Annotated in this window: 39 protein-coding genes, 1 tRNA gene and 1 pseudogene (1 of these 41 running past the window's edge); 7 read left to right on the forward strand and 34 right to left on the reverse strand. The window is 57.0% G+C overall.

Features of this window, described 5'->3' with window-relative positions; all coding sequences use genetic code 11:
• Window positions 1–7 precede the first annotated feature (7 nt).
• The 5 genes and pseudogenes from pelG to DWY03_RS05120 form a co-directional block, all read right to left on the reverse strand.
• Entirely contained in the window at window positions 8–1,024 is a 1,017-nt protein-coding gene (gene pelG / locus DWY03_RS05100) for an exopolysaccharide Pel transporter PelG (protein WP_231500785.1), read from the reverse strand.
• Between the two features lie 3 nt (window positions 1,025–1,027).
• Window positions 1,028–2,455: a GT4 family glycosyltransferase PelF gene (gene pelF, locus DWY03_RS05105; RefSeq protein WP_117840055.1), complete on the reverse strand. Its 1,428-nt coding sequence runs from the start codon at window positions 2,453–2,455 to the stop codon at window positions 1,028–1,030.
• Window positions 2,452–4,332: pseudogene (locus tag DWY03_RS05110) on the reverse strand (DUF2194 domain-containing protein). The gene pelF and the pseudogene DWY03_RS05110 overlap by 4 nt, the downstream one beginning before the upstream one ends.
• Window positions 4,329–5,234 carry a hypothetical protein gene (locus DWY03_RS05115; protein ID WP_117840056.1) on the reverse strand — a complete coding sequence of 302 codons (906 nt, stop codon included), beginning with the start codon at window positions 5,232–5,234 and terminating at the stop codon, window positions 4,329–4,331. Before DWY03_RS05115 ends, DWY03_RS05110 begins: the two are co-directional and overlap by 4 nt.
• On the reverse strand, window positions 5,231–7,405 hold the full coding sequence (locus DWY03_RS05120) for a DUF4118 domain-containing protein (protein ID WP_147334504.1): 2,175 nt from the start codon (window positions 7,403–7,405) through the stop codon (window positions 5,231–5,233). Before DWY03_RS05120 ends, DWY03_RS05115 begins: the two co-directional genes overlap by 4 nt.
• A gap of 606 nt (window positions 7,406–8,011) precedes the next feature.
• Between DWY03_RS05120 and DWY03_RS05125 the strand changes: the two genes are divergently transcribed.
• The gene (locus tag DWY03_RS05125; RefSeq protein ID WP_117840058.1) at window positions 8,012–9,394 is read left to right on the forward strand and encodes an RNA-binding domain-containing protein; all 1,383 of its coding nucleotides are present in this window, start codon (window positions 8,012–8,014) and stop codon (window positions 9,392–9,394) included.
• 947 nt (window positions 9,395–10,341) lie between these two features.
• Window positions 10,342–11,670, forward strand: coding sequence for a hypothetical protein (locus DWY03_RS05130; protein ID WP_117840059.1), 1,329 nt, complete (start codon window positions 10,342–10,344; stop codon window positions 11,668–11,670).
• A gap of 186 nt (window positions 11,671–11,856) precedes the next feature.
• Here DWY03_RS05130 and DWY03_RS05135 read toward each other — a convergent pair whose 3' ends face one another.
• From DWY03_RS05135 to DWY03_RS05155, 5 genes are all read right to left on the reverse strand, one after another.
• Window positions 11,857–12,561 (reverse strand): hypothetical protein, encoded by a 705-nt coding sequence (locus DWY03_RS05135; RefSeq protein WP_117747107.1) that lies wholly within the window; start codon window positions 12,559–12,561, stop codon window positions 11,857–11,859.
• A gap of 74 nt (window positions 12,562–12,635) precedes the next feature.
• Window positions 12,636–12,971, reverse strand: a complete 336-nt coding sequence (locus tag DWY03_RS05140) for a hypothetical protein (RefSeq protein ID WP_117840060.1) — start codon at window positions 12,969–12,971, stop codon at window positions 12,636–12,638.
• Between the two features lie 93 nt (window positions 12,972–13,064).
• On the reverse strand, window positions 13,065–16,721 hold the full coding sequence (locus DWY03_RS05145; RefSeq protein ID WP_117840061.1) for a hypothetical protein: 3,657 nt from the start codon (window positions 16,719–16,721) through the stop codon (window positions 13,065–13,067).
• Window positions 16,722–17,046: 325 nt separating this feature from the next.
• Window positions 17,047–18,882, reverse strand: a complete 1,836-nt coding sequence (locus tag DWY03_RS05150; RefSeq protein WP_158558625.1) for a P-loop NTPase fold protein — start codon at window positions 18,880–18,882, stop codon at window positions 17,047–17,049.
• 168 nt (window positions 18,883–19,050) lie between these two features.
• Window positions 19,051–20,700, reverse strand: coding sequence for a DUF262 domain-containing protein (locus DWY03_RS05155; protein ID WP_117840063.1), 1,650 nt, complete (start codon window positions 20,698–20,700; stop codon window positions 19,051–19,053).
• Between the two features lie 698 nt (window positions 20,701–21,398).
• Here DWY03_RS05155 and DWY03_RS05160 point away from each other — a divergent pair.
• Complete coding sequence (locus DWY03_RS05160) at window positions 21,399–22,745, forward strand: transglutaminase domain-containing protein (protein ID WP_117840064.1); 1,347 nt, start codon at window positions 21,399–21,401, stop codon at window positions 22,743–22,745.
• On the opposite strand, the gene DWY03_RS05165 is transcribed toward DWY03_RS05160, so the two are convergent.
• The 16 genes from DWY03_RS05165 to DWY03_RS05240 all read right to left on the reverse strand — a co-directional run bounded on the left by DWY03_RS05165 (window position 22,742) and on the right by DWY03_RS05240 (window position 41,103).
• Complete coding sequence (locus DWY03_RS05165; RefSeq protein WP_117840065.1) at window positions 22,742–24,166, reverse strand: lipopolysaccharide biosynthesis protein; 1,425 nt, start codon at window positions 24,164–24,166, stop codon at window positions 22,742–22,744. The genes DWY03_RS05160 and DWY03_RS05165 overlap by 4 nt on opposite strands.
• Window positions 24,167–24,206: 40 nt before the next feature.
• On the reverse strand, window positions 24,207–25,412 hold the full coding sequence (locus DWY03_RS05170; RefSeq protein ID WP_158558626.1) for a Coenzyme F420 hydrogenase/dehydrogenase, beta subunit C-terminal domain: 1,206 nt from the start codon (window positions 25,410–25,412) through the stop codon (window positions 24,207–24,209).
• 2 nt (window positions 25,413–25,414) lie between these two features.
• A complete protein-coding gene (locus tag DWY03_RS05175) occupies window positions 25,415–26,401 on the reverse strand; it encodes a glycosyltransferase family 2 protein (protein WP_147334508.1) in 987 nt (328 codons plus the stop codon).
• Between the two features lie 9 nt (window positions 26,402–26,410).
• Window positions 26,411–27,580, reverse strand: coding sequence for a sugar-transfer associated ATP-grasp domain-containing protein (locus DWY03_RS05180; RefSeq protein ID WP_117840068.1), 1,170 nt, complete (start codon window positions 27,578–27,580; stop codon window positions 26,411–26,413).
• 29 nt (window positions 27,581–27,609) lie between these two features.
• Window positions 27,610–28,686, reverse strand: coding sequence for a polysaccharide pyruvyl transferase family protein (locus DWY03_RS05185; protein WP_117840069.1), 1,077 nt, complete (start codon window positions 28,684–28,686; stop codon window positions 27,610–27,612).
• Window positions 28,687–28,719: 33 nt separating this feature from the next.
• Complete coding sequence (locus tag DWY03_RS05190; RefSeq protein ID WP_158558627.1) at window positions 28,720–29,553, reverse strand: ATP-grasp fold amidoligase family protein; 834 nt, start codon at window positions 29,551–29,553, stop codon at window positions 28,720–28,722.
• A gap of 105 nt (window positions 29,554–29,658) precedes the next feature.
• A complete protein-coding gene (locus DWY03_RS05195) occupies window positions 29,659–30,924 on the reverse strand; it encodes an O-antigen ligase (protein WP_147334510.1) in 1,266 nt (421 codons plus the stop codon).
• 119 nt (window positions 30,925–31,043) lie between these two features.
• Window positions 31,044–32,189 carry a radical SAM protein gene (locus DWY03_RS05200; RefSeq protein WP_117840072.1) on the reverse strand — a complete coding sequence of 382 codons (1,146 nt, stop codon included), beginning with the start codon at window positions 32,187–32,189 and terminating at the stop codon, window positions 31,044–31,046.
• A 5-nt stretch (window positions 32,190–32,194) separates the two neighbouring features.
• On the reverse strand, window positions 32,195–33,457 hold the full coding sequence (locus DWY03_RS05205) for a glycosyltransferase family 4 protein (protein ID WP_117840073.1): 1,263 nt from the start codon (window positions 33,455–33,457) through the stop codon (window positions 32,195–32,197).
• Window positions 33,454–34,566: a glycosyltransferase family 4 protein gene (locus DWY03_RS05210; protein ID WP_231500786.1), complete on the reverse strand. Its 1,113-nt coding sequence runs from the start codon at window positions 34,564–34,566 to the stop codon at window positions 33,454–33,456. The genes DWY03_RS05205 and DWY03_RS05210 overlap by 4 nt, the downstream gene beginning before the upstream one ends.
• 13 nt (window positions 34,567–34,579) lie before the next feature.
• Entirely contained in the window at window positions 34,580–35,626 is a 1,047-nt protein-coding gene (locus DWY03_RS05215) for an NAD-dependent epimerase/dehydratase family protein (protein WP_117840075.1), read from the reverse strand.
• Window positions 35,627–35,635: 9 nt separating this feature from the next.
• Window positions 35,636–36,895 (reverse strand): nucleotide sugar dehydrogenase, encoded by a 1,260-nt coding sequence (locus tag DWY03_RS05220; protein ID WP_117840076.1) that lies wholly within the window; start codon window positions 36,893–36,895, stop codon window positions 35,636–35,638.
• A gap of 38 nt (window positions 36,896–36,933) precedes the next feature.
• Window positions 36,934–37,683 (reverse strand): sugar transferase, encoded by a 750-nt coding sequence (locus DWY03_RS05225; RefSeq protein ID WP_231500787.1) that lies wholly within the window; start codon window positions 37,681–37,683, stop codon window positions 36,934–36,936.
• Window positions 37,684–37,765: 82 nt separating this feature from the next.
• Window positions 37,766–38,356 (reverse strand): hypothetical protein, encoded by a 591-nt coding sequence (locus DWY03_RS05230; protein WP_117840077.1) that lies wholly within the window; start codon window positions 38,354–38,356, stop codon window positions 37,766–37,768.
• Between the two features lie 326 nt (window positions 38,357–38,682).
• Window positions 38,683–40,446: a threonine--tRNA ligase gene (thrS, locus tag DWY03_RS05235; RefSeq protein WP_117840078.1), complete on the reverse strand. Its 1,764-nt coding sequence runs from the start codon at window positions 40,444–40,446 to the stop codon at window positions 38,683–38,685.
• A gap of 225 nt (window positions 40,447–40,671) precedes the next feature.
• Window positions 40,672–41,103 carry a zinc ribbon domain-containing protein gene (locus DWY03_RS05240; protein WP_117840079.1) on the reverse strand — a complete coding sequence of 144 codons (432 nt, stop codon included), beginning with the start codon at window positions 41,101–41,103 and terminating at the stop codon, window positions 40,672–40,674.
• Window positions 41,104–41,590: 487 nt separating this feature from the next.
• On the opposite strand from DWY03_RS05240, the gene DWY03_RS05245 reads away from it, so the two are divergent.
• From DWY03_RS05245 to DWY03_RS05260, 4 genes are all read left to right on the forward strand, one after another.
• Window positions 41,591–43,072 carry an NAD(P)/FAD-dependent oxidoreductase gene (locus DWY03_RS05245; RefSeq protein ID WP_117840080.1) on the forward strand — a complete coding sequence of 494 codons (1,482 nt, stop codon included), beginning with the start codon at window positions 41,591–41,593 and terminating at the stop codon, window positions 43,070–43,072.
• Between the two features lie 16 nt (window positions 43,073–43,088).
• Window positions 43,089–44,465, forward strand: coding sequence for an NAD(P)/FAD-dependent oxidoreductase (locus tag DWY03_RS05250; protein ID WP_370446047.1), 1,377 nt, complete (start codon window positions 43,089–43,091; stop codon window positions 44,463–44,465).
• Window positions 44,466–44,469: 4 nt separating this feature from the next.
• Window positions 44,470–44,868 (forward strand): DUF1667 domain-containing protein, encoded by a 399-nt coding sequence (locus DWY03_RS05255; protein WP_117840082.1) that lies wholly within the window; start codon window positions 44,470–44,472, stop codon window positions 44,866–44,868.
• A gap of 150 nt (window positions 44,869–45,018) precedes the next feature.
• Entirely contained in the window at window positions 45,019–46,107 is a 1,089-nt protein-coding gene (locus DWY03_RS05260; protein ID WP_117840083.1) for a Xaa-Pro peptidase family protein, read from the forward strand.
• A 240-nt stretch (window positions 46,108–46,347) separates the two neighbouring features.
• Here DWY03_RS05260 and DWY03_RS05265 read toward each other — a convergent pair whose 3' ends face one another.
• From DWY03_RS05265 to DWY03_RS05300, 8 genes are all read right to left on the reverse strand, one after another.
• Window positions 46,348–47,691, reverse strand: coding sequence for a folylpolyglutamate synthase/dihydrofolate synthase family protein (locus DWY03_RS05265; RefSeq protein ID WP_117840084.1), 1,344 nt, complete (start codon window positions 47,689–47,691; stop codon window positions 46,348–46,350).
• A gap of 246 nt (window positions 47,692–47,937) precedes the next feature.
• On the reverse strand, window positions 47,938–50,634 hold the full coding sequence (locus DWY03_RS05270; RefSeq protein WP_117840085.1) for a valine--tRNA ligase: 2,697 nt from the start codon (window positions 50,632–50,634) through the stop codon (window positions 47,938–47,940).
• Between the two features lie 210 nt (window positions 50,635–50,844).
• A complete protein-coding gene (clpX, locus tag DWY03_RS05275) occupies window positions 50,845–52,254 on the reverse strand; it encodes an ATP-dependent Clp protease ATP-binding subunit ClpX (RefSeq protein WP_117840086.1) in 1,410 nt (469 codons plus the stop codon).
• 1 nt (window position 52,255) lies between these two features.
• Entirely contained in the window at window positions 52,256–52,876 is a 621-nt protein-coding gene (locus DWY03_RS05280; RefSeq protein WP_022095182.1) for an ATP-dependent Clp protease proteolytic subunit, read from the reverse strand.
• Window positions 52,877–53,038: 162 nt separating this feature from the next.
• Window positions 53,039–54,340 carry a trigger factor gene (tig, locus tag DWY03_RS05285; RefSeq protein ID WP_231500788.1) on the reverse strand — a complete coding sequence of 434 codons (1,302 nt, stop codon included), beginning with the start codon at window positions 54,338–54,340 and terminating at the stop codon, window positions 53,039–53,041.
• A gap of 88 nt (window positions 54,341–54,428) precedes the next feature.
• Window positions 54,429–54,512, reverse strand: a tRNA-Leu gene (locus tag DWY03_RS05290).
• A 140-nt stretch (window positions 54,513–54,652) separates the two neighbouring features.
• Window positions 54,653–57,484 carry a molybdopterin cofactor-binding domain-containing protein gene (locus tag DWY03_RS05295; protein ID WP_117840088.1) on the reverse strand — a complete coding sequence of 944 codons (2,832 nt, stop codon included), beginning with the start codon at window positions 57,482–57,484 and terminating at the stop codon, window positions 54,653–54,655.
• Window positions 57,484–57,671, reverse strand: the 3' portion of a protein-coding gene (locus tag DWY03_RS05300) for a xanthine dehydrogenase family protein subunit M (protein ID WP_197032798.1). The gene runs 715 nt beyond the window's last position; 188 of the gene's 903 nt are visible here — the last part of the coding sequence; its start codon lies beyond the right edge, outside the window — the gene reads right to left on this strand; its stop codon occupies window positions 57,484–57,486. Before DWY03_RS05300 ends, DWY03_RS05295 begins: the two co-directional genes overlap by 1 nt.

The raw sequence follows: 57,671 nt of genomic DNA on the forward strand, positions 1-57,671 counted from the left end.
TATCTTTTTAGTGCCCTCGGATTGGGTCATAGTGTCTGTTGAGCGTGGAGAGCATCCCCTCCTCTGCCACCACAATGTCGCCCACCACGCCGCCGTCGTTGAACAGGCTGTAGTAGTCGCGGTAGCGCGGATAGAAATTGACCTCGACCGAGACCACAAAGTTGACGGTCGTGACCAGGATCGTCAAAAACGCGATGAGCGCCGGCACATCGTAGTAGGGCGCGCCATAAAACAAGCCCTTGACCTGCACGCCAATAGGACCGGCCCAAATAATCACCAGGTGCGCAAAGAGTCCCAGATTGGTTAACAGGCCCGTGAGCGCCAGCGGCATAAACTGATCGAGCCACTGCAAAAAGGGCCAGGGGCTGCGGTCGCTCTGCGGAAAATACCGGTACAGCAGTACCACGTCCCAGGCGAGCATGACGCCGTAGCCCAGAGCAATTGACGCCAAAAGGCCCTCGACAGGCGGCAGTCCCAGCGCCAGCGCGGCCAGGGCGCACAGGCACGCCACGCCAATGGCAGCCGCAAAGCTGCACAGGATACCGCGGTAATCCTTGATGGCCGTGAGGTAACTCATGCCGTTCCAGTTGACGATCATAATGTTGAACAGCCACAGGCACAGCAGTCCCTGCAGCAGTGTGGCGCCCGAGAACAGCAAAAAGACACCGTAGAGCACCGTGCCCGCAACGAGCATGATGGCGTTGGAGCCCCAAAACGAAGGCAGAATCTCGTCCTCGCGCTCGGCAAACAACATATCAGCCAAAAAGCGCGTGACCGGCATGGAGAAAAAGCTCGTGAGCAAAAGTGAGGCCAGCAGTGTGTAGGTCACCATGCACACCAGCAGATCCTGGTTGGCACGGCCCACGCCCCACAGACCACACAGCACCAAGATACCCACCTGGAGCAGCACGCCCAACAGCATCGGGCCCGTGCACACAATGCCGGCGTAGCCGTAAGCGCGCATCGTGGCAAACAGGCCCTTGCGCCTAAACAGGCGCTTGAGCTCAAAACCGATTCCGGCCACCGGCTACTCCCCCTCTCTGGGCAGGTCAAACGCTTGCGCCGTCTCGTCGTACAGCGCGCGATAGTTGGCGAGCATCTGCTCGTGCAAAAAGTACGTGGCAACGCGACGCTGCCCGCGCTCCCCCATCTCAATGCGACGGGCGCGGCTCACGCACATGCGCTCCATGGCATCGGCCAAGCCCTTACGATACATGGGCGGCGTCACAAAACCCGCCACGCCAAAGTCGTCGCCCGGAGCGCCTTCGAGCAGCTCACGGCAGCAGCCCACCTCGGTCGTCACGCAGGGACGGCGCGATGCAAGCGACTCCAGCACGCTGAGCGGCTGACCTTCGGAGATGCTAGTCAAAATGGTAAAGTCGAGCTTTTCCATGTACTCGACCACGTTGACGCGACCGGTAAAGATCAGGTCGTGCACGCCCAGGGTGTCGACGAGCGCATGGCACTCGGCGCCGTACTCTTCGTCGTCCACGCCGCCCATAATGTGCAGGCGCACCTTGGGCAGGCGCTCGTGCAGCTCAAAGAAGGCATAGATCATAGTCTTGACGTCCTTGATGGGAGCCAGGCGCACCACCGCGCCAATGTCCACCCAGCCGTCATCGGGCTTTAAGGGGATATCCTTAAAGCGGTCGAACTGGATGCCGTTGGGGATGACCAGGCATTTGTCCGCATCGCAGCCCATATCGATCTGCGTCTTGCGGGCGTTATGGAACAAACTGGTTACGCGGAAGGCGCGGCGATAGATCTCCTCCGAAAGCAGGTAGAAAAAGCGAATCCAGCGGTCCTTAAATGACGGCACCACCCAATCGGCGCGAATGATCTCTTCCTCGCGCTCACGGGTATAGATGCCATGCTCGGTCAGCAGCACCGGCGCATGGTGAACGCTTGAGCCCAGGCAGGCGAGCAGGCCGCCGTAGCCGGTCGAGATAGCGTGGTACACATCGGCCACCGGCACCTCGCTGCCCAGCAGGTAGATCACCGGCAACAGCATAGAGCGCATGGTGTGGAATGCGTCGGCAAAGGGCGTGTAGGGGTACTCGGCAAGGCACACGTCGCGGAAGATATCCATAAACGTGCGGCTCTGCAAAAACGAGAGCGGATGCACGCGACGGCGCTGGAAAATGTCGAACAGCACGTCCCAATCCGGATTGGAGAGCGACACCAGGCGGCGTAGCGCCTCGCGCTCACGGTCGTTAAAACTGGCTTCGTGCTGCTCGCCCGAAAGCCGCAGGGCATCGTCCAGGAACACCTCGTGCACCTCGACCACGTTGCCGGGCAGCTCGTAGACAAACTTGCCGCGGTCGGCAGCATGTGCGCCGATCACCCATAGCACAAACTCGTGCTCGGGCATGGCCTGGATATAGCCATGCATCCAGGTAGATACGCCGCCATGTACATAGGGGTAGCAACCCTCGAGTACCAAGCAGATCCTCATTTGTCGCCACCCTCCTTGCGCTCGATCGTCACGGTCTTATCATTTGCCTTGAGCAGATACAGATTGCCCGTAAGGTGCGTCAGTTCGCCACCCGTCACCGCACCCGGCTCGCCATTATTGGCGCGGAACATGAGCCACGCCTCGTCGTGGAAATTGCCCAGGCTGAGCGTCCAGGCATCCGCACTGGTATCCACGCTCACCGTAACCGACGAAAAGCGCTGGATGGCACCGGAGCACTCCGACGCCGTCTGGTGCCGCAGGTCGGGCGCGGATTTGGTAAGCCACTCCAGGTAGTCGACCAGGCCGCCCTTGTAGACCTCCCAGCCCTCCTTGGCGCCACGATCGGGATCGAGCAAGTCGTCCGGGTGCATAAAATGCGTGCTCACGTAGTGCATGTTGAGCTCGGACACGGCTGCCAGGCGCATATAGGAATCGTCGACCATGCCGCCCGAGACAATACGTGGCTGCTCCACAATGCCATCGCTCGCCACGCCAAACTCCTGTACGTACGGCAGGTCGGTGCCGTCCTCAAAATACGTGCTGGCAATAGTCTTAATGCGAGGAACGTCGGTGCCGATAAGCTTGCGTGCACGGGTCGAAAGGATATTTGACGGCGGCACGTAAACCGAGCCGTGCGCGTTGGGCAGTACCTCATCTTGGAAGGCGATAAGCTCGTTGAGCGATGCGACGAGCGTTTCCTTGTTCTTCCAGGTCTTGTAGTCATACAGCGTGCCATAGTCGGTATCCCAGAGCGCCAGAGGCTGATGGTTGTAGCCGTGAAAGCCCAGCTCTCCGCCCATCTGCAGCAGCATGCCGCCAAAATAGCGGAACTGCGTGGTATCGGGTTGGCGCGCGGGCTCGGTCTGGTTGACCGCGTCCTCGTAGTTTTCGATCATCACACCGGTATAGCGAATGCCGTATTTTTGCGCGAGCTTTTGCAGATCGGGCCACCAGACCTTGGTGTAAAAATCGGCAATGGAAAGGCCGTAGTCACGCTTGATATAAGTACCATCGCCCGAGGGCACGGGGCTAGGAAAGTCGTCCAAATAGAACACGGCGCTGTTGATGACCGGATAGGCCGTGGTATCACCCAGCAAGCTTATGGCCGAAGCATAGAACCCACGCATGACCTTGTCGTAGATGCCAATGTTGCACACCACGGTGTGACCACTGCCGCAATCGTTAGACCAAATGAGCGGCGTGCCCGCGTCACCGGTCTTTGCCCAGACGTGCGCCGTTTCGCGCAATGAAACCGAAAGTGAAGAATCGAAGGGATCCGAGAACTCGTAGCGCTCTCCCCCTCCCAGCATAAAGTCCTCACTCGGAACGATACTTTCGGCTGTCGCATAGTCATATCAGGCCGATTCGATCCCAAGCTTGGAAGCAATAGCCTGCAGGCAGTTCGAGTTATCTGGCGTCATGCCCAGCATAAGTGAGCCGCCCGCACTCACCCAACTCATCAGATCGGTCAGATGCGTACCCAGTCCGTCAAGCGAGGGCATAAGCACAATCACGCGATCAAACGACGTGAGCGATGGGATCGCGTCCGCACCGTCGGTGGCAATATCAACATCGCGATGGGCAATCTTCATGTCCAGCAAAATCTGGTCGAACTGGTCTTTAACATCGTCGACGCTATCTTGGTCCGAGTCGGTAATGACCAGGCACGTGGGCTTTTGGCCAAAGATTGCCGAGGAGGCCGGCACTGCATCGTTGGCGGCAAGCATCCCCAGCTTATGCTGGCCCGCACTGTACTGCACGCCGGCACGCTCCACCAGCAGCACGGCGGCCATGGCAATAAAGACCGCCCACACCACGAGGAGCCCCATCCAACGAAAGCGCCCTGCACGGTCACGGATATGTTGCGCCACGCTCATCTGGCCTCCTCCCCGTCGCGCCAAAACGCCAATTTTTCGCGGTTGTCGGCGCTCAAATACACATGTTGCTTGTCAATCGCATCAATCACACGGTGAACCTCGTCACCGTCGCGGCGCATCACGGCCAGACGCAGGCAAAGCATCCAAACCTCCTGCTCCTCGGGCACGTCTATCACCAGCTGGTCGGTCACGGCCTGCGCCTCGTCGATCTGTCCGACATCGGCCAGCGCCGTCGCGTATCGAATGCGCAGCTCAAGGGTATCCTCGCGCTCGCAGCGACGCGCAAGCAGGCGCGCGTACTGTTGGCGCTGAATCTGAGCCACGCGCCCCTCAGCCAAGCCCGAGCCCAAGTATTCACCAAGAAAATCGCAGTATTCGTTGAGGTTTTGCGCGCTCGGGTCCGTCTTAAAGGCACGCTCCAGCTGCTGCAGTTTAAGGTCGGACTCCTTGAAGATCTGCGCCACCGCCGTCGCGGCATAATGCGCCACCTCAACGTCGTCGTTAAGCTTAGCCGCCTGCAGCTGCGCCAGGTAAGCGTCGGGCTCCTCGGTGAGCATGGAGAGCATTAGGCGGCGCCGGTATGCCGGGTCGTTGACGATGAGCGCCTCCTCGAGCGGCACTACGCCTGCATCGTCCTCACCACTCGGTACCGACATACTGCGATGCAGGTCGTCGTTGAAGCGCAGCGACTCCAGCGCAGACTCTTTCAGCCCCTCGCCAAACGCCGCGCTGCGGACCGATAGCAGAACCACCAGCAACGGGCCCCACAGCGGCACCAGCACTATCACAGCCAACATGTGCCCGCGCACCGGCAGCAGGCCCAGCTTCATGAGCGTCCACAGCATCAGGCAAACCAGCGCATGAATCAGCAGCAAGACGGCAGCAACGACAAGCGAGATCAAGCGGCACCCCCCTCACCGTCACCGGTGTAAGAGATGTGCTGCAGCAGCTCCACGATGTCCTCGCCGTCGAGGGGCTCCACCGCAATCTGCTTTGCACTCAGACGCTCGCGGATAATGGGCAGATCGCACGCCTTTGCCTGGCGCATAAGCAGGTAGAGCACGTCGCCGTCGACCAAGCCCGCCGCGTCGCTCTCGCGGATTGCCGACCCAATTGCGCCCACCAGCTCGCCGACAGGCTCCATACCCGGTACCACGCGCAGGAGCAAAAAACTACCCATCTTGCTATCTGCCAGAGCCTGCTCCGCCGCGAGCTCTTGGCCAAAGGCAGTCTGCTTGAGCACGCAAGTTCCGTCAACGCAGCGTTTATCCTGCGCCACCGCCTCATAGTCAAAGGCACGGCCCAGCGCGCTTTCGACCAGGCCGCACAAGATGCGGAACAGGTTTTGATAATAGAGGGTCATTTGGTTTTCGGCCGCACTACGCACAAAGATCAACACGGCGGGCGCCCCGTCGCGCTCGATCGTGTATCCAAACATGGGAAGCCCCGGCGTCAGCTCGCGGTTCACCCACAGGTTCGAACGACCCCCGTCGCCCAAAAGAGGTACAAGCTGCTCAAGCGTGAGCGAACGTGCGGCATCTTCGGCAATCGCGGGACTTGCTGCCACCAGGCGTGCAAATGCCCCGCCCGAAACATGGTAGATCGCCACCGAATCGTTCTCGAGGATCTCGCCCAGAAGCTCGCAGCACTTGCGATAGATGTCGCGCGGGTTGAGCACGTCGAGCTCCTGCGTCACCGCAAAGATCTTACCAAAGCTGTCGTGGCGACCCACGATCTGGCGCCTGTACGCGCGCTTGTCCTCGATCGCGTCGTGGTAGAGCTGCGTAAGGAACGTATTGCGGTTGCGCACGAGCTCGTTTTGATCGCGCTCCGCCCTAATGGCTTCGCTGTTGCGCAGCTGCACATAGCCGCACACGGCACCCACCACAAAGTACGCAATAAACGGCAGCCAGTTGGACGGCTCGTAGAACAGGCCCTGGAAGGTATAGCCGTACTGAGTAAAGTAGCTCGCGGCCAAACCCACCGACGCCAGCAGCGCCGCAACCAGGCCAAAATCGAGCCCATACAGCGTGCCGATCAGTACCACGTACAGCAGGCGGTAGTCGAGCACGTTAAGCTGAGCAGACTGCGAAAACACCAGCTCCAGGCCCTCAAAGAGCACCCAGGCCAGCGCGGTCTCCAGGCATTTGATGGGCAGTGTCCGCCCGCGCATGCGGTCGATGGCGGCACGCAGCGGATGGCGCTTGCCCGCGAGGGTCTGCTCCCAGCGGGCGTGTATGGTCGAAAGATCGCGCAGCACGTCATAGCGCTGGAACCACCCGTAGCGCGTGCGGACGGTATCGCTCGGAGCAATGGAGACGACGGCGTCCCCGTCGTAGGTAATGTCGAGCCCCGGGAACAAGCCCTTGAGCGCCTCGCCCAGGTCTCCCACGGTGTGGGCAAAGCTATCCGGAACCTCGAGTTCCTCGAATGTGGCATCCCAGCTGTCGAAGATGCGACGCACCAGAACGGCCAGCTCCTCGGCGCAGAGGGCACCGAGCGGTGAGTCCGCCCCAGCCCTCATGACAGCAGAGCCTTGCGAGCACGCCTCGAACAGCGGGATCAAAATCGGGTCTTCCAGCGTGGGCGAGGCGGTGTACAGATACGGCACGCGCAAGATCTTGGCCTGAATGCCGTCGCGGACCGCATAGTAGCGGCACAGGTCGTTGGCCGCACGGGCAATGATGCCCTTGCCGTTTTGCCCCGCAGCGTCCACCGCACCGTCCGCTCCCATGGGACCAGTCACAAACAGCAGCTGAATCTGGCGACCCATGCAAGCTCGAAAGACGGAGCGCAGCAGCTCGATGTCGCCAACGGCCTCGGTATGCGGCGTAAGATAGGTAGAGAGGTAGACCACACGGTCGAATTCGTAAGCCTGGTCCAGGTGCTGCAGCAGCTCTTTCCAAGACGCATGGAGCGACGACCCGTCGCGGCGCGCCTCGTTGGCCGCCACGACCTGAACATGGTCACCGGGAAACGCCTTGGCACAAAAGTCGTCATCGACATACACGGTATTGCCAACAACCAGCACTTCCACCGTGCGCTCCCCCTCCCCAAATTTAGCTTTTGCCATGGTAAACATGCATATTGTACGCTGTCAATGTAGGCCAAAGGCAACTTTAAAGCTGTTTTAAGAACTTTTTCAGACGGGAAGCGACTCGCGCCTGAGCCAGAGAGCCCTACACGTGCCGCTGCACGGCGGAGAAAGGCGAATCCACTACCCCTCAGGCATAATTCCTGAGCAAAATCAAGCAGAGCACACGGCTTTTTGCGCCACTTTAAGACGTAATCGGGATGTGGCGAGAGGCCAAATTCGGAAGTGCGGGGAAAACCAAAGGAATGCTGACCAGACCCCCGTTTTAGGCTTCCGCGACCTGCGGTTTTGATACAAAAAAACCGCGTTGTGCTCGAAGGTTTTCGATTTTTCCCCGCACTTCTGTAATTACATCTCTGGATCGAGGGCGCAGGCAATGGTGACGACATCCACGATAGCGCCCCCCTATGCCTGATACCAAAATCGTTCCATAGGGACCCGTTTCCCAATGGGATGATTCTTCACAAAGGGCATTAAGGCGCATGAGAACATGGTAGAGGCAAGCAAGCGCGCTTCCACGTTTTCGCCCATGGTGACCACGGTATAATCCAACGAGACAAGCAACGAACGGGAAAGGCAGCGCGGATGAACCTGGGCAGCGAGAGCGAGACCGTCGAGTTCAAGAAGTCCACTGGCGAGCATAAAGAAGCACTGCAAGCCATCAGCGCCATGCTGAACAAGCACGGCCGCGGCGAGCTCTACTTCGGCGTGAAGGACAACGGCGATGTCATCGGCCAGGATGTCAGCGACGCAACGCTGCGCCAGGTGACGTCGTGGGTGTCCGACAAGATCGAGCCCGCGGTGTTCCCGACGGTCGAGTGCCTCGACGCCGATGATGGGCTGCGATACATCAAAATTGCCTTCTCAGGTGCCGACGCCCCCTACTCCGCCGACGGACGCTACTTCACCCGCGTGGGGACTTCGAACAAAGCGCTGTCGGCCTCGGAGCTGAGCGCCATGGTCGTCAAGCGTGAGCGCGCCCGTAGCCCGTGGGACTCGCTGCCGTCCGGCAGGCCCGTCTCCGACGCCGACGAGCAGGCGGTGCGTGACTTCGTCGCGCGCGGCGGCAGGGCCGGACGCGTGGGCGGCGGGTTCGCCGGCGTGGAGGACACCTTGGCAAGGCTCGACCTCGTCGCGCCCGACGGCAGCCTAAGAAACGCCGCGGTGGAGCTGTTCTGCGAGGGATCCGACACCTACCCCAGGATGAAGCTGGGGCTTCTGGGCGGCAACACCAAGGCCAAGATCCTCGACCTGCGCCGCGAGAGCGGCACCATGCTCAAGCTGCTCGACTTCGCCGAGTACTTCGTGACGTCGAACATCAGGCGCGAGTTCGTCATCGGCGAGACGGGCATGTACCGCAAGGAGATCCCCGAGATCCCGGCCGAGGCCATCCGCGAGGCGGTTGCCAACGCGCTGTGCCACCGCGACTACACCACCGGCACCGCCGTCGAGGTCAACGTGTTCATGGACACCGTCCAGATCGTGAGCCCGGGCCTGTTCCCCGAGGGCGACTCGCCGCAAGAGCACCTAGACGGTACCGCGAGCGAGTTCGGCCTCCGAAACCCCGCGATCGCGCGCACCCTGTTCCGCGCCGGCGTCATCGAGCAGTACGGCACGGGCATACCGCGCATCAAGGAGGCCTGCGAGGCAGCCGGCGTGAGGTTCCGCTTCGAGCAGACCGTCAACAGCACCGTCGTCGTCTTCGAGCGTCCTGGGTTGCAGAAAGCGGCCTTCAGGAGAACCGCGGCCGACAACCGACCGCTCCTCAGCGAGCGCGAACGAGCAGCGATGGCAATTGCCGCCGCTCAGGGGAAAATCACGACCTCCGACCTCGCGCGGGAGTCCAATGTCGGTAGGAAAACGGCCTCGAAGACTCTGAAAGACCTTGCCGGTCGAGGCCTGTTGGAATGGGTAGGGAAAAGCCCGAAAGACCCGCACCAGTTCTACAGGATGCCAAGCGAAGTTTGAGGCTGCAGGTCCTAGCCGGGAAACAGGCCCATTGCGTTTGCTGCCCTCCCCCTGCTGGGCACTACTGAGTAATCTACTGGGCACTGCTGAGTAATCTACTGAGTAGTGCCCAAGCGCGAGTTGGCAAGTCCGCCGAAGCCCAGAGAAACGGCTCCGAAGAATATACTGACCGCTACTGACCGCTACTGACCGCTACTGACCGCTACTGACCGCTACTGACCGCTACTGACCGCTACTGACCGCTACTGACCGCGGCATTCGGCAGGCCCGCCGAATGCCGCGGTCTCCCGAGACTAGCAGAGCCGCCCTTATTGTTAGCGCTGCCGAAGCAAGCCCTACTTCAGCAGCAACTTGAATTTTCGTGCGATGAGCCTCCCCGGAGCCAAGAGCCTTTTGCCCTAATCACAACACCGCAATTCAAGCACCGCAGAAAACTCCATTAGCGATGAACCAGCCACTTGAAGACGTGATCAAGGTGCGGCAAGGGGTCAAATTCGGAGGTGCGGGGAAAATCGAAGAAATGCTAACCAGGCCCCAGTTTTCGCTTCCGCGAACTGCGGTTTTGGTGCTAAAAATCGCGTTGTGCTCGAAGGTTCTCGATTTTCCCCGCACTTCCGTAATTACATCCTTGGATCGAGAGTACAGGCAACAATGACGTCATCCGCGATAGCACCCAACAGTCACGGACGTACAAAAGGCCGTTGCCGGAAGCCTCCATACAACGACTCTTCTTTGCGCGCGCCACGCTCGCAATGCTCCATTAAATGTAACTAATTGATTTGCTATATACCATTCATAATGGCACATAGCAAATCAATTAGTTACATGTGGAGGCAGAACATGAGGGAGTACGTCGAGAAGCAGCTGCACACTAGAGTCGATTGCGAGCCCAACGACGCCTCGGAAATAACGACGCAAAACTCTTTCCGAAAGTGTAGGTGAGCGAAATGGCGACTCATGCATACGATGACCTTTATTCTTATCTAGCCGCATTCAAGAACAGCTCTCTTGCCGAAATAATTGCGTACCTAGAAGAACTGGGGCAAAGGAGGTTCGACGCCTTTATTAGGGGCCTTGCACCCCTTATCCCAATCGAAAAAATCGAAAATCAATCCCTGTTCAATTTTTCTGTTGACTCCACCCTTGAAGGAGGCAAATTCCCCTGCACTGACTATGCCTGTCGAGAGCAAAACATTTACCATTTGGCAAAGTTCTCAGCATTGTATGCAGATAAAACACTGATTCATTGCCCTATAGAATCGGCATTCGAAATGGGGCACGATGATTATGCCTCAGTCGATGAACTTGCATTCGGGATCTATTTGACCATGCGAGTCGAAGACATAGTCAAAGCTGGAATACTCGGATTTTCGAGCAATTACATTCCTCTTTGCAAAGATTGCCTAGCGCGACAAATCGAAAGAGAATCAAAAGCAAAAGGATTGATATCGAGTTATTGGGATGAACTCGTACGACAATTCTGTTCCTCTACCTCGTGCACTTTAAAACAAGCACCAGATGGGAATCTGTGTGTAGCGATTGAGGGAATGGATGCATATGGGTCCCATGATGAGATGGATGTCGATTTCCTGGTAATCCCGTCTGAATACGAATCGCTCTATGCAAGCCAAGGCGAAACGCGATTGGATAGAGACATGCTGGAGAAAGGCGGCATCTCGACTATCCTACTGCCTTTGTTGGACGATTGCTTTCAAGCCCTCGTCAATCCCTATTTTTCGAATAGCTCGTATTTAACCACTCGTCCAGCTCAGATTGAGTTCCTCGAGTCCGCAACTTCCACCCTTTATCCTCGAAAAGATCAGACCATACCCATTCGCCGGTTATCTTGCCCCCTCCCCATTGCTGAAAATGCAACGTTGCGTAGCATCCTTGATTGCCGCATTAGAAACGAAGAGTCGTTTCTTGTGTTTAGGGATACCTTGTCCAAAGGCCTGAGCGAAAGGCCCATCGACACCTCGACATTAGCTGACCTGAAGAACGACCTAATAGAGCCCGAGCTTCACAAGATATCTTTAGTGATGAAAAACGAGCGATCCCGATTAGTCACCTCCGCAGGCATTGAAGCCGCTATCGGAATTGCGAGCTTTACATTGGGGCAATACGGAATCGCATCACCTTCTGATGCCATGGCCTTCCTCGGGGCTGCCGGCATAGGGGCCGTTGCATCTCAATCCGCAGATTTCTTGCGAGAAGCCAAGGCAAAAGAGAACCCCATGTATTTCCTCTGGAAGCTCAATAGAAACAACCGTCTGTAACCTAAGGGGCAGAACACCGCAGTCGCCGAGCATATCTCGATCATTAAATAAAGGCAGCACTAGAAAGGATGCGAATCGTGAAGAACCGATTCCCTTTCCGAATGCCTAATGCAGTAAAAATCACTGGTAGATCCGAGCAGTTTAACCAAGACGACAAGAGCGCGCTCAGATTGTTGTCTGCAGTAGCTAGCCAAGTATAGATACCATCCTGTTTCCAAATTCGGTCCTACGATAAACCCTTTCTTCTTTCTCAATTTCGTCGGGATCGTCGAAGATGAGCGTCGTATCTACTACGTCCCACTGCTGCCGATGGATATCCTCAATCAGCAATCCCAGCCCGGTTAATCGAAGAAGAACTTCTGCATCTCTGCCTCTGAGCGTCTGAAAAGTTTCCTTTTCTCGAAGCATTTCGTAGTCTCCAGGTAGAAATCTGTCCAAAGTCTCTGCAAACAAACGAAGATCGTCCCAGCTAATTTCTTTATCTAGGTAGGCCTCATAAATCTTTGCTAGTCGCCGCGCTTTGTCCTCCTCAATGTATCTTTCGAGCAGGATAAGCAGGTACTCAATATCGCGCTTCCTATTTGACTCTTCAAAGTATTGCTTGTACTTGTTCCATGAGCCATTTTCAAAAGAGTCGCGGTTGAACTCATCGAGGAAACACGCATACTTCTTCAGCAGATGCGCATTGTGGATATTGTTTCCGATTTTGTAGATGCTCACTAGGCTTGAGATGACGGGGATGTCCTTCAAGAACTCGTTTTGGAGAATTTCGTCCAGGCCAACCTCTGCGATATTCGAAATAAGTTCGAGAGAGTCGCTGCAAATAGTCGGCCTTGCGTCGTCTTGCAAGCGCGATAGACCGGCCTTAGTTGATTCCTCTGCGTTTACCATAAGATTACCTTTCATAATAATTTGCCAGTTTTGGCATGCGTTTGCAGCGCCGCTTTTCTGAAAGTGGCTCCAATTTAAATGCCATCCCCCGAATAGGCGCTCAGGTTCGATTCAACAAGTGCATTGGTTGAAAAGAGCTTTAGACCCCCTTCGCGGTAGAAGTCGCCTGTGCAGAGCAACCAAATCATCTTGTCGAGCTTGCAGGCAGTGGACTCGGGGTCCACGCCGCCCTTCCGCGCCGCGCGCGCGGCTTCGAAATGGCAACGAGCCACTTCGGCCTCGCTGTCAGTGGTAGCGTAAAACTGAACAGTATTCAGCTGGCCGTTGACACAAACATCGACGAGTGGCTGCTGAACAAGCTCGACGACCTGATCAGGGCGATGCAGCTCGAGCTCATGGAGCTGCACCACGGTTCGTCCTCGACTGTCTTCTGCACGCAGTGCAGGTCGAAGGGCTAGGCAGGAGCCCCCGAGGCTTTTCCTAATTCTAGGTGTTAAAGTCGATTACTGCCTGCCGTGGAATAGCCTCCACTTTTCGTCTTCGATGTCTCTTTCAATTGAAGACCTCACTTTTAACAGCCATTCTCTGTGTTTTAAATATTCAACACCTGCGGGCAGCTGAGCAGCAATCGATTCAATCGCCTCAATCTCCTTGAGCTTTGCTGGAATAAAGCCTTTTTCTGGAGACCCGCTCATTGAAGATCGACGGAGATCCAAATCGTTGATCGATATCCCGTCTTTATCGAGCGACAGAATGAGGGTGATAGCCCTGACCCTCGCCTCGTCATTGCAATCGGACAAGGCCCAGCTAATTCTATCGAGACTATTTGCGTCGGCGATCCTTTCGCGGATGATATATTCCAGGCGCTCCCAAAAAATATCGCTCGAGAGCGCATTTGCGTCACGAACGGGAAACAAAGCGGCTATTTCAAACCTACCGAGTGGTTCGCTCAGCACTTCATCGATCAATGCTTTCAGCAGATTCCAAGCACGATTGTCCTGGACGGTCCAAAACGAGCTGATTCTTCGCAGGAGATCGTGCCTTTGTCGGTAGTCGAGGCTGGCAGCGTATTCCAAAAAACGGTCAATCATTGAACTGTCAAGGCGTAAAAGGCAGCGTAGGAAAGCGAGGTTATAGTCGAAAGAAGGGCGTCCTTCAAGTGCGAGAAAATACAGGTTGATAGCCGGTAAGGGATTGGATCCGAAGTACGAATCTAGAGCGGAGACGCGCTTTTCGTCTCCGCAGTTGCCGAAAAACCGCCAAACCCCATCATTGTGAGTGCGTTCGGAAAACCTAGAAGCATATTTGAGGATATAGCCAGGATGCTTTGGCTCGACTATCTCCAAATCTTCCAAGCAGAGATGCGTTCTGCCGTCATCGAGTCTTGCGAGGATCTCGTCGAGCTCCTCCTTGTCGGGCCCGTTCTTTATTGCTAGCAAATCAAGATAGTCAAACAGGGCCGGATGGTCACTCACGTCGATCACCGCGCCCAGCTCGTTTCTAAGGACCTTCCTGCCGATGGTTTCAGCAAGATGGTCAAGTGCTTCGTACGGGACGGGGATCGTCGAGGGCGACGAAGCGATATTGCGTGCGATTATGCTTGAGGCAGTATCTGGGGTCCTTTTGGCGATTTCCAGAAGGACTTTTCCGATAGCCCTGCCCGACTCCCACTCTTTATCGGAAATCTCATAATCTTCGGCTAGCTTTCCCAGGGCTTCGGTCAGTCGTTCTAGCGGTAACTCTTCCGCGGATATCCTCGGTTCTTTCTCTACGAGAGACTCGGAGTTCTCCAGGCCAAGTGCGTCGAATGTGCTCTGGCGGAACCCATCGAGGCTCAGAGGGGGATTCTGCGCGCATGTTTCGTAAATCTGGTTGATGCTTAAGCTGCATGAGAGATCGATTGTCGAGTCTTCGCTTATATATTTGGGGAATAGATCTTCGATCATCGAGAGCACCGAATGCATGTTTTCTGCATGCTCCGCTTCAGGTTCTTTGCCATAGAACGAGAAGTGCTGCCGAAAGGTGGATCTAACTTGCCTGCTGAATTCGGTTTCGACTAGAACGGAGAGCGCCCGGAAGCAATGGGCGTGGAGCTCGGCCAGCTCTGATGTGAAATTAAAGATCAGGGTGTTGTATGTGTACGTTATGCCGTTTTGCCGAACGCGCTGGACCCTTGAAGAGAGGTATGAACTCGTCAAGACGATCAGACATGCTGCAACATTGCGGGAATGCGATTGTTGATATTTTTGAGCGAGGGCATCGAGTTTGCTGTTTTCCAAATCGAATCCCGTACGATCGAAATCGTAAGCGAAAGCGCCGTCTTGCCCGCATGCCCAGTTGTACTCGGCCGCCCGCTCTGTGCCTCTTTCTACACACTTCACGAACAACTCGGAGGCTGTTTGCGAATACTCGCTCGAGTTCATCAGGGATACGGAAATATGCAGGGGCATAGATCCGTCCGATGTCGAATTCATGCCGAGAATTTCTTCCGATACGTCAGCGCAAGCAGCACTTTCGATGCGGTTTGAGGCAAAGGCGAGCGCCTGTACGGGGAGGAGTTGATTGAATGTGATTATGAACTGATCGGCAATTCGCTCATCCCGATTCTTTATTTCATCCCAAGCTTTCTCGCATTCCCTTCGAAGATAGTCATACACGCTCGCACTTCCGCATACTTCAGCCATTGACTTGGCGGCTTTGAGATACGGCGCGTTCGGCATTTCTGCGGTATGCAGAATGAAATCTGCAAAACTGCCGTTCCCTTCTTTTGCGAAGTGGCGGCATATCAAGAAGTCGCGAAGATTCTGCTCTTCCATCCTTATGGCTAGCACGCCACCGGCTGAGGTAAGGATCGTGACGATTTCCTGGTCGTTCAATCTGGATGCAAAATCCCGAATCTCGGCGTCGTCGTACCCCAAGCCCAAGAGATCCTCATAACAAGGGTCTCCTTCAATAAGATCGCAGCAGTCGTAGATTGCAAGGATCTCTGCGAGACGTTGCTCTCTGCTGGAGTACCCAGCTAAGGCGGAATTCATATAGATGTTCAGAAGATCGTATGGCTCTTGGATGGCTTCGAAATTGCCGTCTGCTATGGGGCTTGCTGCCATGATAGCCAAGCGCAGGTTTCCGTTTGCGATTGCCGATACTCTCTCCCTCAGTGCTATGTTTTTTATGTTGTATTCGGTCTCGAGTATCGCTTCTATATTTTCCGCGGTTAGAGGCTCCAGCTCTATTTCTCTGAAATTTAGATAACTGCCGATTTTTGCGGTCAACTCGCTTCGGTGCATCTTCCTGCAGGTGAGGACAATCTTTAGCTTTTTGTTTTCCAAACAGATTCCCAGCAAGTGCTCAAGTGACAGGTTGCCGTTTGCATCATCGACTAGAAGGATAATGTTTTCCGACTCCGACAAAATCAGCTCGATATCATCGTCGAGATGCGATGAATACCTAGAGTCCAAGATAAGAAGATCCCAGTGATGCCGTTTGCTGAATGAGAGGCATGCGTCGAGGGCGATCTTGGTTTTCCCCGATCCAGACTGCCCCTGAATCACCACTGCCTTGTTTTGCTCTATCGATTCGACGATGACTGAAAACTCGGAATCCCTGTGCATGAGGAGCTTCGACAGGTCGGTTGAGAAACGGTCGTTCAGGCTTCGCTCGATGAAGCGGTCTGGGGCGATGAATGATCCCTTTCCGAGTGGAACGCCCAATACCGTATGCGCTAGCGCAGGGTATTTTCCATCAAGGTCGCTCGCAATTGTCTCTGGCCCGATTATTTCTATCCGTGGATCGATGGCACGGACCTCCTCGAGTACCAGAGGTGAAAGGCGAAAGTATGTGTGGCACAGGATGATTCGATCTATGAGTTGCGGATTGATTCCGGTTTTGCTCCTGTCGAGGCAGTCTTTAGCATCATTTAGCAGCTTATTGCGGATGTCGGAATTAGAGGTTGTGTATGCCGCGAAGAGGTAGTGTCCATTCTCTCCTACGGAGTACATGTCTGGCACTCCGGTCGTGGTTTTATCCGTGCCGCATTGGGATCCTAATTCAATGATGTTGTTAAGCGAATATCTCCTATATAGATACTGATTTGCTAGTGTTTGAAAACGCCCGCCTTCGATCTGCCTTAGCTCTTCTTGGATCTGATTTATTTGGGACATTTTGCTCCTCGCGATAAATTCGCCTTTTGATTTCTCTTTTCTTACTCTAGTCCGCCTACCTAAGCAAGCCTTACAAGCTCGAGGGACGAGTCGACGACGTCCTCGAAGTCAAGCCCCGCCGCATAGGCCCTCGGATAAGGCGAGCGGAGGGCGCGTGACCCCGTCGGAAATGGCCGCCGTTAGGTGCGTGTTCGAGAGCTGCGCGGCGGAGCTGGATGGAGCCTGGGCAAGGCATTAGGGCATCCTCGTCCTTGTCGTAAGACTGCCATTAGAAGATCTTCTGCAAATCCTAAGCCACGTTTCAACTTGGCAAAAGCTGCGGATCCTAGATATCGGCAAGACATTCGAGACTCTTGGATATGGCGTCGAAATAGATCCTTTGGTAATACTCCATGGTCTCGACCTTGCCGATCTCCGATCCGAGCCTCTTGGCCCAAGCTACGAGGGCCTTCCTGTCCTCGCCCTCGAGCGAGGCCGTGCACGACCTCATGTGGTCGCCCGGAAAAAGGACACTGTGCACAAGCCGAATATCTTCGGGAGGCATCTTCTCCATCGCCCTCGCGAGGAGGGAAGTGTCGAGGGAAATGAGCGACAGGATGGGTTCCGACCAGTCATCTGATTTCGAGAAAGCCAGATAGAGCTTCGTCGCGAATTGGTCGGGGGCGTTTTTCAGGACGTTGCCAAGAGACTCCGACTCCCGTTCGCGTAGCGTCGTCAAGGCGAGCTCCCTCAGCCTGTCGACCTCCTCCAAAGCCGGAATCTCATGCGCTTCGCTCGAGTCGAAAGGGATCTCCTGCCATTCGACTCGATTCTTTCCGATTGACCTCACTGCAGACTCGGGATCCCGTCCAATGGAGGATTCCATCGCCTTGACGAGCGGCGCGACCCCTTCGGGAAAGGCGTCAGCAAATTCCCCCGCAATGCCTTTGACGGCACGCAGGACGTCGGGATAGACGTCGAACGACAAGCCGCGGCTCCCGTCCCCGGGGACAATCCCGGCGACTATAGTCTCCACCATGCCAGGGACATCGGCATCGCGGAAAGTGGCGTGTCTGATGCCGTCGATACATTCAATAGCTTTCCGCGCGGCCGGCCCGTCGGGATGAAAGGTCGCAAGGTAATCTTCCAGGCAGGAACGAACATGCTTGGAATCGACCCCCTCACACCTCTCGAAAAAGCGGGGGATGAAGTCCAGAGCGGCGTATTTGAGCCGGCGCGACTCGAAAATGCCACCCCTAAGGATGGAATCCTCCCGGCTTGACGGAGGCCCGATGCGCATCCCCTTCGCCGCCCCCGCTGCAAAGCCGAAAGCCTCTTTGAAAACTGCCCTGGCAGACTCCGGGTCGGTGGGTTCAGCGAAGAACCCGGATTCCTTCATCCCGACCAGCACGGGGCGCATCTTGCTGAGGGATCGCAAGTTCGGCGATTCGCTTCCTTCAATCGCCGAAACGGCGTCCTCGAGCGCGCCTGGGTAGATGCCGCCCAGCACGCCTCCCAGAACGCGTTCCACAACCGAGCCGACCGAGGGCCTGAACCGGCACTTCCGCCAGACGGTCTTCTCGATGAGGCTCTCGTACTCCCTGGTCGTCCCCTTCTCCCCCTTCGGTCCTAGCCCTTTCCTCCACTCATCCTCGTTGCAGACGAGGAGGACCTTCTTCCTGCAGCCGACGACGAGGTGGTCGACCGCCCCGAGCAGCTCGCGAATGCCCATGTCGCACCTCTCCACGTCGTCTATGACGAGGAGGGTCTCGGGGCCGATGATGAGGTTCACGGCATTCAGCGGCGCCATCTTGAGATCGACGCCCGCCTTCTTCTCCAGCTCCCTGATCTTTTTCCCGAGGAACGATATTCCCGTGTCCTTGGCGAACCCGACGAGTGAATCCCACCTGCCCCTCTCCCCGCCGGCCGCGCACCCTATGGCGTATTTCGAGATGAAACCAGACTCAATCGCCCCGCAGAGCTCCGCTAAGTCCTTGGCGCCGTAGGCGGACGCCACCACGACGGGATGCCGGCTCTCATCCTCCTCCAGCTTCTCGGTCAGTGCGTGCTCGACAAAGTAGGTTTTCCCGCATCCCCATTCCCCGGTAAGCATGAGGGCGTACGAGTTCTCCTTGTCCTCGAGGTACTCCCTCACGACGCCGATGATGTCATCCTCGTTCACCTTGGTCGCTCCTTGTCCGCCATCGGTTTCCACCCTTACCTTTCCTATGGCCACGCGAGAGCCTACTCCAGCGCTTTCGGATCCCATTCGAACCCTTCGGCCTGCCGCCTTATCGCCGGGTCGATGCACTTCTTGACGAGCTCAAGCGCCGCGGCCGCGCGGTGCAAGCTAGCGGATGACCATTTCAAACAAATCTTTCGCGATAAAATCAACGCGCTTCTTAACGTCAAAACAACCATTCGCATAGCGTTTAGCAAAAGCTCTTGTAGTGGCATAACGCGATTCAGCGTATATGGGCAGCTTTTCCTTAAGCGATTTGTCTTTACATTTCGCGTTAAGTCGCTCTTCTAGCATGAGCAAGTTCCCAATAATCGAGTTTTCCTGAGCCTGCGAATCCGGAAGAATGTGCTCTATTGTGAATGCCTCAGAAACCCTAACACCAGACTTAAGCTCCTCGAGCAAGGCAAGGACCAACTTGCAGCGATCCTTCAACTTTGTTTCGCTATACAACGGCCACGAATGGGACCATCCAAGCGAAAGGAGATTAATTCGAAATGTTTCTTCTGAAGGCAGTTTTTCGTTAAAACTATTTTTCCACTCATCTAACACTTGCTGGGTGCAGTTCAACTCGATTGCGTATGAGTGTTTCACGATCGAATCCGATAGGTGGTTCGACTCCATTCCCCCGATTATCTTATAGCAAATATAGAACCGGTAAATAAATCCAATCGCATCATCATACTGCTCGCTCGTTAGCTGCTCTATTTCGCGAGCGTGCATTAAACTCATAAGAAGCGGCCTGAAGACGCGGACATTGTGTGTTCTTAAGAAACTCAAGATTTCCGCATTTCTGTCATCGCTGGTTGGCTCGACAATCTCTGCATAATATCCGGCTTTTAGCCTTAAATCATAGAGAAGATCAGCAGCCTTCTTTGGATCCGTAAAATCCCTTATTTTCTTATATGCTCCATCCTTGTCGCCTTGACCTAGGCGATATTTTTGAATTGCGTAGTGACGCAAAAAAGCTTTCATGTTCGAGCCGACTGTTGCTTCAATTTCCGACCATACCTGTTTTGCATCATCGCGCTTTTCTATAGGATGGATATAGCGCATAATATAGTTCTTCAGAAGCTCATGGTCCTCAAGCTCGATACCTCGCGCATTCAATATTTCGAATATTGTGTACGAATCTTCCTCAGACGATGATTTGATGTTTACATATGCGACAGAAATGACCGCATCCCTGAAGGCCAGCAACTCCTCATCCTTCATCTTGGCGAAACTTGCACTGAAATATTGGAAGGCTTTAACGATCAGTTCGTCTTTTGATCCGGACGCGCGTTTGCTCTTCGAGAAAGCCACAGCAGACATGGCAGCCGCATCTTCAGGAGAGATAGCAATTACTCCTTCGACGATCCTCGTTAATGATAAATGATTCTCCGGAGCGACGATCGCGTGCTCAACATCCTTAGTATCTATCGCCACTAGATATTTTTTTGTGCCATTAGCGTGGTTAATCATATTCCTTTTCTTGAAAGCGAACATGAGGCTAGACAGCAAGAGCGTTAGGGTAATAACTCTTTGTTGACCATCAATTATTGTAAAAACCCCGAGGCTGTCTTCTTCTTCTTCCTCCATCAGCACTATCGAACCGATGAAATGCGACGTAGCAACTTCCTCTGTCACAAGCTTGATGTCTTCGAATAGATCTTTCCAGTTATGCTCATCCCACACGTAAGCGCGCTGATTGCGAGGGATTCTATAGATTGAGTCATTAAGCAGCTTTCCAACCGTACTCTGACGTGCTTCAAATGCCATGTTGATCCCTTGCCTTCGCAATAGTTTTGTCGGCCTTGCCGCCTCTCGGCGTCACCAACGCCTTCGCTACAATAAAAGTCGGCACATCGCCGAGCAGGGCCGCCTTTTCGCTCGCGAACATGCCGACTGCCCCAATCAATCTCCGTCGCTGCCATCATCGTCGATTAACCAACATGTCAGCAGCAGGCAATCGTCACGTCCACAGTCCATTCTATATGCCGGCTGAGCATGGGGCGAATCTTAATCGCCAAGATATCCAGGAAGCCCGAGCTTCCAGGGAAATGCCTTCAGACGCCTTACGTTGGGTAGGCCCCCTACAGAGATCTATTGGCCGTGCACCGCAAACAACGCGTTAGGCCGTTGCATGCAATCGGCCAGCCACCCAGCATCCCCAATCCGCACCACAACTCCCTACCCCGCTCCAGCCATCGTCATCTCCATACAGTGTCCAAACCCACACCAATAAAACCAACCCACGCAACAAGCAGCCCTCGCTTAGCAACCCAAACACCACCACAAGCCAGCAAGCAATCACCAGTCTGCGTTCGCAACATCGCTTGGAAAGGCAAATGCTTACCGCGCCCTTGAAACACGCCAAACTCGTCTACAACCTGCGGTTTTTCGTTTATACTGCAATCGTTGAAATGCCGGTACGCTTGCAGAATCGTACCTGTTCCGATTACAGAAAAGGGGCCGTCATGCGTAAGCCTGCCTCCTGCGTCCTTTCCATCGCGCTCTCGCTCGTAATGACGGTTGGTTTTATCCCGTCACCCGCGCTTGCCGAAATCGCCAGTGCGCCAGAACCCGCCGCGCAAAGCGCCGGCAAACCTAACGAGAGCCCAGCCGAAACCACGTCGGGCCAAGCCCGGGCAAACGATCAAATCAGCGCCGCCTCCGGCACCAATGTAACGGCCAACGCAACGCAGCCGATCGACGCCAGCATGTTCAGTATCGAGGACACCGACATTCGCTACACGGGCAATCCCGTGATGCCCACCGTCACGTCGTCGACCGTGCCGAGCGACCAGTACACTGTCGCCTACGAGAACAACGTAGCCATCGGTCAGGCGACCGCCGTTGTGACCGCCGACGACCAGAACTACAGCGGCACCTGCGCGATCCCATTTGAAATCAAACCGGCGAACGCGGCCGCGAACTACCAGCACAGCACCACCGCGCAAAGCGGCGACATCACGCTCACCGTCCAATGGAACGACCCGAGGCTCGGCCAGGAGACCACGTTCCATGTGACTGCGACGGGCGGAAGCGGTGCGTACCAATTCCGCATGGACGCACCGACGTATATGGATCCCGACGGTAGCAGCGAAAGCGTTGCCGACCCCAGCCGTAACCAGTGGCAGCAATACACCGGCGAATGCACATCGCACGACTACCAGTTCGAAATGACCGCTAGCGGCACCTATTACCTGCGCTTTTACCTGATGGATAAGGCGGCCGGCGTGTACTATCTGCGCTCAAACGTGTTTGCGAGCGCGAACGACGACGCCTATCCGGCGGTCAGCGCCATCGTGAAGTCCGCAGTCGACAAATGCAGCGCCGATACCGACGGGTCCGACTACGCCCGCGCCCTGTGGCTGCACGACTGGACTCTTGACCATCTGGAATACGACCACGACCTTAACTGGTGCTCGGCCGAAAGCGGCCTCACGCGCCACCAGGGCACCTGCGAGAGCTACCAGCGCATCTACTCCAAGCTCCTTGACGTCGCGGGCATCGCCAACGGCCGCATCACCGGCAACGGCCACACCTGGAACGCAGTAAAGATCGACGACAAATGGTGCCAGATGGACCTAACCTGGGATGACACCAGCGACAACTGGTACGGAGACCTGGACCAGCGCCATCTGTACTTTGGCCTGACCGACGAGCTCATGGCAATCGCCCACTCCGACCACACGGCAAACTACCCAAAATGGGCGCTGAAGCTCATGCTTGCCCCGGCACCCATGTGCAATTTCTTCGGTACTGTTTCACATTATTCAGCAGTGCTCAAACGAGTAAATGCCCAATCAGACACCGCTTAAGCAGATTGCTTACGCTTTCCAACTACCTTCATGCCCTTGCGAGCGATGTCTAAGAGACCGTTCCTAAGAACGAATAGAAGGGCGAAGAAAAGCATGAACTCTGCAATTAGAATGCCATGAGAGAACGGTGCAAAAGACAAAGCCACTTGGGCGCCAATCAGAATAAAGCTGGCAGCAATCTCTCCCCTGTGAAAATCAAGTTTAATAAACTTACGTGTATCACGCGCACGCACCGCGGCGATAACGGCATAGCTAATAGCAGTAGCGCCAGCAGCGCCCATAATTCCAAACGCCGGAACAAGAAGCAGAGTGAGCACTATGTTAACGATTGCTCCGATAGCAGTTGTAGAGAAGGCCTTCTTGCTTTCTTTAGTAACGACATACGTTGTTCCAAAGAAAGCGGCAACGCAGGAAAAGAGATTGGCAAGCGATAGCATAGCAACTGGCTGCCACGAGCCTTCATACGACGAACTCATGAGGAACGTGTAGACGGGGTAAGCAGACGCAGCGATAAGGGACGATGCCACAGCAAGAACCACAAAGATATAGCGAAAGACCGTCGACTGAAACCTAGCATTATCCGCAGATTCTCGTTCTTCAATTGCCGAAATCTGCCATGCCTGCATGAAGATGTTATAGACGATGTTCACGATTTGGGGGATCTTCTGGGCAACGTTGTAGATACCGTTTGCGCTGGCGCCAATAAAGAACAGTATTACATACCTATCGGAAGCCGACATAATCCACCACATAAGCGAGTTCGGAATTAGAGGTATGCAGTAGGTCAACATGGCATTTAGCGCATGTCTATTTAAGCTGGAGAACGATAGGTAATTCCAAAGTCTACAGGAAACGATGATATGCAAAGCACCGATCAATTGCGCTACGACCATAGAAGCAAGGTATCCGCCAACACCTAGATGCCATACCGCAAGTGCAAGTACGTTCGAAAAGGCGGTAACAAATGTAATGACCACTCCATTAGCAGCAAATGCCTTTGATTTACCGATCCCGCGAAGAAGCTGCATGAATACATAGTTGAAGCTGGTCAAGCAAAGTAAGAGCAAGAAATAAACGACGTTAACACCGATAACACTGAACATGCGAAACAACGGGAACAGTAGCCAGCAAATAACCCAGCCAGCGATAACAACAAGAAGCGAATTCGACGCAATGGTCTTAACGTCGACTTCCTTCGAGACCGTGAATCGAAGAACAGCTTCGTTCATACCAACCATAGCAAATGGAACGAGCAAATTGACCGTAGTGGTAACAAGGTCAGCTGTGCCATACTCTGCGGTCGTTAAATAATAAGTATAAAAGGGAACAATGAGAAAGGTGATAACCTTGCTACCTAGGTTCCCAATAAAGAAAACCACAGAGTTCTTAACTAATTTCTTATATTTACTTTCTGCAGTCATCTGCCTATCCAAACCATATAGCGATTACAACGAATGCAGCCTAATTGCCGAGCATTCGCTTGAGCTTTCGTCTCAAACGAATAAAAAATGTATCCGTGAAGCTCCACCTCGAAGAAAGCTCCTTGATACTCGCCCCTTTGGCAAGAGCACGCATAAATTTGCATCTTTGAGGATGAGGAGCCACTGAAGCGGCAAGCGCAGGATTCCCGCCAATCACCTCGTCATAGCTAGAAGGCCCTATTTCAAGCTTAGGCGATACCCTGTCGAACCATTTCTTGCCTTTATCGGTATTGCACAGAACGGCAGAGACCCCAATAGAGGAATCAACTTCGGGATGAATGGAGGGGAATCCCCAAAAATCACCAAGAGTTAAATCTGACCCGCAAGAGCGCTTTGCCGGACAATCAAAACATGAAGAACGTAATGACGCGTTATCCAAAAATGCTCTCATATACCAATCGTCGCCATAACGTCCGCCGGTGACGCGGCAATCGTCTTTCTCCGTCCTTGCGTAGTAAAGGACGGAGTAAGACGACCATCCGGTCGTCTTACTCCGGAAATTGACATCATCAATTTCAGAGTTTTGGGCAGAAGACTGGAATTCAATCCATTTTCTCCAGAGCAGAGGCGATGGGGCGCCGTGGCAGATAACGTCAGCAGAAATAAAGAAAGCGGAATCTGCTAGCTTGCCCAGATAGTTCCTCATGCCGGAAACCTGACAAGCAGTGCCCGTAAAGAAAACTAAGCGTTTCGCCAGAAGATATTCCTTGACCTCTCGATAAAGAGAAGCAGGAATCTCGCTTTGAACATATTTTGATCGTTGGAGTCTTTTAAGATCCTCTAAATCAGTAGCACACTCATGTCGAACCGTATGGCAGTGCTCCTGGAAAGAAGCCCCAACGACAACGCCATCGGACTTAATAGCAGCATCGGCAAGCACACCAAAGAGCCCTCCAGACGATGATTGCTGGAGAACATCACTTGAAAGAGACTTGGCCCAAGACACTTCAACAGGCTCGACAACGGGATTGCGACTTAATACGGGGCAAGTCGAGTCACAAGCACCACACCCGATACATAGGTCGGAATTGAAGCTGGGCCTTAAGAAGCCCACCTCGTCCGGCGTCATCGAAAGACATCCCTTCGAGCATTTGGCAGAACAGGCGCCGCATCCACAGCAGGAATCACCCAGAGAGATGATTTCTGGTGCCCTATCAGCCCTTCCCGACTGTTCTTGCTGAGTCATTCTCATTTCCTCTTCTTTACGGCATGCAATGTTGAATTAAATGCCCTCGAAACAATTCGTGGAGCGTTAAGATACATCGCTCTACGCACCCTATCGACACCACTTAGCTGAGAACTGTCACACTCGGTAAACCTAATAGCATTAAATAGTCGATCTTCCTCGTTCGAGCTCATTTGGCCCGAATCGATACCCATTCCAAGAATCCTCAAAGCCTCATGAACCTTGAAATGACGAAGATGACTAACGATCTCAGGACTGTTCCCTGGATAACCAATCATCTGATCAATAGCATTGAGAGAGCTTAGCAAACTATGGTTGAAGCCGCTGGTGGTAGCGCTTCCAGGGCGATCCAAAATATTCCACAACGCAAGGGGCTCATAGTGTAGGCCGCGACATACCTTAAGATAGTTAAATACAAAAAGACCATCCTCGGTATGGGCAATCCGCTCATCAAACCTTAAGCCGTTCCGTTCAATTAACTCACGAGAAAAAAGCTTATAGCAGGAACTGCCGATATGTATCGAATTGTAAACTCCAAAGCGGAGAATAGCGGCATCGGAGGATAGATCCTCAATGGACATGTCGACAATCTGATTGCCGCAAACCTCCAAGCCGTTAACCGCAGAAACAAAATTTGCATCTGCAGCAATTAGGGCACCCGGTTTAAGGCTTTGCATCCGCATCATCTGCTCGCATGCTTCAGGTTCAAGCCAGTCATCAGAGTCGAGAAAGATAACATAGTCACCAGTCGCAAGATTCAGCGCATGGTTGCGTGCGCGAGAGACACCGGAGTTTTCTTGGCGTGAAAGCACCACCCTTGAATCAACAGAATACGTCTGGAGAACACTCCATGTGCCATCAGACGACCCGTCGTCGACAACGACAACCTCAATGTCCTCATACGTCTGGGAGAGAGCAGAAGAGACACCACGCCCGATATAATTCTCAACATTAAATGCGGGAATAATTATCGATACTTTGCCTTTCATAGGCGGCAACTACCCCAAATCTTTATAACCGAATTTATATTTAAGCCGCTCGTGAGGAGCCAAATTGTTCATGAAACGAAGCCACCGAAGTATTTCCGCCGTTGCGTCACCAAACCCTGGAATGCCATTCGCCATCTGGGAAAGCCAAATAGAGCCTCCCCTAATATTGGCTTCAATAACAATCGGCGCGCCATCTTCCCCGATGGTAAAGTCCCAACTGATAAGGCCCATTTGAGGCATCAACGAATGCATGCGCTTCGCTGCATCAATAGCACCGGGAACACCAGCAATCTTATATCCCTGAAAAACAACCCCCGTGTCAGGATGTTTCTCGAACCGATCATTAAACTCAGTAAGGGCCGATGGTGCAAGCAAACCTTCATTTGAAATGCCAATGAACATGCCGCCAGCATGCGCATTATCCACCGCACTCTTTCCGCGACCAATCCTCATCAGCAGAGGTAAAGAACGGAGTTCGCCTTGCCAGCGGTATGTCATAATCCTCAGCGTATTAACGCTCTCAGGATGTAATTTAACCACTGAAGAATGGCATGAGATTACTTCTTGAACTGTAAAATCACTGCCGAGCAATTCGAATAATTCTTCAGCAGTTGTACCCGTCGCAGCATCGACACCGGAAGCAAAGCAATAAGACCCGCAGCCTTCGCCTGAACAAGTCCCTACTGTCGGTTTTGCAAAGCAAGCACCACAGTTGCCAATTAAATTAAGTGCTGTCTCTCTGGAAATCTCTTTGAAGTCGAAATTGCGAAGAACCCCAGACGTGCTTGTAACGATTGGACGTGGAGTTCTAACCCCAGCTCTTTCGGCAAACAATGGAAGAAGATTCTTATCCTCAAATACGGTGGCATACGCCACCGGCATATTCATATATCGTTCGAACTCAGGAATAAACAGGAGTTCCGGAAAAAACCTGACATCGAACTTGCCAGAAATTGCAAGATTATGCCGATGCCATGTGTAAGGGATTTTTCTACCATAGTTCTCAACATAAAACTTGTCGATGGCACGCATTTGCTCGGAAGAGAGCTCGACATCGCTGAGAATAGATTTTCTTTTGGGATCTTTAAACTTCGCAATTTCTGCCTGTCGAGCGCGATGAATCTTAACGTTCTCCAAGACATCATATAAGCCATCTTTAACATCTGATTTGAGAGACATGTGTTCTCCGATAACTGAAGGGGACGAATTTAACGTGACAAAGCGTCTAATAAGTATGAATTGGAATATGCCCTGCGAATATCTATAGCACGGTCGATTCCAGAATAGTCGCAGTTGAGCGCGCGTGTCGCATCCGAGATACCCCAACGTTCCTCGAGGCCACACAACTGCAGCAAGGTGTTAATACGACTGTTCATGTTGGAGCCGTTCGCATGTTTTCGATCAAAAACGACAAAGGGACGCTTAAACAAAATCGAAAAAACCGATGCATGAAAACTATCGGTTAAGACGCAGTCGGCCTTATCGATATAAGAAAGGAAATCCGAAGGATCGCCGCCAAAATAGCGGCACTTAGGATTCATGTAGTCAACAATTTCATACCCGAGTGACTTCAACTCCGCCGTCAATTTAACCTGAGCATCAGACTGCTCGCCAAGATTAAATTGAAATACGTACTTCTGCTTGCAAGCCACGGGCTTTTCTATCTTACGCCATTGATTTGCAGTCAAAAGCATGGTCGGATCTAGGGTAACCGGCACTTTTCGACCAGTCAGTTCCTCTACAATGCGAGCTCCGGCATCTTCTCGCACACTAATATCCGAATAACATTCAAGAGCTTCCTTAAAGGAAGACGCCCAATTCTCGGGAAGAGATGCCAGGCCAAAACTGGCTGAGTATGCTACTCGTTTATTAGCGTCGGCAAATTGAAGAAGATAATCATTGGCGCATCTGCACTCCAGCGAATCGCCCCACCAAAGGGGATTCCAGACCTGGTCACTTCCGACAACAAAATAGTCGTACTCATCATTCAATTGAGACGAAATACCACTGCCGTTCGTTGAAATAAATCTTGTAGGAATTAGAGAATCTGTAAACTTAGAAAAAGCGGCATCGCGACCACGCTCTTTTTTAGTCCTGAACCTTATCGCACCGTTCTCCTTTTCAAAATACTTGTGAAAAATGGACTTAAGTGCAGATGTTTTTTCAAGAGTAACGAGCGTATCTACATCATGCCCCATTTGGCTCAAAACGGTATGAAGCGCATAATTCTGAAGTCTATTGCCGTAATTAAAATTACCAAATAATGTAACGATACCAATTCTCATATTAATAATCACCTTATCGTGCTTCTAAACGAATTATTGATCCCCATAGGCAAGCGACAAATCAATGAGCGATCCGAGCCATAAATCGTTTTTCTCGTCAATGGGATCAAGTCCGGCCCCATTAAACAGCGTTAACTCTCCGAAAACTAAGCGATCGCCCAGAACATACCAATCACAACGTACTTGAGGAATTCCCCTAGTGAGAACACTGCTCAACTCGAGCATTTTCTCAAGCTTTTCAGGACGCTCGACCTCAACAGGAGAAACTGGGATGCCAGCCCAATCGATGGTGACTGGATTCCAATCCTGATCGTAATAGTTGCAAGTATGTTCACCAAACCTGCCCCTATGCACCTCAATTAGGCGAGGATTTCCGTTAAAGCACGTAACTTTATAGTCAACTAGGCCAGTATCGAAGCCTTCATCCTCGAGATACTCCTCCGCCATGACCATGGGGGTAACATCCTTATAGGGCCACTCCCTTGTCCACCAAAAATAATTACTATTGAGGTGTCTACGAAGAACCCTCTTGGCCGCATCAAAATCAAACGAGGACTTGTCGCGGCAGATAGCAACTCCGCCGCTGTCATGATTCGTCTTAAGCACGAACTGATTGGGAAGATTCTCGAGGCTTATGCTCTCGACACGGTCCCAAGAGTCATAAGTCTCAGAAACGTATTGAGCGCCAATTTTGTCAGCGACCCACTGCTTAACAGCCAGCTTGTCAACAAGGATATTGTAGAGGGGGTTACGATCATGAAGCTTTAGCCAGTTCAGCTTCTCGTTAAAGCCTTTTGGATTATCAAGATTGATATTCTTTCCAATCAGCGCCCTATACATTATTTTTAAGTGAATTTCATCAGGCAAGCAGCGAGTCCATCCCCATTTTGAGATTAATGAGTAAGCTCTCAAAGGATGCTTCATATACTGAACTGCTTTACTACTTTTTCCCATTAATTATCTCCGTTGCTCTTACGCAGCATTTTGGCGGGAAATTGAATTCCACCGGAGGCTGCAAGTTATCGCGATAGCAAAGAAATACGTAATCAGGTTTGGAATCGTTGTGAATAGAGCTCCGCTCGTGAACGCATAGCTTAAAAAGAAAACCTGAATGCAAAGTGAAAGGCGTAGAAAAGCTTTTTGTTGCCCCTCCACAACCCTCGAAATAGTCGTGAAGGTCAATACAAAACTTGTTAGACAGCTAGCAAGAACCAAGGCAGTTCCAAAAAACCCGGTTTCATATAAAAGATTAAGGAGCTCATTGTGCGCCATATATGTAATAGTAAAACCGTCAGGCCAACGATAGCAGTAGCTAGTCCAGCCATGGCCAAATAAGGGTGCCTGGGAAAGGCCATTAAGGGCGTAATTCCAAAGAAATGTCCTATTGTTAACGTTGTCCTCGAAGCTGGTACCACTGGAAAAGGTTGAATTCAATCTTTCGATTGTCGCCTCAACGCCAGGAACAAGAGGCGCAAGGATAGCCACGGCAAGCAGCACCAATACCGTGGCTCCAATAGCCTTAAGATATTTATGGCTATTGCCAGAAAGCAAGTAAACCAAACCAATAGCAAAAATCCCGCACAACAAATGAGCCCTTTTTGTAGTCAAAACAAGAGCAATAAAGAAAATTAACGCAAGAATGCCGTAGAACCGTTTAGTTGAACTTGACTCGCTGCCATAAAAGGACATAGAGGAAGCGAGTATTAAGCCTATCGTGCAGAAAGTTCCATTATGACTATAGTGTGACGCTAAACCCGATCGATAGTCCATTGCCATTGGCACATTTGAATAGAACGTCGGTTTTATAAAACCAGTATAGAGCTGAGGCGCTACATAGCAGGCAATAGTTGCCAATGCAAAAATGAGTAAAACCCCAATAAAAACTTTAACGGCAGGGAGAATCCAATTAGGGTTTTCAGCTGCAAAATAACTAATAACAACTACGGAGACAAGGGCAATAGTTGCAGAAAGGTCGTAACCACCGCCCAGTACAAATCCGATAGCAGCCATAACAGCAACCGCGCCCCATGGCAATAGTGGCACGATTGCCCTCAGATCAAAGGACACAATCCTGCCACTTCGAACGGCAAGGGCAATCATCAGCATGATACTCAAAGCAAAAATAACAAAACTAATTCTATAAGTTATCAGAGAAGAGCAATAGGCAAATAAGCAGACGAAAAGAGCTATAACGCCAAACGCAAATTCACCTTTGCCCCGCATCTTCGGGCAATGCAAGCTTAGATACCTCCTCTTGCGAGTAGAAAAAAGATGACTTGTCTTCCGAGCAAAATAACTAAGAAAACTTGCTATCTGCGCGCAAAATAGTAAGGCCAGAGGCCGACAACGCTATACCCCTACATTGCCTCATGCGTTTCATACACGTGAGCGTCCGCCTTCGACGCCTCGGACAAACCATCGTTGATCTTGGCGCACAGGTCGCAAGTCGAGCAGGCGTCGAGCTGCTCCTTGGTCACGCGGCCCTCCTCGTAGTCGCGCACGACCTTAAGCTCATGCATGTCATAGGGCCTCTTGGTGAACAGCGCCTTCACCTTGTGCTTGAGTACCCACCAGCCGGGCTTCCAGATGTACTTGTGCATGGCCGGGCTCACCGAGCCGATCATCCAGCAGTTGCGGTCGCAGTGGCGGACCTTCGTGCGAACCTTCTCAGCTTGGTCGGAGTTCCAGAGCTCGTCCCAGGACTCCTCGTTGAGGTTGCCCATAACCTCCTTGTCCTTGGTGCCGTTGCAGGGCATGACGTCGCCGTAGGGGTCGATGAAGAAGGTGTCGAACGCCATGTCGCACGGCAGCAGGCGAGGCTGGCCGTAGACGTAGTTGATGAGGCCGTGGTTGAAGTAGGCGCGGAACCACTTCTTGGGGCTGTTGGACCTGAGCAGCTCGTTGACCAGGTCCTCGAAGTTCTTGGCCACCATGGGTCGGTCGTGGATGATGTTCTTGGCCTCGACGAAGTAGAAGCTGTTGTGAAGCGACGCCGTGGCGAACTCCATGCCCAGCTCGTCGGAGATCTTGTAGAGCGGCACCAGGTCGGGCGCGTTGAGGTCCTGCACCGTCATGCCGAAGCCCACGTCGGGGTGCTTGAGCTCGACGAGCTTCTTGAGAGTGGCGTAGCCGCGGTTGTATCCGTTCTCCAGGCCGCGGATCTTGTCGTTGGTCTGCTGCAGGCCCTCGATGGAGATGCGGATACCGACGTTGGGGAACTCCTCGCACAGGTCGATGATGCGGTCGGTGAAGAAGCCGTTGGTGGAGATGACGATGCGGTCGGACTTCTTGTAGAGCTCGCGCACGATGTCCTTGAGGTCCTGGCGGATGAAGGGCTCGCCGCCGGTGATGTTGGTGAAGTACATCTTGGGGAGCTTCTTGATGGTCTCGATGGAGAGCTCCTCCTCCGGGCGGCTCGGAGCCTTGTAGCGGTTGCACATGGTGCAGCGCGCGTTGCAGCGGTAGGTTACGATGACGGTACCGTTGAGTTTCTTTTCAGCCATGTGGATTAGTCCTCTTTCTTAGCGCAGGCAGGATCAAGAATCGCTTCAAGCTTTTCGAGATGGTTCTGCGGTGTATATTTCGTAAGCACTTTATTGCGGCCATTCATACCCTGGCGTCTGGCTTCATCCGGATTCTCCAGGTAAAAGGCGATGGTTTTCGAAAGCGCATCAACGTCGCCCAGGGGAAGCACGGACCCCGTCTCCCCGTTCTCCACCAACTCCGGCATGCAGCCGATATCGAAAACGACAACCGGCTTGCCATGTGCGTAGGCCTCGAGCACCGTATTGGGCATGTTCTCAAACCAAGTCGAAGGGCAGAGAACGCATGCGGCGCCATCGATAAGGCGTTCCTTCTCTTCACCCTTGACGAAACCCACGAAATCCACGCGGTCCGATATACCGGCCTCTTCTACAGCCGCTTTAATTGACGCAGCGTACTCGTCGTCGGTACGCCCGGTGATCTTAAGCCTTACACCGCTGTTACACATGGCGGCGCCTACGGTTAGATCAACGCCCTTTTCGGGACTGATCCTACCAAGATAGAGAGCGTACTTTCCCGCGGTAGGACCGTCCTCAAACAGAGAAGGAGCCATAGTAAACGTCGGAACAACATTGATTTTCTCTTCCGACACACCGGACTTTTCCAGAAGAGACGCCGTGAATGCAGAGGGACAGACAAATGCATCAACATAATCAAAAAGGCGCTTGCGGCGGTGGAACTTCATTGACGCGATACGCACTGCAGTTGTGGCCCTCGAGCCGTGGCAGCAGGACATATCGGCGGCTTTGGAGTAATCACCGTTGATACAAGCCGTACAGACCTCCCCGTTGCAGAGAAAATCGGAACGGGGGCACATAATATTGAAATCCGAAAGCCTGTGGACAACCCTTACGCCTTCATCGTGACAAGCCTTGAAGATACTCGGAGAAAGCGCGTTAATCTGTTGCAGGACGTAGACGACGTCCGGCCTCTCGTCCCGGATAAGACGTCGCAGATTCTCATATGCCTCGCGGTTATAGAAAGCGCAGGAGAGCAAACGAGCGACGTTCTTCGGAGTCTTCTTAACGTTGTTAAAGTAGGCGTCACCCGACTCGCTCTTCCCATGGGGAAAATAACGAGAATATGGCGTATCCTCATTAAGCGGGCTGCGGACCGAAAACGGAATAACAGTATGCCCAGCGTCTTCGAGAAGGCGCTTAACGTTGAACATATAAATCTCGGGACCGCCCGAGACATAGTAGCGATAATTCGCCAAGATTATCTTCATCGGGCCTCTCCTTGATAAAGCTCGAGGGTCCGTTCGACGACGGAATCCCAGTCATAGTTATTTCTCACGCGCTCGCGAGCGCTCTCGCCGAGCTTGTTGACCCTTTCCGGATTATCCAGAAGGCTGCGAAGGACGCGAGTAAGCTCAGAAACGTTGCCTTTGGCAAAAGTTGCGCCGGAGCTTCCAAGAACGTCAGCGCATTCGGGCACATCGCTCGTAACGCAACATGTCCCGTAGGACATGGCTTCCATAAGAGAAAGGGGCATACCTTCCACATCGGAAGGGAGCACGTAGACATATGCATTCGAATAGAGCTCGGCGAGAAGGTCGCCCGTGACGAATCCGGTGAAAACGACGCGCGGATCAGAAGCAGCCCGCTTTCTAAGCTCAAGTTCAAACGCATCAGTGTCAGAACCCCCACCAGCAATGACTAACCGTTTATCGGTATCGAGCTGGCGGAAAGCATCGACAAGCAAATCGCAACGTTTCTCGGGCACCAGTCGGCCAAGATACAAGATGTAGTCGCCACGAGATAGGCCCCAACGCCCAGCAATTAAACTGGCATCAATACACTCACGGATTTCCACTCCATTGTGTATGAGAGCGGCCTCGCGACCGTATTCCTGCTTGAAATAAGCCTTCGCAGACGACGATAGAACAATCAGCTCATTCGATTGGGTTGCAGCCGCCTTCTCGCCCATCTTGATATAAGTGCTAGCAAGTCGTCCCCACTTGGCTCGCTGCCAATCAAGACCGTGGATCGTTGCAACGGTGCGAATTCCTGCCCGACAGGCAAGTGGCAGTGGGACACAGGGTCCCTCGGCGTGGTAATGAATCACGTCGGGACGGTCCTTAATCGCCTGTCGAGTCGCAAAATAAGACGAAGAAAGTGCAGCGAGGCCCTTCTTATCAATTGTCTTAACCGGCACAATGCGCACGCCGTCGACAACACGCTCGGAAAGAGCTGTCGACTCTCCAGTCATCACGTCAGAACCAGAACGGTCATAGCATGTAACCTCATGGCCTAGGGCAGCCATGCGGCGAGCCAGCTCCGTAACAACAACTTCGACACCGCCTTCACGAGAGCCAAATCGCTTATGTCCAATCATTGCTATCCGCACGCTAGCAACAACCCCCGTAATACTCGCGATACCACTTGGCGAAGGCCCTCAGGCCGTCCTCGAGCGGCGTCGCGGGCTTGTAGCCCAGGTCGCGCTGGAGCGCCGTGGTGTCGGCGTAGGTGACGGGCACGTCGCCGGGCTGCATGGGCACGAGCTGTTTATGGGACTCGAAGTCATAGTCGGCCGGGAGCACGCCCTCCTCCACCAGCACGCGCTGCAGCGTGTCGACGAAGTCGAGCAGGTTCTCGGGGTGCGAGTTGCCAATGTTGTAGACGCGGTGCGCGGCGAGCGGCAGCCCGTCCTCGCCCATCTTCACCTCGGGCGCGGCGTCCATGACGCGCCTGACGCCCTCGACGATGTCGTCGACGTAGGTGAAGTCGCGGCGGCAGTCGCCCATGTTGAAGATCTTGATGGTATCGCCTCGGCGCAGCTTCTCGGTGAAGCCGAAGTAGGCCATGTCGGGCCTGCCCATGGGGCCGTACACCGTGAAGAAGCGGAGGCCGGTCGCGGGGATGGAGTAGAGCTTGGAGTAGGCGGCGGCCATGAGCTCGTTGGACTTCTTGGTGGCGGCGTAGAGCGAGACCGGCGAGTCGACGCGGTCCTCCTCGGAGAACGGAACCTTCTTGTTGCCGCCGTAAACGGAGCTTGAGCTGGCGTAGACCAGGTGCTTGACCGGGTGGTGGCGGCAGGCCTCGAGGATGTTGAAGAAGCCGACGAGGTTGCTCTCGAGGTAGGCGCGCGGGTTCTCGATGGAGTAGCGTACGCCCGCCTGGGCGGCGAGGTTCACCACGACGTCGAAGCCGTTCTGTGCGAACAGGCGCTCGATGAGGGCGGCGTCGCACAAATCGCCGCGCACGAAGGTGAAGCGGCCGTCTGTGTCGGCCTCGGCCAGCATGCGAAGGCGCGCGTCCTTAATACCGGGGTCGTAGTAGCTGTTGAGGTTGTCGAGGCCGACGATCACATCATCGGTCTCCTCGAGCAGCTTCTTGACGAGGAACGCGCCAATAAAGCCGGCGGCTCCGGTGACGAGGACTTTTCTATTTGCCATTCATACCACCTAGTCTCGTTTAAACAGGTCGCGTGTATAGACCTTGTCCGCCACGTCCGCGAGCTCGTCGCTCCAGCGGTTGGCGACGATCACGTCGCAGCCGGCCTTGAAGGCCCCAAGGTCGTGCGTGACCTCGGAGCCGAAGAACTCCGGCGCGTCCAGCGTGGGCTCGTAGACCACCACGGGCACGCCCTTGGCCTTCACGCGCTTCATGACGCCCTGGATGGAGCTCGCGCGGAAGTTGTCGGAGTTGGACTTCATCGTCAGGCGGAACACGCCCACGACCGGCCTCTCCTTGCCGGCGTACACGCGGTCCCACACCATCTGCAGCACCTCGTCGGCCACGAAGTCCTTGCGGGTACGGTTGGCCTCCACGATGGCCTCGATCAGGTTCTGGGGCACGTCCTTGTAGTTGGCCAGCAGCTGCTTGGTGTCCTTGGGCAGGCAGTAGCCGCCGTAGCCGAAGCTGGGGTTGTTGTAGTGGCTGCCGATACGCGGCTCCAGACACACGCCGTCGATGACGTCGCGGGTGTTGAGGCCGCGAACCTCGCAGTAGGTGTCGAGCTCGTTGAAGTAGGCCACGCGCAGCGCCAGGTAGGTGTTGGCGAAGAGCTTGACGGCCTCGGCCTCGGTGGTGCCCAGCACGAGCTCGGGGATGCCCACGGTGCCGTCGGCGTTCACGCGCTCGAGCTCGGCGGGGTCGGCGCCCTGCGCGAGCAGGCCGGCGAACTTCTCGGCGGCTATAACGGCCTCGGGGTCGTCCTTGGGCGCGCCTACCACGATGCGGCTGGGGTGCAGGTTGTCGTACAGAGCCTTGCTCTCGCGCAGGAACTCGGGACTGAAGAAGATCTTGCCGTCGCCCAGCCTCTCGCGAAGGCCAGCGGTGTAGCCGACGGGGATGGTCGACTTGATGACGATCCACGCGTCCGGGTTCACAGAGCGCACGGCGGCGATGGCGGCCTCCACGGAGCTCGTGTCGAAGAAGTTCCTGTCGCTGTCGTAGTTGGTGGGCGTAGCGATGACGGCGAAGTCGGCGCCAGCGTAGGCCTCGACCACGTCGACGGTGGCGTGCAGGTCGAGTTCGCGCTCCCCCGCCTTTGCCTCTGCTAGGAAGCGCTCGATCTCGTTGTCCTGGATGGGCGACACGAAGTTGTTGATCTTCTCGACCTTCTCGGGAACGATGTCCAGCGCATGGACCTCGTTGTGCTGCGAGAGCAGGACGGCGAGGGACAGGCCGACGTAGCCGGTACCGGCGACGGCAATCTTCATTTTCTTCTCCGATTCGAATCGAGCATTAGAGTTAGGCATTAGTACGCATCGCTTCCGTTGAAGACCTCCAGAACCGTGAGGAGGACGATCTTGAGATCCATGACGATTCCGCGCTTGGCTATGTACTCGAGATCACGGCGGACCATGCCGTCGAACCCGGTGGAGTTTCGCTCCGTAACCTGCCAGAGCCCCGTAATACCTGGCTTCACCGCTAGCCTCTGCAGGTCGTACTCGGTGTACTCCGCGACTTCGTTCGGCAGCGGCGGGCGCGGGCCGACGACGGACATCTGACCCAGGAACACGTTGAGGAACTGTGGGAACTCGTCGATGGAGTGCTTGCGGATGAACCTGCCGATCTTGGTGACGCGGGGGTCCTCCCTCATCTTGAACATGGCGCCGGCGATCTCGTTTCGCCCTTTGAGCTCAGCGAGGCGTTCGTCGGCGTCCTTGTACATTGATCGGAACTTCCACATGCGAAAGGTTGACAGGCTGCCGTCGCGGTGGGTCTGGCCCACGCGGATCTGGCTGTAGAAGGGGTTGCCCTCGCTCTCCAGGCGGATGGCAGCGGCGAGAATTAGACTCGGGATCGCGATGGCGACGAGCGCGACACCGCTGAAAACGATGTCGAACGCACGCTTTACGGCCCTATAGGCCAGGCGCGAGCGGTCCCAGTCCATGATGGATTGCATGGCCTTGTGGCGGCCGGCGCCCTCGCGCCGACCCATGGCCTGAGCAATCAGCGCCGCCCCCGCGGGCGCATTACTCTCTGTTACATCTTTAGCAGCCACAATAAAACTAACGTTCCTGTCCCCAGGAACCCCCCCCATCTATGAATCCAAAATCAAGTAATTTGCCGGTGCAACGTCTCCCTTACGTTTTGCTGGGAACATCAAGCGGTAGCAGCTCCCTAAATGTGGAGTCACCCTCGCCCACGTTTACCAGGCACCAGCGTTTATGACGGTCGATTTTCTTTACGCGGGCCTCTTGCCCCACCAAGGGCCCCTGTTCTATGTGCAACACGCCGTCTTCTATGCGCGCAACGCTGTTGCGCACCACGCCGTCGTCGTCCAGCACGCTGCGGTACCAATCCTGCGCATCGTCCGGCATGGGCATGTACGCCCGCTCCTTACTGCCGGCGATGCGACAGCCAAAGCTCAATTGGGCCAAAGCCCTATCGAGCGCGGCGGCATCGTGCGTGGCGACGAAGAAGTATTCCTTGTACATAGGTTTGGTTTGGAGCGACCATGCGCCGTCCCGCTTAAACCAGAACTCCTTTTGCATCACAAAAGCGTCCTGCATCAGGTTGTGCGGGATAATGCGGCGGACCTTTTCGCAGGTCTCGCGCTCTTTTCCATTGGGGGTATGAACCAGATACCAGCGGACGCGGCCGTGCTGGCTGTTGGTGGTGGTGCCGTTAAATGCGCCGGGCAGCTGCTCTTGGCGCCGTACCGTCTGTTCCATGTTCTCGCCCCCCTCTTTTGGCTTTGCGATGCACGCAAATGCAGGGGCGTTTAGAACAGGCTTCTCGCTCGCAGCTAGGCGCAGTCGCAAAAGTACAGGTTTTTGTAGAGGGGTATGGAGATGCACCTATTAGCAGTACATTTTGCGTAATCTGGGCAAACGCTGATTGATTGCTCGTATAATGACGTTTGTCGAAAGATACAAAAACCTGTACCTTTTTGTGCAACAAAAAAGCCGCTCAACCAGCGGCTTTTCTAATTTTGACATGAAAAAAGGCGACCGCCCTTTGTGGACGGTCGCCTTTATTAATTGTTGTGAAGTTTGCCTTAGGCGCGAGTCTTGATCTCCTCGGTCACCTTCGCAACAAACTCGTCAACGCTCATCTGAACGGTCTCGTTGGAGCGATCGCGGACGGAGATGTTGCCGGCCTCGACCTCCTTCTCGCCCAGGATGAGCATGTAGGGCACGCGGTCGATGCTGCGAGCCTCGCGGATCTTGTAGCCGATCTTCTCGTCGCGGTCGTCGCAGACCACGCGAATGCCGGCCTCCTCCAGCTTGGCGCACACCTCGTGGGCGTAGTCGCGGCTCTTTTCGGAAACCGGAAGTGCCTTGACCTGCACGGGAGCCAGCCAGGTGGGGAACTTGCCCGCAAAGTGCTCAATCAGAATACCGATGAAGCGCTCGATGGAGCCAAAGCACACGCGGTGCAGCATGATGGGGCGCTTCTTGGTGCCGTCGGCGTCCACGTACTCCAGGTCAAAGTTGAGCGGCATCTGGAAGTCGAGCTGTACGGTACCGCACTGCCAGGTACGGCCGAGCGAGTCCTCCAGGTGGAAGTCGATCTTGGGGCCGTAGAAGGCGCCGTCGCCCTCGTTGACCTCGTAGTCCATGCCCAGCTTCTCCAGAGCGGTGCGCAGGCCCTCCTCGGCGCGCGCCCAGTCCTCGTCCGAACCCATGGAGTCCTCGGGGCGGGTGGAAAGCTCAACGTGATACTTAAAGCCAAACTTTTGGTACACGGAGTCGATGAGGTTAACCACGCCCACGATCTCGTCGGTCAGCTGGTCGGGACGCACAAACAGGTGGGCGTCGTCCTGGTTAAAGCAGCGCACGCGGAACAGGCCGTGCAGGGCGCCGCGCAGCTCGTGGCGGTGCACCAGGCCAATCTCGCCGGCGCGGATGGGCAGCTCGCGATAGGAGTGCGGCTTGGAGGCGTACACCAGCACGCCGCCCGGGCAGTTCATGGGCTTAATGCAGTACTCTTCGTCGTCGATGACGGTGGAGTACATGTTGTCCTTGTAGTGGTCCCAGTGGCCCGAGGTCTTCCACAGCTGCTTGTTCATGATGAGCGGCGTGGAGATCTCCACGTAGCCGGCCTTGTGGTGAATCTCGCGCCAGTAGTCCAGCAGCGCGTTCTTAAGGATCATGCCGTTGGGCAGGAAGAACGGGAAGCCGGGGGCCTCGTCGCGCATCATAAAGAGGTCCATCTCGCGGCCGATCTTGCGGTGATCGCGCTTCTTGGCCTCCTCCAGCATGTGCATGTGCTCGTCGAGCTCTTCCTTGGTGGCAAAGGCGACACCATTGATGCGGGTGAGCATCTTGTTGTCCTTGTCGCCCTTCCAGTAGGCGCCCGAGACGCCGGTGAGCTTAAAGGCCTTAAGGGCCTTGGTGTAGCAGATGTGGGGGCCGACGCACATGTCGATGTAGTCGCCCTGCTGGTAGAAGGTGATGCGGGCGTCGTCGTCCAGGTCGCCGATGTGCTCGACCTTGTACTTCTCGCCGCGCTCCTCCATAAGGGCGATGGCCTCGGCGCGGGGCTTCTCGTACACGGAGAACTTGAGGTTCTCCTTGACGATCTTTTTCATCTCAGCCTCGATCGCGGGGAAGTCGTCCTCGCTGATCTTGACGCCCTCGGGCAGGTCGACGTCGTAGTAGAAGCCGTTGTCGGTCGCGGGACCGTAGGCAAAGTCGGCCTCGGGGTACAGGCGCTTGATGGCCTGTGCCATGATGTGCGCGGCAGAGTGGCGGATGACGTGCGTGACCTCGTCCTGCGGGAGCTCGGCCACCGAACCGTCATTGTAGAGTGCCTTCATGGGTATGTTTTCTCCTCTCGGATGCCTGATGCAAGTGCGTGCGATGCGCTCGGCGTTTTAACTTGCATCATTATAGGCAGGTTGCCTTGGTATACAAGCGCCCGCCGCACCTTAATGGCACGGCGGGCGATTTTCTACGCATGCTTCATCGTGTGGGGCGGGACTGCGGGGCGCGCGTGGCTTGCGGCGTGCCAGTGGCTTACGGCCGGCCCGGCGATGGATGCGTTACTGGATGCGAGTTCGGCAGTAGGGGCAGACCTTCCAGTGCGCGTCGAGCGGGCGATGGCAGCTGGGGCAGACGTTGCGAACCTGGGTATCGCACACCGGGCAGACGACGAAGTCCTTCTCGATGGGCGCGCCGCACTGCGGACAGGTGCCGTACTGGGCAAGCTGGCGCTCGCGCAAGGCCATGTCCAGCTCCTGCTCCTCGCGGTCGGACGCGTAGGAGTGCGGGCGCAAGACCAGGTAGGCGATGAGGCCTACAAACGGGATGAGGGCGATGATGCCCCATGCCACGTAGGCGCTGGCGCCGCGGCGGCGAGCGTCGATGAACACATAGACGACCGACAGCACATACAGGGCGATGATAAAGCCAACGAAGGCATAGACGACGCCCATAAGCTGCGGCGACATGAGCTCGTTGATGTATTTGGACATTGAGGTGTACCTTTCGGAATATTTACAGTCTGGTAAAGTTTACCACGGGGTTTGTTTATATGGGACCACGGCTGGGTACGGGGCTGGCGCGGACACAAACATCTCAATCTGTAACAGGTGGGAGCGGAATCCTGGTCTAGATGTTACAGACCGAGACACAGGGGTCCCTCCCCGACTTCAATCTCGATCTGCAACATCTTGGGCCGCAAAACCCCTCTTACTGTTACAGATCGAGACATTCAAAATCCGCCGGAAGGTTTGTCTTTATCTGTAACATCTGGAACCCAAATCCTCGTCTAACTGTTACGGATCGAGACGAACGGTTGCCTTAGTTGTCGACAGGCAAGGTTGTCTACCTTGTTGAGTCTCCCCCTTGCCTGCCGTTGGCGGGTGTTGCGGGGCTGTTCACCGCATTGCCGCCGCGCTGGGGGTGTGCAGACCGTAGGATAGTCTTATTGACAGCCTGTCAACTCGTCTGGGAGGCACCGTGGCAGAAACGTTTGATATCGCAATTGTGGGCGCGGGCATTACGGGGTGCGCCATCGCGCGGCAGCTCGCACGATTTGACCTGTCCATTTGCGTGGTCGAGGCAGCAAACGATATCGCGCTGGGCGCGTCGAAGGCCAACGGCGGCCTGGTGCACGCTGGCTACGATCCGGCGCCGGGCACCGTAAAGGCGAAGGTCAACGCCCGTGGTTGCGAGCTATATGGCACGTGGGCCCAGGAGCTGGGCTTTTTGTTTTGCCGCACCGGTTCGATGGTGCTGGGCTTCAACGATGAAGACCGCGCGCACCTAGAGAAGCTGCGCCAGAATGGCCTTGCCAACGGCGTGCCCGAGCTGTCGATTATCGGCCCCGAGCGCATCCACGAGCTGGAGCCGCGCGCGAGTGCTAAGGCGACGTGCGCGTTGTGGTGCCCTTCGACCGGTTACGTCGACCCGTTTGAAGTGGCCATCGCTGCGCTGGAAAACGCCGTCGCCAACGGCGTGACGTTTATGCGCTCCGCGCCGGTGAAGGCGATAGAGGTTGTTCGCTCGGATGACAAAGGCGTTGCTGCCGAAGGCGAAGGCTACGCGCGCTTTACGCTGGTGACACCCGCCGGCGACGTACACTGTCGGTACCTGATTAACGCCGCGGGCAACGGTGCCGCGGACATCTCGCATATGGCGGGCGCCGAGGAGTTTCAGATGGTATGGCGCCAGGGCAACATCGTGGTGCTGGACAAGGAGCCGCGTGCGCTCATGCCGCTCTACCCCGTGCCCACGCCGGTTTCGAAGGGCGTTATCGTCACGGGTACCGTACACGGCAACACCGTGATTACCGCAACGGCCGCCGTGCGCGAACCCGGCAACACGCAGACCTATGCGGGCGACGTCAACGCGCTGCTAGGCGGCGCGCGCAAGCTGGTACCCGACCTGGACACACGCCGCGTGGTGCGCGCGTTTGCCGGCGGTCGTCCGGTCATTAAGGGAACGAACGACTTCTTTATTGGACAGTCGGCCGTGGTGTCGGGACTGTTCCAGGCCGCGGGCATTCAGTCGCCGGGCGTGGCGAGCGCGCCGGCCATTGCCGAGCGCATGGAACAGGTACTGCGCGATGCCGGCGTAGCCTTGCGCGAACGTGCCGATTGGGACCCGATTCGCCGTGTGCCGGATGACTTTGACCGCGCGCCGCTCGCGCGCAAGGAAGAGCTCATTGAGACCGACCCCGCATGGGGGCAGATCGTCTGCCGCTGCGAAACGGTGCCCGAGGCCGAGATCGTGGCCGCGATCCGACGACGCCCGGGCGCGATTTCGGTCGAGGGCGTCAAGCGCCGCTGCCGCGCCGGCATGGGTCGGTGCCAGAGTGGTTTTTGCCAAAGCCGCGTGGTTGCGATCCTTGCCCGCGAGCTGGGCTGCGACCCCAGCGAAGTACTGTTGGAGGATGCCGGATCTTGGTTGGTCGAAGGACCGCTGAAGGGGGTGCGCTAGGATGGCGACGCTTGATATGCGTGACGGACGTGCGGAGACCGGAGCTACAGAGGCGGTGCAGACGCAGGCGTTCGACGTGATCGTTATCGGCGGCGGTCCCGCCGGTATGGCGGCCGCGCTTGCCGCGCATAAGGCCGGCGCGCAGGTGGCCATCGCGGAGCGCGAGCAGCATCTGGGCGGGATCCTCCGCCAGTGCATTCACCCCGGTTTTGGCCTTTCGCACTTTAAGCAGGAGCTCACCGGCCCCGAGTACGCGCAGCGCTTTATCGACCAGGTGCGCGCGACCGACATTGCGCTGTTCCTGGGCAGCATGGTGCTTGGGATTGATTCGAGCGAGGGCGCGGGCGCGGCCGACCCGGGCACGAACGAGGGCGCGGGAGATGCCGCCATCCATACCGTCACGCTCATGAACCGTGCCGGCATGCTGAAGCTCACCGGGCGTGCGGTCGTCCTTGCCATGGGGTGCCGCGAGCGCACGCGCAGCGAGATCAAGATCCCTGGTAGCCGACCCGCCGGCGTGTTTACGGCCGGCTTGGCGCAGCGATACATCAATATCGAAAACCTCAAGCCCGGCTCGCGCGCCGTCATTTTGGGCTCAGGTGACATCGGGCTGATCATGGCGCGCCGCTGCACGCTCGAGGGGATTTCGGTCGAGGGCGTGTACGAACTCATGCCATACGCCAACGGTCTGCGCCGAAACGTCAAGAACTGCCTGGACGACTTTGGCATTCCGCTGCACCTGTCCACCACTGTCACGCGCGTGATCGGACACGATCGCGTGGAGGCCGTCGAGGTGAGCCAAGTCGACGAGCACCTGGCACCCATTCCGGGAACCGAGCGCGTTGTTCCGTGCGACACGCTGCTGCTTTCGGTGGGTCTGATTCCCGAAAACGAGCTTTCGGTAGGCGCGGGCGTTGAGCTTGACCCACGTACGCGCGGCGCCGTGGTGGACCAGAACCTGCAAACGGGCGTGCCGGGCATCTTTGCCTGCGGCAACGTGCTGCACGTGCACGACCTGGCAGACAATGTAACGACCGAGTCCGAGCGCGCCGGCGCGGCCGCGGCGGCGTACGCGCTGGGTGGCAGCGCGGATGTCGAGACGGGCGCGAATTGCCAGCTCACGGTCTCCCCTGCCGGTATCGCGGGCTACGCACTGCCGGGACGCATTACGGCTGTGGCACTCACCAAACTCAACTTCCGTGTGCGCCGACCGGTTGATGCCGCCCGCGTACGTATTCTGGCAGGCGACGAGGAGCTGTTTGCAGGCAAGGTCCGCCCGTTAAAACCGAGCGTCATGGAAAGCTTCCCGCTGCCGGCAAAGGTGATTCAGCACGCACTCGACCAAGGTGTTAGCGAGATTGTCCTGTCCGTCGACCCCGTAGAGGAGGCGTAAGGCCATGAGCATAAACGCGATCGAGACACTGCAGTTCAACTGCACCACCTGCCCATCCGAGTGCCTCCTGACCGTAGAGGTGGAGCGCGGCGCAGACGGCGCCGTGGTAGAGGTGCGCTCCGTGACCGGCAACAGCTGCCCGCGCGGCGATACGTTCGCGCATCAGGAACTCACCTGTCCCATGCGCGTGCTTACCACCACCGTTGCCGTATCCGGCGGCGACGAGGCGCTGCTGCCCGTGCGCACGGCCGAAGCCATCCCGCTGACAGTCCACGCCCAGACGATGGACCTCATCCGCGGCCTGATCATCGACGCCCCCGTCCGTATGGGCGACGTCGTGCTGGAAGACCTCCTCCACACGGGCATCGACCTCATCGCCAGCATGGACATCGACCCAGCCTAAGCAGCTAATTTAGGACGGGCTCTTTTAGCAACTTTTACTGCTTGCCAGGTTAGCTATGCCAAGGAGTGTCCCAAAGTGCCGGCATAAAAGAAACGTCCCTAGCTGCCGGGCATGGGATACCATGGTGGCAACCTAGCGAAAGGATGTTTCATGGCACATGTCGATGGCCAGCGCGTGGCGCGCGTGCTCGATGCGCTCGAGGCTCAGCACCCCGGCGCGCAGCTGCTTGTGAACGACCCGTGGTCGATCTACTATCTGACCGGCTTTTATGCCGATATGTTCGAGCGTTTTTGCGGCGTGCTGCTCGCACGCGATGCCGAGCCGGTAATCTTGATTAACGCCCTGCATCAGCTGCCCGAGTACGACAATGCCCGCGTGGCCTACCACAACGACACCGACGTCGTGACCGACGCCATCGCTCGCGAGGTCAATCCATCCAAGCCCCTCGGCATCGACACCGTCATGCGTTCCGGCTTTTTGATGCCGCTCATGGAGCGCCACGCCGCAAGCGAGTTTTTCCTGGGTGACTTTGCCGTCACCGCCGCGCGCGCCCACAAGGATGCCGCCGAGCAGGAGCTCATGCGCGTGTCCTCGGCCGCAAACGACGCTGTGATGGCCGACGCCATCAAGCTCGTCCACGAGGGCGTGACGGAGCGCGAAATTGCTGACCAGATGCTCGGCCTGTACCGCAAGCACGACTGCGAGGGCTTTAGCTTTCCGCCCATCGTGAGCTTTGGCGCCAGCGCCGGTGATCCGCACCACGAGCCCGACGACACCGTACTCAAGCGTGGCGACGTGGTGCTGTTCGACATTGGCGGACGCCGCTGCAACTACTGCTCGGACATGACGCGTACATTCTTTTGGGGCGAACCGGACGAGGAGACGGCACGCATCTACGATATCGTGCGCCGCGCCAACGAGGCCGCCGAGGCGCTCATCGCGCCGGGCGTGCGTATGTGCGACCTGGACCGTGCCGCACGCGACGTGATTGAGGATGCTGGCTATGGGCAGTTCTTTACGCACCGTCTGGGACACTCGATCGGCCTGCAGGACCACGAGCCGGGCGACGTTTCACTTGTCAACGAGCAGGTCGTAGAGCCAGGCATGACGTTCTCTATCGAGCCGGGCATCTACCTCCCCGGCCACACCGGCGTCCGCATCGAAGACCTGGTCCTGGTTACCGAGTCCGGCGTCGAGATTCTCAACGCCTACCCACACGATCCGGTCCGTCTGGACTAGGCAATGCGGCAAAGGCGCTGTCCCTTTGCCGCATCCCACCAACGCTGCACCACGAAAAAGGACTATCTACTACGTTTAACCCGCATGGGTCGACCATGCGGGTCTTTTTTGAAAATTGGCAAGCCTTCTACCTGCGGTTTTGATTTCGCAATTCTCGGTGTGGTCGGGGGCAGTCGATTAAACGTAGTAAATAGGCCCATTTCCTGACGAACAGCCCAAATTAGCTGCCCCTCGAGTGGGTTAGTGCAGCAAGCCTGCCACTTCGCCGGCTAGGGTGATGGTGCCTGCCGCTACGAAAGGCTCGCCCGCGGCCTCGAAAGCTGCGAGGGCCTCGGACACGCTAGGGTAAACGCCCGCAAGCTTGTCCGCGTCCACCAGGGCAGCGAGTTCCTCTGCCGGTAGGGCGCGATCGGAATCGGTCTGCGTTACGACTACACGCGGGAAGGCCGGGATCAGCACATCGACGATGCCCGCAACATCCTTGTCGGCCAGCGCAGCGCACAGCAGCGTGGGGCGATTCTCCACGCACGGGTCGATCTCGTCCAGCGCGCTCACAAAGTTCTCGCAGCTCTGGGGGTTATGGCAGGCATCTATCAGCTTGAGCGGATCGGTTCCCAGCACATCAAAGCGACCCGGCGTGGGACAGCTCATAAGCGAAGCATCAAGCGTCTCATGGTCGAGCTCGTGACCCAGATACCCCTCGCAGAGCATAATCGCGCACGCAGCATTCTGCGGCTGGTAGGCCGGCTTGACCATACTCGACGTATAAATGGCACGCGGCGTGGTGCAGCTGAACTCAACCGTATCGCCCACATGCGCCGGCACCTTGGTCGTGGCGTGGCTCACCACGAGCGGCACGACGCCGCACTCGCGGCAACGGGCATCCATCACGCGCTGAACGCTCGACTCGTGCGTACCCTCACCCAGCACAACCAAACGTCCGGGCTTGATGACCGCAGCCTTCTCCCCCGCAATGGCCTCGAGCGTGTCACCCAGGATGCGCGTGTGGTCGAGCCCGATGCCGGTGATGGCAACGGCAACGGGATCGGTCGCACTCGTGGCGTCCCAACGGCCGCCCATGCCAACCTCGAGCACAGCAACATCTACCGCGGCCTCGGCAAACACCACCAGTGCGGCAGCCGTCAGCAGGTCAAACGGCGTGATGGTATAGGCGCACTCCCCCGCCGCCACACGACGGGCATTCACGCGATGCCCCGCCTCGACGGCGGCAGAAACGCCACGGGCAAAGGCCTCGTCGCTCACAACGCGCCCATCGACCTCCATGCGCTCGGGATAGCGCACAAGCTGCGGAGACGTATACAGTGCGGTCTTTAACCCCTCACCACGAAGGATGGCAGCCGAAAAACGCGTGGTCGAAGTCTTGCCATTGGTACCGGCAACCTGAATGCAATCGAAATGCTCGTCCGGACGTTCCAGCTCATCGAGCATATCGACAACCGTCTCAAGCAGAGGCCCAGCATCCCCAGAAATCCGCCCCGTATCAGCAGCCAGCCCAACAGCCTCATCAAACGAAAGCAAATCAAACTCAAAAGGAACGGTATACAAGCCGGAACGCTTAGGCATTTTTAGAACCGCCATTCATAGAAAAATAAAACAGTATAGGTTGAGGATAGTCAGCGAAAACGCCTCTGATGAGCCAAGGTGCCGTGAAACAAGGGCGCATAGGGCTTATGCCCATGCGCCCGAAGTTGAACGGCAGATTGGCCATCAGAGGCGTTTGCAGCGTCGAGTCAGCCGCCGTTCGTTAGAACGGCGGAATAGGTGTCCGCAGTAGCGAGCAATGCCCCAAACCGCGTCCCCCAGTGCCGCTTACGAGAAGTCAGCAACCTGAGCAGTCAGCGCCGCCAGGATCTCCTTGAGCTCAGCTGCACGGTCCCTCTTCTTCTGGACCACTGCGGGCGCGGCCTTGGCCACAAAGCCCTCGTTGGCGAGCGTCTTCTCGCAGCCGGCGAGCTCCTTCTGGGCCGCGGCGATCTCCTTCTCCAGGCGTACCTTCTCGGCCGAAAGGTCAACCTTGCCCTCGAGCACCACAAAGACCTCGACGCCGCTATCGACCACGGCGATGCTCGCAGCCGGCTTCTCGACGTCGGTACCCATAACCAGCGAAGACGTGTTGGCCAGCGGCTCGATGGTCGAGCGCAGGCTCTCGAGCTTCTCGATGTCCTCGGCACCGGCGCGCACGACCACGTCGAGCTCAGCCTTGGGGCTCAAGCGATAGCGCGAACGGGTGGCACGGGCGGCGGACACGACGGTACGGCACAGCTCAAACGCGCGCTCGGCAGGCTCGTCAACATACTTGGCGTAGTCGACGGGCTCGGGCCACTTGGCGATCATGAGCGCCTCGGCGCGATCCACGTTGCCCTCGGAATCCAGGTCGAGCACGCTCGCCGGCATGTTGTCCCAGATCTCCTCGGTGACAAACGGCATGAGCGGGTGCATCAGGCGAATGGAGGTGTCGAGCACAAAGATCAGGTTGCGCTGAGCCTGCAGACGGCCCTCGCCCTTCAGGCGGGCCTTGGTGACCTCGACGTACCAGTCGCAGACCTCGTTCCAGAAGAACTGCTGCACGCCGCGGGCCATGTCGCCAAAGGTGTAGTTCTCGATGCCCTCTGTGACCATCTTCACGGCCTTGGCCAGGCGGCTGAACATCCAGGCGTCGGCCGGGGTCTCCACGACGGGCTCGCCGGGCGTGTAGCCCTCCATGTTCATGAGCAGGAAGCGGCTGGCGTTCCAGATCTTGGTCACAAAGCTCTTGGCCTGGTCGGTGCGCGGGCTGTCGATGAGTTTCTTGGTCTTCTTGTCGATGTTCGCGTCGAACTTGACGTCCTGGTTGTTGGTGCACAGCGTGAGCAAGTTGAAGCGCATGGCGTCGGCGCCGTACATACCAATGAGATCCATGGGGTCAACGCCGTTGCCCTTGGACTTGGACATGCGGCTGCCGTCCTTGGCCAGGATCGTCGGGTAGATGACGACGTCCTTAAACGGCACCTCGTCCAAGAAATACAGCGAACTCATGACCATGCGGGCGACCCACAGCGCGATGATGTCTCGTGCGGTGACGAGTGCCGTCGTGGGGTGATGGCCCTCGAGCAGCTCCGGCTTTTGCGGCCAGCCCTGCGTGGCAAAGGTCCACAGCTGCGAGCTGAACCAGGTGTCCAACACGTTCTCGTCCTGGTGCACGTGATGGCCGCCGCACTTGGGGCACACGTCGGTGTCCTCGGTAAGAGCGTCCTCCCAGCCGCAGTCCTCGCAGTAGAACACGGGGATGCGGTGGCCCCACCACAGCTGACGGCTGATGCACCAGTCCTTAAGGTTCTCCATCCAGGTGGTGTAGGTCTGCGTCCAACGCGCGGGGTGGAAAGTGACCTTGCCGGAGTTGACGGCGTCGAGCGCCGGCCCCTTGAGCTTGTCGACGGCCACAAACCACTGCTCAGACAGCCACGGCTCCAGGGCGGAGTCGCAACGGTAGCAGTGCATGACGGAGTGGTCGAGCTCTTCGACGTGGTCGAGCAGACCGTGCTCGTCGAACCACTTGACGACGGCCTCGCGGCACTCATCGCGGTTCATGCCGGTGAACTCGCCGTAGCCCTCGACGACCACCGCGTGCTCGTCGAAGATGTTGATCTGCGGCAAGTCGTGAGCCTGGCCCATAGCGTAGTCGTTGGGGTCGTGGGCTGGGGTGACCTTAACGAAGCCGGAACCAAAGTTAGCGTCGACATGCCAATCCTCAAAGATAGGAATCTCGCGGTTGACAATCGGCAGCATGACGGTCTTACCCACAAAGGCGGCCTTCTCGGGATCCTTCGGGGAGACGGCGACGCCCGTGTCGCCGAGCATGGTCTCGGGGCGCGTGGTGGCGACGACGATGTAGTCCTGGCCGTTGACCGGCTCGGTCAGCGGGTAGCGCAGGTGCCACAGGTGGCCCTTCTCGTCCTTGTACTCGGCCTCGTCGTCCGAGATAGCGGTGGTGCAGTTGGGGCACCAGTTGACGATGCGCTTGCCGCGATAAATCAGGCCGTCGTGGTACCAGTCGCAGAAGACCTTACGCACGGCCTGGGCATAGTCCTCGTCCATGGTGAAGCGCTCGTTGTCGAAGTCGACGGAGCAGCCCATGCGCTTGATCTGCTCGACGATGATGCCGCCGTACTCGTGGGTCCAGTCCCAGCAGGCGTCGACAAACTTGTCGCGGCCAATCTCCAGGCGGCTAATGCCCTCGCTCTTGAGCTTCTTGTCGACCTTGGTCTGCGTAGCGATACCGGCGTGGTCGGTGCCCAGCACCCAGCGCGTGGACCTGCCACGCATGCGGGCCATACGGACGATGGCGTCCTGGATGGAGTCATCGGTGGCGTGGCCCATATGGAGCTTGCCGGTCACATTGGGAGGCGGAATGGTGACGGTGCAGTCGCCCACGCCCTCGCGGCGCTTGTAGTAGCCGCCGTCAAGCCACTTCTGCAGGATCGCCGGCTCGTTGGTCGACGGATCATAGTTCTTGGGCATTTCTTCCATATATCTCTCCCTGTCCCGCCGGGGAGGAATGCAGGCCCGCTAGGGTCTGTATTCCTCCCCTTAGGTATCGATTACTTCAGTCTGAATGACTTCGCTGAGGCTTAAACAAACACACAGAATAACACAGGTAGTTGGGGTTATTGCGTATATATAAAATAGCCTCCGACCGCGGGTGGTCGGAGGCTATTTGCAAGCACGTTTTAGGCAGGTCTAGCCGTAGATGCGTTGGGGCTGCTCTTCGCCCTTGACGGCGGCTTCGGTTACGACGACCTTGGCTACGCCCTCCTCGCTGGGGAGGTCGAACATCGTCTGCTGCAGCACGTCCTCGCAGATGGCGCGCAGGCCGCGGGCGCCGGTCTTGCGGGCGAGCGCCATGCGGGCGATCTCGTGCAGAGCCGCGTCCTCAAACTCAAGATCGACGTCCTCGAGCTGGAACATCTTGCGGTACTGTCGCACCACGGCGTTCTTGGGCTCGGTCAGAATCGACACCAGGTCGTCCTCGTCGAGCGCCTGCGTCTGGGTGACGACGGGCGTACGCCCCACGAACTCGGGGATCATGCCAAAGGCGTTGAGGTCCTGCGGGAGCACCTGACGCAACAGGTCGTTCTCGTCGACCGAGGTGGGACCGGCGATCTCGGAGTTAAAGCCCACGCCCTTGTTGCCCACGCGATCGGCGATGATCTTGTCCAGGCCCACAAAGGCACCGCCGCAGATAAACAGGATATTCGTCGTGTCGATCTGCAGCAGCTCCTGCTGGGGATGCTTGCGGCCGCCGGTGGGCGGAACGCTTGCCACCGTGCCCTCAAGAATCTTAAGCAGCGCCTGCTGAACGCCCTCCCCCGAGACATCGCGGGTGATGGAGAGGTTCTCGGCCTTGCGGGCGATCTTGTCGATCTCGTCCACGTAGATGATGCCGACCTGCGCGCGCTCGATATCGCCATCGGCGGCGTTGATGAGCTTGAGCAGGATGTTCTCCACGTCCTCGCCCACGTAACCGGCCTCGGTGAGTGCGGTGGCGTCGGCGATGGCAAACGGCACCTCGAGGATGCGCGCGAGCGTCTGGGCGAGCAGGGTCTTACCGGTACCGGTGGGACCGAGAAGCAAAATATTGGACTTGGCGAGCTCCACCTCGTCCATATCGTCGTCGAGCTGCGAGTCCAGGCCGTCATCAAAGGCCGAAAGCGCGGCGCCGCCCTCGATCACGCGGCGGTAATGGTTGTACACGGCCACAGACATGGCGCGCTTGGCGTCTTCCTGGCCCATGACATAGGCCGAAAGCTCGGCATAGATCTCGTGCGGCGTCGGCACGTGCGTAATGACCTGTCGGGCGTCGTCCTCGAGCTCAAAGCCCTCGGCCTCGGGATCCATGGCGGGCTGAGATGCAGCCTGGCCGTGATCGTTGAGGAAGCCCGGCAGCTTGCCGTTGCGGGCGGCGTCCATAAAGTCCGATGCCAGCGACTCCTCCAAGATCTCGGAGCAGGCGGCGACGCACTCGTCGCAGATAAAGATGTTGGTAGGACCCTTTACAAGGCGGCGAACCTGCCCCTGCTCTTTTCCGCAGAAAGAGCAGCGGATGGGGTTGCCGTTCTCGTCAAAGTTGTCCTGCATGTTACCGGCCATCCTAGGCGTCCTTCGCGGCGAGGTCGCGCGAGGTGACGATACGGTCGATCAGGCCGTAGTCGAGGGCCTCGGCAGCGGTCAGGTAGTTGTCGCGCTCGGTATCGGCCTGGACCTTCTCGATGGGCTGGCCCGAGGCGTCGGACAGGATCTGGTTGAGCTCGCGGCGGGTCTTCTTGATCTCCTCGGCCACAATCTCGATCTCGGTCTGCTGGCCCTGGGCACCGCCGCTGGGCTGGTGAATCATGACCTTGGAGTGCGGCAGGCAGAAGCGCTTGCCCTTGGCGCCGGCCGAAAGCAGCACGGCGGCCATAGACGCGGCCATACCGACGCAAATGGTGGAAACCTGCGGCTTGATAAAGTTCATGGTGTCAAGAATCGCCAGGCCGGAGTAGACCTCGCCACCGGGCGAATTGATGTAGAGCGAGATATCCTTCTCGGCATCCTGGCTCTCAAGATGCAGCAGCTGGGCAACGACCAGGTTGGCGCTGACGGAGTTGATCTCCTCGCCCAAGAAGATGATGCGGTCGTTGAGCAGGCGCGAATAGATATCGTAGCTGCGCTCGCCGCGCGGCGTCTGCTCGATAACGTATGGCACGAGGGCGGAATCGAACTTAGCGATCATACGCATCTCCATTTCTCTTACGGACCAATAGTGGTTCTAGACAAACGTACGGTGCCCGCATGCTATGCATTGGCTGGCACCGTACGAAGCAACCGGATAACCGGTGTATAACTTTACCCCATCACGGGCGCACGCAAGCGCTCGTGGGCAAGGTGGCGAGAATTACTCGGCGTCCTTGGCGGTCTCGTCGACCTCGGTCACCTTGGCGTCCTCGACCAGGTGGTCGACGGCCTTGGAGCGACGGATGGACTCGCGGACGGCAGGCATGCGGCCATCGGCGATGAACTCGGCCTTTGAAGCCTCGACGTCCTTGACGCCGGCCTTCTCGAACTCGGCGTTGATGTCGTCCTCGGTGACCTCGATCTTGAGCTCGCGGGCGAGGGCGTCGAGCGCCAGGGACTCACGGGCAACGTCGTTGGCCTGCTTGTGCAGGTCGCCGATGAACTGCTCCATGGTCAGGCCAGAAGCGGGCAGCCAGGTGTCCAGGGTCATGCCGCGGGCAGCGAGGTTGGACAGGAAGTTCTGGCCAAGCTCCTCAAAGACGGACTGCTCGTAGTCGGCGTCCATCTCGTCGAGCTGCAGGCGCTCGGCGAGAGCGGAGACGCAACGGTTCTCCTTCTCGGCCGGGAGGCGGGAAGCCTTGTCCTGCTCGATCTCGATCTTGATGGCGTCGCGCATGGCGTCGATGCTGTCGAAGCCAAAGTCGGACTTGACGAGCTCGTCGGTGAGCTCGGGGGTGTTGCGGACCTTGATGCCCTTGACGGTGACCTCGACGGTGTGGGTCTCGGCCTCCTCGCCCTCCTCGACCTCGTCGGTCCAGGTGACGGTCTTGACGTCGTCGACGTTAGCGCCGATCAGGGCCTCGTTGAACTCGGCGGGGTTGCTGTCGCTGCCGGCGATGAGCATGCGGCCCTCGGCAGCGAAGTTGTCGGCGTTCTCGACGGCCTTGAGGTCGACGGTCACGTAGTCGTCAGCCTCGACGGCACGACCCTCAACGTCCTCGAAGGTGGCACGGTAGTTGAGGAGCATCTCGACCTGGTTGTTGATCTCGGACTCGGTGACCTCCGCGGGAGGCATCTCGATCTCGACGGCGTCGAAGGAGGAGAGCTCGGCAGCAGGACGCAGGGAGAACTCGACGGTGTAGGTGTAGTCCTCGTGATCCTTGGCGAGGTCGAGCTCCTTGTAGTCACCGTTCTTGGTGGGGACGATGTCCAGCTCGTTGAGGACAGCGGGCTCGTTGGCGGCGATCAGGTCGTTGGTAGCCTGGGCGAGGGTAGCCTCGGCGCCCAGGGCGGAATCGATGACCGGACGGGGAGCCTTGCCGGCGCGGAAGCCCGGGAAACGGTACTTCTTGGCGGTGTCCTTGTAGGCCTTCTTGATCGCGGCGTCGACGTCGGCGGCCGGGATGGTGACCGTAGCGGTGAGCTTGGCGTCCTTGACGTCAGAAGCGGTGATGTTCAACACGTTCCTCCTCATACTGCCCAGCTTATCTGAGGTGCTGGTACCTTTATGCAACAAAGAGTCGCGACGGCCGAAGCCGACGCAGATGCGTTGGTGCGGGCGAAAGGACTCGAACCTTCACGGGAATCCCACCAGAACCTAAATCTGGCGCGTCTACCAATTCCGCCACGCCCGCATGAGCGCACAGACTAGGAATGATAGCAGATACGAACGGCAAGCGCACGCACACCTTTTACAGGCTCACGACCTCACCACGAGTGCAAAAGGCGGGACGAGTTGCCCCGCCCCGCCAATTACGACTTGTTCGCTGACCCGCTACTCCCCCAGCAGAGCCTTCTCGGGCGTGATGGGCAGCGAGCGGACCTGGTGGCCGGTGGCGTGTGCGACGGCCGAGGCCACGGCGGCGAGCGGCGTGTTGATGACGACCTCGCCGATCGACTTGGCACCAAACGGGCCCGTCGGCTCGTAGCTCGGCTCAAAGGCCACGCGAATGCTGCCGATATCCAGGCGCGTGGGCAGCTTGTAGCTCATAAAGTTGCCGGTGCGCAGGCGGCCGCGATCGTCATGCTCGACAATCTCATAGAGCGCATGGCCGATACCCTGGGCAATGCCGCCCTCGGCCTGGACGCGCGCGAGTGCCTCGTTGATCACGGTGCCGCAGTCAACGGCCGCCGCATAGTCCACCACAGTCACCTTGCCGGTGGCCTTGTCGACCTCGACCTCGGCAATGCCGGCCATAAACGGCGGAGGCGAAACGGGCAGGCAGGCAGAGGCATGCGAGGTGAGCGCGTCGCCGCCCGCGATGTTCTTGACGCACAAGTTGGCAAAGTCGCGCAGCGTGAGGTAGCGGTTCTGCTCGCGTGCGGCACGCTCGTCGGACAGGCGCACGTACTGACCATCAAAGACCACATCGGCGGCGTCCACGTCCCACATCTGGGCTGCCTTGGCGCAAATCTTCTCACGCAGCTCGGTCGCGGCGTTCTTGGCGGCCAAGCCCGTCACGTACGTACCCGAGCTCGCGTACGAGCCGGCGTCGAACGGCGACACGTCGGTGTCCACGCCGCGCACCACGATCAGCGAGCTTTCAACGCCCAGCTCCTCGGCGGCAATCTGCGCCAGGATCGTGTCGACGCCCATGCCGTTGTCGGTAGCGCCGGTGCCGATGGTAATAAAGCCATCCTCTTCCAGGCGCATGTCGATGCCGGCGATATCCACGTTGGAAATGCCCGAGCCCTGCATGGTGAGCGCGCAGCCCAGGGCGCGCACGCGGTCGCCCAGGTCCACGGCCAGCGGCTTGTCGCGCCAGCCGATCATGTCCATCGCGCGCAGCAGGCAGCGGTCGAGTGCGCAGGCGTTGAGCTTCTCGTTGTAGTACTGCGGCATGACCTCGCCCTCGCGCACAATGTTCTTAAGGCGCAGGTCGGCGGGATCCATGTGAAGCATGTCGGCGAGCTCGTTGACGGCGCTCTCCACGGCAAACTGGCCCTGGGTGGCACCGTAGCCACGATACGCACCGCCACGGTTGGTATTGGTGTAGACGGCGTCCCAGCTAAAGCGGCTCGCCTTCACGTGGTTGTAGATAGGCAGGCTCTTGTGGCCCGAGAGGCCGATCGTCGTGGTGGCGTGCTCGCCATACGCACCGGCGTTGGACAGCGTGTGCAGGTCGATGGCCGTGATGGTGCCGTCGTTCATGGCGCCCAGCTTAACGGTCATCTGCATCTGGTGGCGCGAGTTGCCCGCGGTGATGGTCTCCTCGCGGGTGTAGCAGCAGTAGCTCGGACGGCCGGTCTGCTGGGTAACGAATGCCACGAAGATCTCGCAGCAGCCCGTCTGCTTGGAGCCAAAGCCGCCGCCGATGCGCGGCTTGATGACCTGCACCTGCGACTGCGGAATATCGAGCGACTGAGCGACCATGCGGCGCACGTGGAAGGGCACCTGCGTAGAAGTGGTCACCGAGATGCGCCCAAACGCGTCGGTCGTCGCGAAGGCGCGGAAAGTCTCCATGGGCGCGGTCTGCGTGGCCTGGCTGGTGTAAGTGCGCTCAAAGACGATGTCGCTCTGGGCGAAGGCCTCGTCAAGGTCGCCAAAGTCGCTCGTGCCGCTGCACACCAGGTTGCGCGGAACGTCGCCGCCCTGCGGGAACATAAAGGTCACGTCGCCCTCGGGGTGGACCACGATATCGTTATCGAGTGCCTGGGTAAAGTCGAGCAGGGGCTCGAGCACCTCATAGTCGACCTTGATGAGCTTGAGCGCCTTGTCGGCGGCCTCCTCGGTCTCGGCGGCGACGATCGCCACCTCTTCGTTTTGGTAACGGACGAGGTTCTCGAGGATCAAGCGGTCGTAGGGACTCGGCTGCGGATAGCTCTGACCGGCGATGGTAAAGCGGCGCTTGGGCACGTCCTCATAGGTGTAGACTCCCACGACGCCCGGCACCTTCAGGGCGCGAGACGTGTCGATGGAGCAGATCTTGGCGCGGGCATACGGGCTGCGCTTGAGCTTAACGATGAGCGCGCCGGCGGGCACCATATCGCCCGTGTAGACGGGACGGCCCTCGAGCAGGGCCTTCGAGTCCTTCTTAGGCTGCTTATGGGTGATCTGCTTGTACGAGACACCGTCGCAGCTAGTGTCGTTGACCGGCAGCTCGGGCATCTCAAAGCCCACCTGCACGCCGGACTCGTTAAGGAAGCGGACGATGGCGCGCAGCTGGCTCTCGTAGCCGCTGCAGCGGCAGAGGTTGCCGGCCAGCTGGCGCGAGAGCTCCTCGCGCGTGGCGACGAGGCTCGGGTCCTCCTTGGCGGCGCGGGCGAGCGCCAGCACGTTCATGATGAGGCCGGGGGCGCAAAAACCGCACTGCTCGGCGCCTTCGGCAGCCATCGCACGGGCAAGCGCCTCGGACTCGGCCTTGAGGCCCTCGAGCGTGGTGACAGAGCGGCCCTCGACACGCGCGGCGGGAACCGAGCAGCTCAACATCGGATCGCCATCGAGCCACACCGTGCACAGGCCGCAGTTGGTGGTCTCGCAGGCGCAGCGCACCGACGCGCAACCCTGCTCGCGCAAAAGCGAAAAGAGCATGGTGTCGGGGGCAATCTGAACCTTGACCTTACGGCCGTTGAGCGTAAAGGAAAGATCGATGAGTTTGGCAGCCATTAGCGCACCTCGCTAGAATCGACGCCGGGCACGCGGCGGCAGGAATACTCGTCCGTGGCAAACTTAGGCACTTGCACGGTCTCGAGCTCGCGGGCAAGCGCGGCCGAAAGCTCGATGCCGGCGGCGCGGCGCACGGCCTGAATCGCCAGCGGGGCCGAGATGCGGCGTCGATACTCGGCCGAGCCCC

The sequence above is a fragment of the Collinsella sp. AF23-2 genome (assembly GCF_003459245.1).
In the GTDB taxonomy this organism is placed as follows: Bacteria; Actinomycetota; Coriobacteriia; order Coriobacteriales; family Coriobacteriaceae; genus Collinsella.

Excerpts from the sequence above, each read along its gene's own strand:
- pelF (WP_117840055.1), bottom strand. The coding sequence starts at position 2,455 with ATGAGGATCTGCTTGGTACTCGAGGGTTGCTACCCCTATGTACATGGC.
- DWY03_RS05120 (WP_147334504.1), bottom strand. The coding sequence starts at position 7,405 with ATGGCAAAAGCTAAATTTGGGGAGGGGGAGCGCACGGTGGAAGTGCTG.
- DWY03_RS05125 (WP_117840058.1), top strand. The coding sequence starts at position 8,012 with ATGAACCTGGGCAGCGAGAGCGAGACCGTCGAGTTCAAGAAGTCCACT.
- DWY03_RS05130 (WP_117840059.1), top strand. The coding sequence starts at position 10,342 with ATGGCGACTCATGCATACGATGACCTTTATTCTTATCTAGCCGCATTC.
- DWY03_RS05135 (WP_117747107.1), bottom strand. The coding sequence starts at position 12,561 with ATGGTAAACGCAGAGGAATCAACTAAGGCCGGTCTATCGCGCTTGCAA.
- DWY03_RS05145 (WP_117840061.1), bottom strand. The coding sequence starts at position 16,721 with ATGTCCCAAATAAATCAGATCCAAGAAGAGCTAAGGCAGATCGAAGGC.
- DWY03_RS05155 (WP_117840063.1), bottom strand. The coding sequence starts at position 20,700 with ATGGCATTTGAAGCACGTCAGAGTACGGTTGGAAAGCTGCTTAATGAC.
- DWY03_RS05160 (WP_117840064.1), top strand. The coding sequence starts at position 21,399 with ATGCGTAAGCCTGCCTCCTGCGTCCTTTCCATCGCGCTCTCGCTCGTA.
- DWY03_RS05165 (WP_117840065.1), bottom strand. The coding sequence starts at position 24,166 with ATGACTGCAGAAAGTAAATATAAGAAATTAGTTAAGAACTCTGTGGTT.
- DWY03_RS05170 (WP_158558626.1), bottom strand. The coding sequence starts at position 25,412 with ATGACTCAGCAAGAACAGTCGGGAAGGGCTGATAGGGCACCAGAAATC.
- DWY03_RS05175 (WP_147334508.1), bottom strand. The coding sequence starts at position 26,401 with ATGAAAGGCAAAGTATCGATAATTATTCCCGCATTTAATGTTGAGAAT.
- DWY03_RS05180 (WP_117840068.1), bottom strand. The coding sequence starts at position 27,580 with ATGTCTCTCAAATCAGATGTTAAAGATGGCTTATATGATGTCTTGGAG.
- DWY03_RS05185 (WP_117840069.1), bottom strand. The coding sequence starts at position 28,686 with ATGAGAATTGGTATCGTTACATTATTTGGTAATTTTAATTACGGCAAT.
- DWY03_RS05200 (WP_117840072.1), bottom strand. The coding sequence starts at position 32,189 with ATGGCTGAAAAGAAACTCAACGGTACCGTCATCGTAACCTACCGCTGC.
- DWY03_RS05205 (WP_117840073.1), bottom strand. The coding sequence starts at position 33,457 with ATGAAGATAATCTTGGCGAATTATCGCTACTATGTCTCGGGCGGTCCC.
- DWY03_RS05210 (WP_231500786.1), bottom strand. The coding sequence starts at position 34,566 with ATGATTGGACATAAGCGATTTGGCTCTCGTGAAGGCGGTGTCGAAGTT.
- DWY03_RS05215 (WP_117840075.1), bottom strand. The coding sequence starts at position 35,626 with ATGGCAAATAGAAAAGTCCTCGTCACCGGAGCCGCCGGCTTTATTGGC.
- DWY03_RS05220 (WP_117840076.1), bottom strand. The coding sequence starts at position 36,895 with ATGAAGATTGCCGTCGCCGGTACCGGCTACGTCGGCCTGTCCCTCGCC.
- DWY03_RS05230 (WP_117840077.1), bottom strand. The coding sequence starts at position 38,356 with ATGGAACAGACGGTACGGCGCCAAGAGCAGCTGCCCGGCGCATTTAAC.
- thrS (WP_117840078.1), bottom strand. The coding sequence starts at position 40,446 with ATGAAGGCACTCTACAATGACGGTTCGGTGGCCGAGCTCCCGCAGGAC.
- DWY03_RS05240 (WP_117840079.1), bottom strand. The coding sequence starts at position 41,103 with ATGTCCAAATACATCAACGAGCTCATGTCGCCGCAGCTTATGGGCGTC.
- DWY03_RS05250 (WP_370446047.1), top strand. The coding sequence starts at position 43,089 with ATGCGTGACGGACGTGCGGAGACCGGAGCTACAGAGGCGGTGCAGACG.
- DWY03_RS05255 (WP_117840082.1), top strand. The coding sequence starts at position 44,470 with ATGAGCATAAACGCGATCGAGACACTGCAGTTCAACTGCACCACCTGC.
- DWY03_RS05260 (WP_117840083.1), top strand. The coding sequence starts at position 45,019 with ATGGCACATGTCGATGGCCAGCGCGTGGCGCGCGTGCTCGATGCGCTC.
- DWY03_RS05265 (WP_117840084.1), bottom strand. The coding sequence starts at position 47,691 with ATGCCTAAGCGTTCCGGCTTGTATACCGTTCCTTTTGAGTTTGATTTG.
- DWY03_RS05270 (WP_117840085.1), bottom strand. The coding sequence starts at position 50,634 with ATGGAAGAAATGCCCAAGAACTATGATCCGTCGACCAACGAGCCGGCG.
- clpX (WP_117840086.1), bottom strand. The coding sequence starts at position 52,254 with ATGGCCGGTAACATGCAGGACAACTTTGACGAGAACGGCAACCCCATC.
- DWY03_RS05280 (WP_022095182.1), bottom strand. The coding sequence starts at position 52,876 with ATGATCGCTAAGTTCGATTCCGCCCTCGTGCCATACGTTATCGAGCAG.
- DWY03_RS05295 (WP_117840088.1), bottom strand. The coding sequence starts at position 57,484 with ATGGCTGCCAAACTCATCGATCTTTCCTTTACGCTCAACGGCCGTAAG.